Origin of the sequence: Marinobacter sp. MBR-99, assembly GCF_040547575.1 — a bacterium.
Taxonomy (GTDB): domain Bacteria; phylum Pseudomonadota; class Gammaproteobacteria; order Pseudomonadales; family Oleiphilaceae; genus Marinobacter.
Genome location: NZ_JBEPPY010000009.1, coordinates 1 through 56731 on the forward strand (window position 1 = coordinate 1; position 56731 = coordinate 56731).

The window sequence follows — 56731 nt, forward strand, 5'->3', positions numbered from 1 at the left end:
GCAACCCATATCTCTGGCAGCCTGAGCCAGGGAAACAACCGGATCATAGCTTAGGGACACCATCAGGTTGTCCAACTGATTGGGTCCACCTCAGTTCCATCATCTACCAGTCTAATCACCCTACTCACGTTGTATTCCGTCACATCAATGCCAGGAATGACTCCGTTTCTTGAGAGAGACACGTTACCTGGACCCGCAGGCTGGGTAGAGTATTCAGTCCATCGAAAACTATCAGACGAACTCGAGGCACGCTCTGGAAATAGGATCTCACTATCTTTATCCCCATTGAGATCCGCGATAATGGGCTTAATTCCAATAGCGATATTGTTATAAAAGCTGAAAAAGAAGCGGGCTTCATTCTGCCCTCCACTACTCATGGTGACCGTAGTCGAGGGAATCGCGTCGAGACGGCGCTTTACCGCCGTTCCATTTGGCTGAGATAGCAACACATGCCAGCTGTGAGTACCACTCAAAGCACTGGTATTGAAACTGCCTTCCGCGAATATGATGTCATCTCTGCCATCATGATTGATATCTGCAACAACAAACCCGGTTCTAACATCCACGGTTGTGCCATGAATGTTCGTTTGCTGTGCAAGTAGTTGTTTAGGCTCGAGCCACTCATCGTGTTGACCGCCTTCGTGGACCACGACTCGCCCGCTAGCACTGACTGTAATGATGTCGGAGATGCCATCCCCGTTCCAATCACCTTTGAACACGTTTACTAGCCAGCGGCCATCTCCGGAGAAAAGTTCTCTTTGGACCGACCGTTTAATCTCCGGCTTAAAGGTGTTCGCATAGGGTTGCCAATCGAACGTCGCAACTTCGGCACACACCCAATTGGTAGCACCAAAACTTTCAGTACCGCACTCAGTAATTTTCGCAAGATTTCTGCTGGGAACAGAGTAAGAAGCGTAGGAGAATTCGTACTTCCTCACGGGCGTATTGGCAATATTTATACTTACCTGCCTAATGGCCCGATTACGCCGAATCGCTCCCTTCGATAAGCCAATATATCTCTCGATATCTACTGCGTCCGAGTATGTAAAATCTACGTGCACGTGACCATACCGAATCTTCTCCGGTAACGCTTCAGTGGCAGAGATGGATATCCCGTTATACGTTGTCCTTTCCTTATAATCGATTAAGATTTCATTGCCATATCGGTCTGTAATTCGCTCTGCATACCATGCATATGCGCGAGTTCCGTCAGTTGGACGAATACCGTATGTTAGGTAGGCGATATTTCCATTTCGATACTCAACTTTAAAGCCACCGGGCTGACTCGTTACCCGTGTGTATGATTCACTTGCCGTTCTGTAGGTGGTGCCACTTTTCCAGTATTCTCCATCGACGGCCTTCAACTGATTACCATCGAGACACAAGCGGTCTGTTGATGTCACGGTTACTGGTTTATTCTCGTAATCTCCACGGGTAATCGACGGTCCACATCGTCTTAAGTTAGGAATACCAAGAAGTTCTGTCCGCGAACCGAACAAACCAGCTTCCCTTCTATCCGAATAGCCAACCGTCAGACCAAATGCAAGCCGTCCGGGTAGAGGCGGAAGGTTTAGAGGAACGTTATAATCGAAACTGCCCGTGTTAACCGAGCTTTCTCCACCTGCCAGAGTAAAATCGTCCGATTGTACTCTCGGCGCAACAATCGTCACGGCCAAGCCAAACAAAAAAGCCCAGAGCAGGTTCGCGGGCAAGTCAATTCTCATACCTTTCCACCTGAATAATTAATTACAGATCGTAGTCGGCACGTTCTGCCGACTACGATCTAAGGTCATAAAGAAAAGAAATGTATGGCGCGACAAGAATTAAGACTGTTGCGCTTTGACCAACGCAGACCTTCTCTACAGACTGGTTACATCCCTGTTCCTTCGTTCGCAAATCCATTTCCATTAATGATGGTGATCATCCACTTTACAAAACAAGCATTACCATTAGCCCATATTCTTTCAAGTCCATTTGGGAGACTTTCATCACACTCCGAGACATAACCAAATATAAGATCATGCAGATTAATCTTTCTTGACCACCCTCACTGGCGGGTTTAGTCTCCGGCAACATTACAAGACCAATCGAGGGTGCCCGGGTCATGGAAGATCACAGTCAGTTTCGCCTGCTGTCAGAGCGACGGTTCCTGCCGTTTTTTGTGACCCAGTTTGCCGGGGCATTCAACGACAACCTGTTCAAGAACGCCTTGCTGTTGCTGGTCACTTACACCGCCGGGGGCCTGTTCGGTTTGTCGGCGGATGTGGTGGTCAACCTCGCCGCCATGCTGTTTATCCTGCCGTTCTTTCTGTTCTCCGCCATTGCCGGCCAGGTGGCGGACCGGTTCGAGAAGTCTGCCGTGATCCGCTGGATCAAGTTTGCCGAGGTGGTGATCATGGGCGTCGCCGCCGTCGGGCTCTGGTTTGGCTGGTACGAGATGTTGTTCCTGCTGTTGTTCCTCACCGGTGTGCAATCGGCCTTTTTCGGACCGGTAAAATACGCCATTCTGCCTCAGGCCCTGAAGGATTCGGAGCTGGTGGGTGGCAACGCGCTGGTGGAGATGGGCACCTTTGTGGCCATTCTCGTGGGCACGTTAATGGCGGGCGTGATGATGAAAGCCCCAGTGCCGGGCCCGGTGATTGCGGTGGCCGTTGCGTTGCTTGCCGTCGCAGGCCTGATCGCCGCGCTGCGGATTCCCAAGGCAGAGGCGGCCGCGCCGGATCTGAGGATTCGGTTCCGCCCGCTCCGGGAAACCTGGAAGCTGATGGCCATCGCCCGAGACAACCACAATGTGTTCCTGAGCATTCTGGCCATCTCCTGGTTCTGGTTTCTCGGCGCAACCTACCTGACCCAGTTCCCCAACTTTGCCAAAACCCATCTGATGGGTGACGAAACCGTGGTCACTATCCTGCTGGCCATTTTCACCATTGGCATTGCCGCCGGCTCCATCGCCTGTGAGCGGCTGTCCGGCCACAAGATTGAGCTGGGCATTGTGCCCATCGGCTCCCTCGGGCTCAGTTTCTTCGGCATTGACCTGTACTTCAACATGCCCGAGCAGCCCATCCCCTCAGACTGGTGGATGATCATCACCGATCCGCACTATCGCCAGGTGGCCATTGATTTGCTGGCCATCGGCATCTTTGGCGGGCTGTTTATCGTGCCCCTGTATGCCTATGTTCAGCGAGAAGCCTCGCCAGACACCCGGGCGCGGGTGATCGCCGCCCTCAACATTTTTAACGCCCTGTTCATGGTGATCAGTGCCCTGCTGGCCATGCTGATGCTGGGCATGATTGGGCTGAGCATTCCCGAGTTTTTCCTGGTGCTGTCTATCATGAACCTGATCGTGGCGGGCTTTGTCTATCAGCAGGTGCCGGATTTTGCCCTGCGCTTTGTGATCTGGGTGCTGTCCCACACCGTTTACCGGGTCAGCCATCATCACCTGGACCGGATTCCCGAGGAAGGACCGGCGCTGCTGGTCTGTAACCACGTGTCCTACATGGACGCCCTGGTGATTGCCGGTGCCGTGCGCAGGCCGGTGCGCTTTGTGATGGACCACAACATCTTTTCCACCCCCATCATGGGCAGCTTCTTCCGGCTGGCCAAGACCATCCCCATTGGACCGAAATCCAAAGTCCCGGAGATCTACGAAGCGGCCTTTGACCGCATTGATGAGGAACTGGCCGCGGGCCACCTGGTGTGCATCTTCCCGGAAGGCAAACTGACCAAGGACGGCGAAGTGGATACCTTCAAATCCGGCGTGGATATGATTCTGCAGCGCCGGCCGGTCACCGTCGTGCCAATGGCACTGAGAGGCCTGTGGGGCAGTTTCTTCAGCCACTGCGGCGGCCCGGCGTTCAGCCACCTGCCGAAGCGTTTCTGGTCCCGCATTCACCTTCTGGCCGATGATCCGGTCGCCCCGGAGCACGCCGCTGCACCGTTGCTGGAGGAAAAAGTCAAAGCCTTGCGGGGTGACCATCGCTAATACCACCTGCCGCGTAGTCGCCGGGCTAACACAGCGTAGGGTTAATAAAGTCAATCAAGCCCGGGCCGACTTGCGCTAGTATCGGCCCATAGATCAATAACAAGGATTGCGCTGTGAAACCTCTGAGCCCCACCGATCAACTGTTTCTCTGGCTGGAAAAGCGCCAGCAACCCATGCACGTGGGTGGTCTCCAGCTGTTTTCCTTCCCGGAAGGCGCGCCGGATGATTACGTGGCCCAACTCGCAGACCAGTTGAGAACCCAGCACCGCGTGACCAGGCCCTTCGACCAACGGCTGAGTTACAAACTGGGGCAACCGATGTGGGTGGAGGATGAACATCTCGACCTGGAACATCACTTCCGCTTTGAAGCGCTGCCCACCCCTGGCCGTATCCGGGAGCTGTTGTCGTTTGTCTCCGCTGAGCATTCCCACCTGATGGACCGCGAACGGCCGATGTGGGAGGTACATCTGATTGAGGGCCTGAAAGACCGGCAATTCGCGATCTACACCAAGATTCACCATTCCCTGGTGGATGGCGTGTCCGCCATGCGCATGGCCACCCGGATGCTGAGTGAAGACCCCACCGAAATGAGCCTGCCGCCGATCTGGGCCTTACCCCCCAGACAAAGGGCCGAGCGGGACGATAACAGCCCGTCCCTGTGGCGCAGCGTTGCGCATTTGCTGGGCAGTTCCGGAAAACAGCTGGGCACCATTCCTACGGTGGCGAAGGAATTGCTGAAAACGGTCAACCAGGCCCGTAAAGACCCCGCCTACGATTCCATTTTCCATGCACCCCGCAGCGTGTTAAATCAGAAGATCACCGGTTCACGGCGCTTCGCCGCGCAATCCTACTGCCTGACCCGAATCAAGGCGGTGTGCGAGGCCTCCGGCACCACGGTAAATGATGTGGTCACGGCCATGTGTGCCTCGGCTCTGCGTACCTATCTGATGAACCAGGATGCATTGCCGGCAAAACCGTTGATCGCCTTTGTGCCCGTCTCCCTCCACCGGGACGACAGCTCCGACGGTAATCAGGTGGGTGTCATCCTCGCCAACCTGCACACGGACGAGAACGATGCCGGCCAACGATTGCTGAAAATCCATCACGGCATGCAGGAAGCCAAAGACCGCTACCGCCATATGTCGTCTGAAGAAATCATCAACTACACCGCCTTGACCCTGGCACCGGCCGCCTTCCATCTGCTGACGGGCATGGCGCCCAACTGGCAGACCTTCAATGTGGTGATTTCCAATGTGCCCGGGCCGTCCTCACCCCGCTACTGGAACGGCGCCAAGCTGGAGGGTATGTACCCGGTATCCATCGCCATGGACCGCTTGGCCCTGAACATGACCCTGACCAGCTACAACGGCCAGGTGGAGTTCGGCCTGATTGGCTGTCGCCGCACCCTGCCCAGCCTGCAGCGTATGCTGGACTACCTGGAAGACGGCCTGGTGGAGCTGGAAGCCGCCGCCGGCCTCTAATTAGCCGATCTGGTCAGCGTGATTACGCTCCGAGATCTGGCTGTTCAGGGTCCAGAAATCGTACAGCACACCAATCAGGAACAAGCCGCCGGTGAGCAGGTAGATGATGCCGGTAATCCACTTGCCCATGTACATGCGGTGCACACCGAACACGCCCAGGAAGGTGAGCAGTATCCAGCTGATGTTGTAGCTGATATTGCCTTCCTGGAATCGCTTGTCGGCCTGGCGGTCCATGCTGGGGATCAGGAACAGGTCGATGATCCAGCCAATCAGGAACAGCCCGAAGGTGAAGAACCAGATGGTGCCGGTGATGGGTTTGCCGTAGTAAAAGCGGTGGGAGCCGAGGAATCCGAAGATCCAGAGCAGGTAGCCGATGATTTTGCTGTGGGTGTCTGGTTGTCCGTTCATCTTGGTTCCTTTTTTGGGGCTTTAACTCCGGCCCTAGCCTGTTGGTTTTGGGGGCGGGACTGGGGAGGTGGGATTATTTTTCCCTTGGAAAAAACAACTCGCTTCGCTCAGACATATTTTTTCTGGCGGGAAAAATAATCCCACCTCCCCGTCCGTCACAATATCGGGGCATAGGCGGGGAAAGACAACTGCGAAAACAGGTAAAGAACACTGACAAGAACATTCAAAATCGGCCCATTATCAAGAGGTACGCCTTCTCACAGGTCAGCAGGGCGCAGGGTGGTCAGAGAATTTTTCCTGTGAAAAAGATGTCTGAGCGAAGCGAGTTGTTTTTCGCAGGAAAAATTCTCTGACCACCCTGCGACCACGCTCCCAACCCAAAGGCGCAACAAACAAACTATCAAGGCCCCACCTCCGGAGCCGGATCAACCCCACCTTCCCGAAACTCGGAAGCCGACTTGCCGGTCCACTTGCGAAATGCCCGGCTGAAGTTGGACAAGTCGGCGTATCCCAGCTCATAGGCAATCTCGCTGACCGACTGATTGGTGTATCGCAACAGCTGGATCGCCCGGTCTTTCAGTACCGCCTCAACGATTTCACGGTAACTGGTGTCTTTCTCCGCCAGCCGCCGTTTCAGGGTTCGGGATGACACGCAGAAACGCTCCGCCATGGCTTCCAGGGACGGCAGTGGCCCGGGCGTCATGCGCAGCATGTTGCGGATCGCCAGCACGATATCGCCCTGTTCCTTCAGCGCTTTCTGCAACTCAAACTCGCACTGGTCCCGGGCCATGCGGGAGGCTTCGGCGTCGGCCAGGCGCATGCGAACATCGAGAAGCTTGCGGGGAAACACCAGCATTTCCTCTGGCTGGCCGTACTCAAAGCGCACCGGTAACTGGCTGGCAAACCGGGCGTAGTAGGCCGGCTCCGGGCCGGACAGGCGCACCGAGACTCCTGGTAACTTACCGTCCTCCAGGGCAAAACCCCGGCTTTCGGCGTCGGCACGGTCCAGTAGTTGTTCGGTTAACAGGATCAGGGTGGCACTGACGGTTTCGGCCAGAAATCCATACAAGCCCGGCACGTCGAATTCGGTGCATAGCTGCACCAGCACCTGATCACCGGCCAGGGACTGTTTCATGCTCAGGAACGGGGCCCGAAGTTGCAGGTAGCGGCGGACCGAATCCAGTGCCCCTTCAAAGGTCGGACTGGTCAGGGCGGCAAAACCCAGAGTGCCGTGAATGGTCAGCCGCAGTTCCTTGGCCAGGTGGAAGCTAAGGCCATCCTTTCCGGCCAGCTCCAGGGCGCGCTGGGCCATGAGGATGGCATCGGTTACGAAGATGCGACTGTCGTTGGCCTTGAGGTCGTCGGCCGTGAAATCCAGCCCCTGGTATAGGGCCCGGTCGTTGTGGCCAAGCTGGCGCACCGTTTCACCCAGTACCCGCAGGTAAACGCCGGGTACCAGGAACAGCCCCAGCATTTGTCGTTCTTTGTCTGCACTGGTTGATGCCATGCCATGTCCCTGATTGATATTTGTCGTGTTTCTGACTCTATCAGAAGCCACCGCCACTGGCAGTGGGGCGGCTCGCACCGATTTACCTGTCTCCCGGGCCAATTGTGCGGCGTTTTTTGTCCCAATGTGAACGACAGCCGTCCCAACCTCGCATTCTGTAACGCCGTTGACTCCTCCACACTGGCCCCATGACATCAGCCAAAGCGTTCAATCGCAGAGGAGTACAGACATGCTGACAACAACTCAAACAGACAAGCAAAACAAGGTTTCCCATACACCGGACAATGTCTCGATCAAGCCGCAGCGCATGGGCTTTGAATTTGGAGAACAGGTACCCCGGTACTGGTTGGATAACAATTACCTGATCAGTCATACCATGAATGCGCTGTCGGTGCTGTTCCCGGAGGGCGAGCAGTTCTTTGTGGATTCGGTACGGGCATTCCGCGATCAGATTCAGGACAAGAAACTGAAGGATGAGGTTCGAGGCTTTATTGGCCAGGAAGCCATGCATTCGCTGGAACACATTGCCATGAACCAGCACGTGCGGGACCAGGGCATGCCAGTTGAGGAAATGGAGCGTGACCTGAAGGTGATTCTGGACGTGGCCCGCAAGCTGCCAAAGCGTCACCAGCTGGCCATTACCTGTGCCCTGGAGCACATCACGGCGATGATGGCCGACATGCTGCTGGAGCGGGACGACGTGCGCGAGGATATGCACGAGACCATGCGCCCGCTTTGGGTATGGCACGCCATTGAGGAGACCGAACACAAGGCGGTGGCCTACGATGTTTTCCAACAGGCTGGCGGCACCTACGCCGAGCGGGCGTTCTATCAGGTATTCAGTACCGTCGCACTGGGCATTGTGGGTACCTGGTACACCGGCCGAATGATCATGCACGATCGCAAGCATTTCTCGTTGAAAGATGCCGCCAAGGGCATGTGGCGTATGTGGGGCAAGGACGGTGCGTTTTCCAGCCTGATTCCGACCTGGCTGGAGTACTTCAAGCCTGGTTTCCACCCCTGGGACAAGGACAACAGTGAGGTGATCGGGCGGTTCAAGGCGGAGATCGAAGGTTATATTGCGCCGCAGTATAAGAATGGCAATCGGCGGACCCTGCAGTAAGGTCTGCCGCTCAGCGTGACTCCGGGGGCTCTGGAGTTGCGCTGAAGGTTCTGGAGTTACGCTGGCGAGCGGGTTGGGAGGGCTTACCTTCCGGAAAAAACAACTCGCTGCGCTCAGACATCTTTTTTCCTGCAGGTAAGCCCTCCCAACCCACTCTCCTGCTTGACTAGGCTTTGTGCTCTGGGCTCTTTTTGGCCCGGAGTGTTATTTTCCGCCTGCCGCTATCACTTCTCCCTTTTTCCACAGCCGCCACTCGCCTGGCTGGTAGACATCCCATTGTTCATCGCTGGTCAGGGGTTCGGTAACGATGACGCTGACAATGTCGTTGGGGGTGGTTTCGGATTCGAAATCGACGGTCACGTCGGCGTCTTTTAGGCGAGCCGGTCCGAAGGGGGCTCGGCGGGTGATGCTGGCCATTTTGGTGGTGCAGTAGGTGAACAGCCAGTCGCCGTTACTCAGCAACAGGTTGAACACACCTTCACGGGCGTAGGTTTGTGACAGGCGCACCAGTCTCTCGACCACTTCCTCCAGAGGTGCATTGCGGTCACAGTGACTGCGCAGGTGGTTGAGGATGTCGCAGAACAGGGCTTCGCTGTCGGTGTCGCCCACCGGCTCGTAGAACCCCTCTGCGGCCCGAAATTTGGAGAGCTGGCCGTTGTGGGCGAAGACCCAGTAGCGGCCCCAGAGTTCGCGGATAAACGGGTGAGTGTTGGCCAGGCAGATTTCGCCGACGTTGGCCTGGCGGATGTGGCAGATGGCCACTTCGCTTTTGATCGGGTGGGTCTGGACCACTTCGGCCAGGCGGGAGCTGGCGCTGGCGTCGGAATCGTGGAAGCTGCGAACGCCCTTTCCTTCATAGAAGGATACGCCCCAGCCGTCTTTGTGGGGGCCGGTTTCGCCACCACGGCGGGTCAGACCGGTGAAGCTGAAACACAGGTCGGTGGGGGTGTTGGCGCTCATGGCCAGCAGTTCGCACATGGTGAATTCGGTCCTTGGCTGTCGATGCTGTCCGCCCTAGGATACCCGATTCAAACCGTACCTCCAGCCACGGTTTTTTCGCTCCGGTCACGGTGTATTGGTCCCGCCGGGGCCACCCGATTTCGCCCGGCGCGTTTGCCGGTGTAAAGGCAGCGGTCGGCGACACAGAACAGGGTTTCGGCGTCCTGGCCATGGTCAGGCCACTGGGCAATGCCGAACGACGCCGTCACCCGGATACCGGCCTCACCGTAGCGTAGCTCCCGGCCGGCAATACGTTCTCGCAGTTCGTCCATCAGTTCAAAGGCGTCTGCGGGTTTTACGTCCCGCAGGATCAAACCGAACTCTTCACCACCAAGACGGCCCACGGAGTCAGTAGTACGCAGGCGTTCGCTCAGACATTGGCCAATGTTGCGCAGCACGTGATCACCTGCATCATGGCCCAGTGTGTCGTTCACCAGCTTGAAATGGTCGATGTCCATCACCACCAGCGCAAACCCGCTGCCGTTGCGTTCGCATTCGGCAATCGTGCGGGCCAGGGTGGACTGGAAATTAGCCCGGTTAGCCAGGCCGGTCAGGGCATCGGTCTGGGCCATGTCCACCAGCCGTTGCTCGGCCTCCTCCCGGCGCTCCTCGTACATATGCATGAACACTTGCATAAGCACGCCGCACAACACCATGTTCAGCAGATCAATCATGCCATGGGCGGTACCGACGGTTTCCAGGAAGAAGTAGTAGACAACAAGGCCGACAACCATGAACGGCACGCTCAGGATCATGCCTTCGCATTTACCCAGCAGCAAATAGGCCAGCACCGGCATCATCAACACCCAGACAAACGCCGCGATGGAGGCATCCGGCAACAACATGATGACAATAAAGAATGAGAAGATGGCCACCAGGTAGGCGTAGATCCACTGCTGCAGGTGGGGCGTGGTCTTCAGCCGTTGCGCACCGAAGAACAGAAGGCCGCTGGCAAGCAGTTCAATGGCAGACACCCAGGGGAATCCGTTGAAAAACTGAAGCACAGCAAACACCACCAGTGCGGAACCGGTGACAAAAAACAGTAATCTTGCGAGCGTACGGCGGTGATTGTCCCGCAAACCGGAGCGGCTGTGTTCCAGCGCCGCGCCCAGATCGGGATGCTTTGGCGTATTCATGCTGACTCTTCCCTGGATCAGCCTCAGAGTATAGCCCTTGAAGACTGGTTGTAAAATAAGCAATCGGTATTCAAGGGCCGGGGGTTAGAACCGATCAGACGTACAGGTTCTTTCTGGAGAAACGCTCCACCAGTGGCTGATAGGCAGAGCCCAACAGGCGGTTGATGGCATCAATACCCCAGGCATCCGGGCCCACCAGGATGCGGGATTCGTTCTTCAGAATGCCTTTGACGATGATTTCGGCCGCCTTGTCCGGGGTGGTCATGGCCAGCTTGTCGAAGCCCTTACGCTGGGCGTCGGCGTTTTCGGACTTGCCCATACGAGCGGCGTTGGCAATGTTGGTACGAATGCCACCCGGGTGCACACAGCTGACATGCACCGGCTGGTTCTCCAGCTTCATTTCCTGGCGCAGGGATTCGGTGAAGCCACGAACGGCAAACTTGGCGGCGTTATAGGCGCTTTGCTTGGGCACGCCAATCAGGCCAAATACGCTGGAGATGTTCACCACGTGGCCGTCGCCGGAGGCGATCAGATGAGGCAAAAAGGCCCGTGTGCCGTGGGCAACGCCCCAGAAATCGATGTCCATGACCCACTTGAAGTCGTCGTCAGTCATTTCCCGCACCGTGGCAGACAGCGCCACACCCGCGTTGTTGATCACCAGGTTTACCTGGCCGAAATCTGCCTTCACCTGTTCGGCGTGGGCGTAGATCTCGTCACGGTCAGAGACGTCCAGGCGGTAGGTTTTCACACGGTTCTTGTCCAGGGTGGCGACGGTTTCCGCCAGGCCAGCTTCGTTGACATCCGACAGCGCCAGGCGGCAGCCCCGGGCTGCTAGGGCATGGGCCAGGGCACGGCCAATGCCGGAACCTGCACCGGTCACCACGGCGACTTTGTTTTTCAGATCTTTCATGGCGGGAGCCTCTTGTTGTGGTCTTTCAATTAAAGCAGCGTCTGCATACTTCGCCACTTTAGAGGCGCGCCAGCACCAAACCTATGGCACTGGACTCCGCGCGGTGCCGGCAGTCGGGCCAGTGGGGGCGCTATCCCAGCAGGTTATCCAGAGGCTGGTCATAACCCGGCGCGAACACCTCCAGAAAGTACTGGACCTCGGGCAGCCCGTCGGCATCCAGGCGGGACCTGATCTGGACCTCGGCAGGAACGAACTCCGGATTTCCCGCGCGGATTTCCGCCCGGCATTTAAGCCAGGCCGACAACCGGTCCGCCGCCTTGATCAATTCCTTTTCCTGCTCAGCCAGCCGGGACTCCCGAACATAGGGCGAGAAGTCATCCCGGAGATCGGCCGGCAACAAGGCCAGTAACTCCGCTTCTGCCTTGTGTTCGATATCACCGAAGGCTTCCCGCATCACTTTCGAATGATATTTCACCGGTGTCGGCATATCGCCGGTGATCACCTCGGTGGCATCGTGGTAAAGCGCGGCAGCCGCGATGCGGTCCGCGTTGACCTGGCCGTCAAAGTGCCGGTTGCGGATCAGCGCCAGGGCGTGGGCGATGGTGGCCACTTCCCAGGAATGGGTGGCGACGTTTTCTTCGATGGCATTACGCATCAAGCCCCAGCGCTTGATCCAGCGCAAGCGGGAAACATAGGCAAAGAAGTGGCTGGCAGTGCGCTGTGTCAGACTGGCCATAGAACTACCTGATTCGATTAGAATTAACGGACGTTCAGCGTGAGCTGCACGGTGACAAGCCCCTGTTCATCGGTAACGGCCTGGCGGGACGGCTCCAGGGTGAACAGCTGGGCCGGGTCTACTTCATGGGTTTCCTGCAGCAGGCGGCGAACCGCCAGCCCCCGGTTGGTAGCCAGTTGCCCCAGGGCCTCTGGCGGCAGCGGGCGCTCACCCTCGCGCCAGGCTTGTTGTGCCTGGGCCCAGGCTTCGTCGGTCAGTTCCTCACCCCGGGCTTCCATCCGGGCGCGCAGTAGCGCCAGAGCGTCAGCTTCCGGATTCACGCCGCCGCGAACGTTCAGCACCAGCTCAGGGCGCTCTCTCAAAGCCTTTGCCAGGGCCGACAGTTTGGCAGCCTCACCCTCTGCCAACTCAACGCTACCCGGCACAAAACTGACCTCGCCCAGGTCTTCACTACTGAAGCCCGCCAGATCCGCCAGGGAGCCCAACATGCTGAAGGGGGATGCAGCGGCTTTCACCAGCAGGTTCACAAAGGCGCGCATGACGATCTGGCCGACCCGAAATTCCGGATCGGCAATATCACCCTGCACCGGCAAGTCGACCTCAATGACGCCACGGCGGTCGGTCAGCAGCGCGAGGCCGAGCTTGACCGGCGCGCTGATGGCCTCATCACTCGGTACGGCCTGACCCAGTTCCATACGGTCCAGCACCACCCGATTTGAGGCTTTCAGACGGGTGCCGGTGAATTCATAGTCCAGATTCATTTTGAGCTTGCCCGAGTCGACGGCGTAGCCCAGGTATCGGCCGAAGTAGGGTGACAATACCGGCAACGCCAGATCCTCCATGGCCAGGCGAATGTCGCTGGTATCCTCGGTGCCCAATGCGCCCAGCGTGCCTTCAAAGGTGACGGGGGCAACGCCTGCGAGCCGGCCCTTGAGGTTCACCCGTCCTTGCTGTGGCGGCACATTACTGATGCCGCTGACCGCACCTGTCAGATTATCGAAGTTTGTGCTGAACGGTGGCTCCAGTGTGCGATCGGAATAACCGACGGCGCCGTCTTCAACCACCAGTTCGTTGATCCGGAAAACAAACTCCGGTTCGCCAGAGCTGGCTTCGGGGCTGGTCGATTGCGTAGATGTCGGCTCATTACCAGTATTCGACTGCCTGCGAACGATCCGGGCCAGATTGTGTACGCCATCAAGTGAACGAACGACGTTCAGAGTAGGCTGTGCCAGGGTAACCGTGCCGATTTCCAGCCTTGGCGGGTAAACGTTGAATTCGATCGGTGCCAGGCGCAAGGTGCGCCAGCCCAACAGGGAGGATTCGTCATCAGACAGCCTTAAATCCAGGTTCACGATCTCGCCGGTGCCGCTGAAAGTACCGGTCAATGGGTCATCCTGACTGTCCAGGTCCAGATTGCCGTCGAAGCTCAACTGGCCATTGGCGACAGACAGACTGGCGCCTTCCTGCAAGTATGGCTCAATCACCGAGAGCTCAAGCTGCGATCCTGAGACCGCTGCTTCCAGCGTAAAGGGCATGGGTGTCAGCTGGCCGTTGGCGGAGACACGGCCACCGCTGGCGAGTCCGGAGCCGATTCGGTAGCTTACCGGCTCGTCCAGCAGGTCAGACAGGCCGCCCAGGGTAATATCCAGTCCCACCAGCTCCAGCTCGGCAGGCGATTCCAGTGCCGCATCCCGCCAGCGCACCCGGCCGTCGGCCAACTCAACCCCCTGCACCGACCAGCGGAAAGACTGTTCGGAGCGGCCAGGCTGCTGTTCCGGAGCTGCTTCATCGTCTGCGCCCGGTAATGATGCCAGCCAGTCAATCCGGCCCTCGCGGTCCCGGGCGGCGGCCAGAAAGGGCTGCCGTATACTGACCTTCCCCACGCGGGCGCTCAGGGCCGACAGATCGAAACCAATGCCCTCAACACTCACCGTTTCGGCAGCAAAGGCCGCCTCATCGGTGCGGTCGTTCAGTGCAAGGGCGATATCCCGAATTGCCAGCGTGCCATCCGAGGTGATCAGCTCAAACGGCTCCCCGCCGCCAAGCTGGTAGTGGGTCTCAATGGTTAGCCGACCATCCTGCAAGCGCCAGGGCATAAACGGCGCAAGAAAATGACCAAGGGTGTTATGGTCCAGATCGGAAATCCGCAGACGGCCTTCGGAATAGAGTGGGGCAATACTCAGTTCGCCATCCCATTCAATGGTCTGCTCACCGAGTGCCGCGATCACCGAATACTGGCTGCCAGCCGCCTCCCGGGGCCAGGTGGCCAGATCGCTGATGGACAGATCAAGCGGGGTAATCCGGAATTCCGCAGTCTCGGCCTGGCTAAAGTCCCGAAACAGCAAGACTCCGCCATCGATGACCAGTTGCTGAAACAGCAGCTTGAGCGGGGTACTCGCCTCCGGGGCACTGGCCGTTTCAGGCTCGGGGGCTTCCGGTCTTGAGACTTGCCAATCACGGGCAAAGTTGACGCTGTAGTCTTCCAGCAGGTCCACGCGGATGAACGGCTCGTGCAGGCGAATGTCCTGAAAACTCACAACCCCCCGGAAAAGCGGGAAAAGACCGAGGTTGACGAACAGCCGATCGAAACCTAACACCGGTTCACCCTCGCGATCCTCGGCCGACAATCCGGTCACTTCAGCGGTCAGAGTGAACGGGTTGGTACGCAGCTCAGCCAGCTCCATCTGCCAGCCCATCTGTTGGTCGAACTGCCCGGGCAGTGTTTTTTTCAGCCACCAAGGCAATGCCAGGAAGCCGACAAGCGCGTACAGGGCGGCCAGAACCAGCACCACAACAGCCAGGTTTCTGGGCAAACGACTGGGGGATGGGCTCCGGGCCACGCAACTCTCCTTGATAGATCGCGAACTGACGGGGCCGGACAGCCCCTTGCCTGACACAAGGATAGTCCTCCCGGCGGGCCTTTGTCAGCCGCTGACAGCTCCGCGTGAACCCGTTATGCTTGGGCGTCGTACTTGAAGACACTTATCAGTCGGTACCGCAAGACGAGGAAAAGTACATGGACATCGGCGACATGCGTCGGGATTTTGAAAGTGAAGGGCTGGACAGAGAACACCTGAACGACGACCCGGTGATTCAGTTTCAGGCCTGGTTTGAGGATGCCCGTAACGCCGGTATTCTGGAACCCAATGCCATGTCATTGGCTACCACTGGCACTGACCAGATGCCAGATCTGCGCACTGTGCTCCTAAAGTACTTCGATAGCCATGGCTTTGTGTTCTACACCAACTATGGCAGCCGCAAAGCCCGCGAACTGGATGAGAACCCCCGGGCAGCACTTCTTTTTCCGTGGATTGGACTGAACCGACAGGTGCGTATTCAAGGCAGGGTCGAGAAGGTCAGCAAAGCCGAGTCCCTCAAATACTTTGCTTCCAGGCCCCGTGGCAGCCAGCTCGGCGCCTGGGTCTCGGAACAGAGCAAGGCCATTACCTCAAGGGGACTGCTGGAACAGAAAGTAGCGGAGATGAAACGCAAGTTCAGTTCCGGCGAAATTCCCTTGCCCAGTTTCTGGGGTGGTTATCGGGTGGTACCGGAACGTATCGAGTTCTGGCAGGGACGGCCAAGCCGACTTCACGACCGTTTTGAATACGTGAGAGAGGCCGATGGCTGGACCATCCAACGACTCCAACCCTGATCGGCCCAGCATCTGGCTGTGTCATCGGATTAACCAGGACACAGAACAAGCACCGGCGTGGATGACCGGTTTTGAGGCTGAAACGCTGGCGCACCTGGCCGGCGTCCGCCGTTACGAGTTCCTGACCAGTCGGTGGTTGCTCCGGCAGGGCCTGGCAAACACCAGCAGCCTGCCCCCCGAGCGCTGTCTGCCGGTAGACGGGCGCCCCAAACGCGCGGTCAACCCGGAAGGCCGGTATCTGTCACTGAGCCACAGCCACGGGCTCTGCGCAGTGGCCACAGACACCCGGCCGTTGGGGATTGATATAGAGCCAAGCCAACGCCGGCCCGATTGGGTCGCCGTCGCCAGGCGCTGGTTTTCCCCCATCGAACAGGAGTGGCTGTTCCGGGCTGATGACCCCTTCAGCTTTCTCAAGGTGTGGACCCTGAAAGAAGCATGGCTCAAGGCCACCGGCCGTGGCATTGCCGGTAACCTTCAAACCCTGGAGGTGCGTAACCAGTTTGAGCTCTATGGCGACCAGCCTGACAACACCTGGTTCGCCAGTTGCTTCTACGTAGAAGGTTTTCTGGTAACCTTGGTCTACAGGGGTACAGACCAGGATGGTCCGGGCAGCTGGCCCGACATCACCCTGCTGGAACCACCCCTGGATGACTACAGCCTGGCGTTGGCGGGCACCCTGGAAGTGAGCTGGGAACCTATGTTCCACCGAGTCATCCGGGCAAAGCGATAACCAGGACCCACTGTTATGGACCAAAATGCCGAACGCTGCCCCTGGTGCGGCACCGATCCGCTCTACGTGCATTACCACGATACCGTTTGGGGCCGGCCGGAATACGGGAGCGAGGCCCTGTTCGAAAAGCTGTGCCTGGACGGCCAGCAAGCCGGACTAAGCTGGATTACCATACTGCGCAAACAGCAGGGCTATCGCGACGCGTACGCCGGCTTTGATCCTGAGGTCATTGCCCGGTTTACTGAGCAGGACGAAGCGCGCCTGATGCAAAACCCGGAGATTATCCGTAACCGGCTGAAAGTGCGATCTGTGGTCACCAACGCCCGCAGTTACCTTGAACTGCAGGAAAGGGGCATCGAGTTCACCACATTCCTCTGGCAATTCGTGGACGGCCAGCCAATCCAGAACCGCTGGCAGCGCCTTGAGGACGTGCCCGCCATCACAAAAGAATCTGAAGCCATGTCAAGGGCGCTGAAGAAGGCCGGTTTCACCTTTGTCGGCCCGACCATCGTTTACGCCTTCATGCAAGCCACGGGCATGGTCAACGATCATCTCGTTCAATGCCCGGCCTATCACGAGTGCTTTACGCTGTCACAATGATCTTACCGGGGTGGTTGCACGTAAGTTTCTGGGTAACACCACTTCGGGAGTCTGTCCGTGCGCATCACCCTCAACCAACTCAGAAACCTTGAGCAGCCTGTTATTGAACTGCTGGAGATCATTTCACTGGAAGGCCAGCATTACATGGCCAGACTTCACCGGCCGGAAGGTCTGATGCTGTTGTCTGACGACAACGGGCAAACACGCCTGTTTCGCAGCGCCTGGCAACTGCAGGACACCCTGAGCGATCTGGACGTGCGTGAAACCCAGATTGTTCACCCGTCCGCCTATCATGAAATGGTGGGCATGGAGCCGTCAGAATTTGAACCTATGCGGATACAGGTTCAGAGGCAACGGTCGTGATTGCAGTTGCTCGTCTCGCTATCCTGGTTGGCATAGCCGGCCTGGTGCCGTTTCTTGCCGGAACGGCCGGCCTGTTTGCGATGCCGGGGAAAAGTATCATAATCCTGAGCTGGTTCTACGCCTACAGCGCCGGCATTCTCGCGTTTATGGCCGGAATATACTGGACCATCGCACTGCAGCTGGAGAATCGCTCTTACCCCCAATCGCCACTGGTCTCGATGCTGCTCAGCCAGTTGTTTTTTGTCGCCGCCGGCGTGGGGCTGCTGTTACAAACTCCCCACAAGATTGCCCTGTACACCGCCGCCTACCTGCTACTGTATATTGTCGACGCTCGCTGGATGCGACTGTACTGGCCGGCGTGGTATCTGCGCCTGCGCCTGGTACTGACCACCGTGGTGCTGGCGTGCCAGATAACCGTTGGTGTATGGTTCTACCTCACCCACGGTGCCTGATATCAGGCACCGTTGTTCGGCTCGGAAAACCACTGTTGCAGCTTCTTTAATGCCGTCTTCTCTATCTGTCGCACCCGCTCACGGCTGATTCCCAGTTGATCCGACAGGGTCTGCAGCGTTTCCGGCTCGGATACGCCCAGCCCATAGCGACGGGACAGAATATCCCGCTCCCGCTCGGTCAATTCACCCATCATGGCCTGCAGAGTAATCCGCCGGTCCCGCTGCCGCAGTGGGTGGTCCGGAGACATGGATTCGCCGCTGGCCAGGCTGTCGCCCAGTGTGATGGAGCCGTCCTCCAGCAAAGGCACATCGGTGGACACTTCCCGGGCGGCCAGTGCTCTCAGTTCGCCGATGCGCGAGGGTGAGGCTTCCATGGCTTTGGCCAGTTCGGTCTGGGACGGTGTGCGGCCCAGGGCCTGGTGTAATCGCATGGAGGTTTTCTGGAGCTGGCGTATTTCCTCGACGACGTTCTCTGGTGTGTGAACCACCCTTACACCACGCTGCAGGCAACGCCGCACCTCCTCGCTGATCCACCAGTAGGCATAGGTGGAAAAACGAAAACCCTTAGCCGGGTCGTATCGTTCAACCGCCTTGATCAAACCCACATTGGCGTCCTGGATCAGGTCTGACATGGGGATACCGTGCTGGCTGTAACGGCGGGCGATGTGCACCGCCAGCCTCAGATTGCACTGTATCAGCCGGCGACGGCAGGCCATGGCCAGGTGATAAGCCCGGCGACAACGGCTGGAGAAGGCGCAGGCGTCGCCCAGGCTACCGACCACTTCCCGAAGGGTTTGTGGCGTGTTATCGGGCAAACAGAGTTCCTGGCTGATCACCCTTAAGCTGCGAATCAGTTGACGTGCGAGACGGCGTTCCGCGCCGTCGCTGAGAAGTTCATGTCGGGACGCATCCCTGAAATACAACCCTACCAGGGAATCCCTTTCACCATCGTGGGGAAGAGTCGGAGACGGTCCCTGCCGATCATGTATCTGCATTGGCTAAGGCACCTGTTGAAACTTTCCTGAATATACGCGATGGCAGAGAGGGCGGATTGCCAGAAAAAGTGCAGAAAACCGAGACAGGGCGCAGCGCTGGAAGGGATCGGATACGCCCGGCCATGTTACTTACCCGGTGAAAAACACCGGGCAAAACGGCCGGCCGGGCGCCCGATCAGGAGGCAAGACGTCCTCCATTACCCACCGGCAAAGCGACCGGTTTCGCCGGCGGGTAATTCTTCAGGTGGTTGAAGCCGCCACAATGGCGTACTCGTGATTGTGGGGTTCGATCAGAGCACCGTGCAGGGCCACAATCGCCTGATTGTAGTGGTCTTCTTCAATCACAAACTGGATATCCACCTGTCGCATGCACTGGTGAATCGCCAGAACGCTGATGTCCTGATCGGCCAGCGATTTTACGGAGCGCGCCAGAATACCAGGCACCTTCATATCACTGCCGATGGCAGACACCAGGGCCACTTTGCGGGTGCTGATTTCGGCATTGGGGAACTCTTCCTCCAGCGCCTTGACCACACGCTTTACATGCTTGAGCGTGGTGTCCACATAGTGGGTGATGGTGTTGGCATTGGTGTCCTTGGACATGAAGCGCACCTTGAAGCGGCTCAGCACTTCCAGGATTCTGCGATCTGAGCCGGGCTCGCCCTGCATGTCCTGGTCGAACACTTCGATGGCGAACACACCCTTTGCGCCGGCCACGATTTCCACCTGCGGCTTTTCACTGACGTAGTCGCCGGTGATCAGTGTGCCGGTGTGCTCCGGCTCGAAGGTGTTCATCACCCGCAGCGGAATCTCATTCTGGCGCAGGCCCTTACCGGCACGAGGGTGGATGGCTTCCATCCCCAGGTTGGCCAACTGGTCGGCCACGTCGTAGTTGGTGCGACCCAAGGGCACTACCTTGTCTTCGCCAACGATATTCGGGTCGGCGGAACTCAGGTGATACTCTTTGTGAATGATGGCTTCGCGGGCGTTGGTGATCACCGCCACCCGGCTGAAGGTCATTTCACTGTAGCCCCGGTCAAAGGTGCGCATCAGGCCTTCCTTGCACTGGGCGTAACCGGTCACAATCGGCAGTTCGCGGGTCAGGTCTACGTTGTCGAACGCCTGCTTGAGCTTCTGGTCCAGGGGCAGCAGTTCGCTGTCGCGCCAGCCAGTCAGATCGACAAACCGCGCATTGATACCTTCCTGCTGCAGTTTCAGCGCGGTGTTGAACGCACTGTGGGCTTCACCGATGCCGGCGAGCATTTCCCGAACCGTCAGCAAGTGCTCTTCCAGTTGGAACTGACCATAGGAACACAGGCGCTGAAGGTCGATCAGACAACCCCGAACCCCTTCAATGCGGTCGGTAATGAACTGGTCGGCCTGCTGTTTGAGCATGGGGTCTTCAAACAGATCGCCGTTGATGTCGGTCAGGAACTGGATCAGCTTGGTGAGGTCGTCGCCCCAGGCCCAGTCCGATTCGGCATCGGCAAACAGGGCATAGACACCCGGCTCGCCGGTTTTCTTGTGTTCCAGCAGCTCGTTGGTCACGCCACCGTAGGCGGAGACCACGAAAATACGCTGATAGAGGTCGCTCTTCTTGCGCTTGGCAATAATGATGTTGTCGCGAACGGCCTCGTAGTTACTCATGGACGTACCGCCGATCTTCTCGACGGTGTGTTGTGCCGTAGTCATGTTGTCGCCTTTGCTATCCTGCGGAATGTAAGTGTGGGATGGCGGGCGTCTTACGACGCCTCGCTGACACCTTCCTGCATGATTTCATCAACACTCTCGGCCAGGATGCTCACACCCAGGCGCAGATCGTCCTCACTGGTGGTCAGTGGCATCAGGCACTTGATCACTTCGTCGTTCGGACCACTGGTCTCGATAATCAGGCCTTTCTGGAACGCACGCTTGGTGATCGGGCCGGTCAGGTCCGCATGCTTGGCCTCAATTCCACGCATCAGGCCACGGCCTTTCATCCTGAACTCACCGGGGTACTTGTCGCAGATAGCCTGCAGGGCATCACCCAGCACCTTGGTCTTGGCTTTCACCTCATTGGCGAAGGCATCGTCCTTCCAGTAGGTTTCAACGGCGGCACGGGCGGTCACGAAGGCCATGTTGTTGCCACGGAAGGTACCGTTGTGCTCACCGGATTCCCATACGTCCAGCTCCGGCTTGAACAGCACCAGCGCCATTGGCAGGCCGTAGCCACTCAGGGACTTGGACACCGTCACGATGTCCGGCTTGATGCCGGCGAACTCAAAGCTGAAGAACTCACCGGTACGGCCGTTACCGGCCTGGATGTCGTCCACAATCAGCAGAATGTCGTGCTTTTTGCAAAGCTCGGACAAGCCTTTCAGCCACTCGGCACGGGCAGCGTTCAGGCCACCTTCACCCTGAACGGCCTCAACGATGACCGCCGCCGGCAATTCAACGCCAGAAGAGCTGTCTGATAGCACTTTATCCATAATGGTCAGGGTATCAACGTCTTCACCCAGATAACCGTCGTAGAACATGAAGTCGACATGGCCAAGGGGAATACCGACTCCACCCCGGTGATGTTCGTTACCAGTTGCCGCAACCGCACCGGTGGTCACACCGTGGAAGCCATTGGTGAAGGAAATGATGTTGGTACGGCCCTTCACTTTACGAGCCAGCTTCATCGCCGCCTCTACGCAGTTGGTGCCGGTGGGGCCGGTGAACTGCATCTTGTAGTCCAGGCCACGGGGATCCAGGATGTACTTTTTGTACGCTTCCATGAAATCGTGCTTGGCGGTGGTGAACAGGTCCAGGCCCTGGCTTACACCGTCTGCCTCGATGTACTCAAGCAGGGCTTTCTTCAGAATGTCGTTATTGTGGCCATAGTTCAGAGAACCGGCACCGGCCAGGAAGTCCAGATACTGCTTGCCGTCTTCGGTGTACAGGTGCGCGTTCTTGGCGCGGTTAAAAATCACCGGGAAGGCACGGGAATAGACGCGTACTTCGGATTCAGTGGACTTGAAAATTTCCATTGTCTTGCCTCTTAGCATGTCAGGTTCGAGGTAAATGCGCGGTGCGCCTGCTGGTAAAACATGTCGGTCGCAACAGGCCCGCCGTGCGTTGATGTCAGCCGCATGGCAAGCCCACCCCGGGTGGCCTGCCGGCTGTTTTCAGGTTCGCGAACGGCGATTCACTGGCTGTGAATCAGGGTTCTCAGACAGGTTTCGTGAAAGGCCCAATGCGCAGCAGGAACTCAGAATCATGCTTGCCGCCAAAGTGGGTCTCTTTCTCGAAGTGCTCGTGATAGGTGAGCTCGGCTCCCAGATCACGGGCAAATGAGCGGAACAGCGCCCACGAGGCCTCGTTGTCTTCGGTAATCGTGGTTTCCAGGTGCGTAACCTTCTTGCACGCGTCCCGGCCGACGATTTCCTTCAGCATCCGCTTGGCGAGGCCCTGTCCACGACCTTTCTCGTGAACCGCCACCTGCCAGACAAACACGGTCTCGGGCTGTTGGGGAGGGATGTATCCGGAGATAAAGCCGACCAGATCGCCTTCCTTCTCCGCGGCCACGCCGGTTTCGGCAAAGTGGCTACACTGCAACAGGTTGCAGTAAATCGAGTTGGGGTCCAGCGGTGGGCATTCCGCTACCAGCTGGTGGAGCCTGTAGCCATCATCCTTCGTCGGTTTGCGGAGGGTGATGGCGGTGGTATTCGATCCTTCTGATGTCATAACGTGATCAATTCGCTTCAAAAGTTAGAGTTGAATTATATAGACCACAAAATATATTTCAAGTCGACCACAGACAGCCACCCAGGACCATCCAGAGTAGATTCTTTCAGAATAGACCTAATCGAAACATTTGCCAGTGACAGATTGGTTACCGGAAGGACGGAAAAACGACGTCCTCCGGCGTGAGATGAGTGCCGCCGGTCAGGCGGCTCCGATAGGACGCGGCGGCAGGCGAACCCTCGGGCCAAAGCCGATCAAACTGTGACAACCACGCATCCACGTCGTAAGCCACAGGCATCAGGGAAACGTGCAAGCCCGGCCGTGCAATTCCCGCCAAAGGCTCCGCGAAGGGGCTTGTAAAGCCAATACGAGTAACCAACCCCCGGGAGTCGGCGCGTAAATTACCCATGCCGGCCGCCCCGTTATTAGCCACCATCCGCTGTTTTCCATCGACCTCGCTGGACCACACCACAGGCAGGCAGGTGTGGGTGCACGCAATCACGTCGGCATCGGTGGCGCGGAACCAATCCGCCAGTTGCTCCTCGTTACCTGCGGCAAACGATTCGTGAGCCAGACCCCACCCGGCCAGAGACTGGGGATCACCATGCAACACCAAAATCTTTAGGCCTCCAAATATCAGGCAGCGGTATCTCGGCAATACCGATAGTTTCTTTTGGATATCGGGATGTTGATTCGCCAGCGCCTGCAGGCGCTCCATTATCTGATTGGACCGCTCCACCACGGCCTGGCCCACATACTCCGGGTATGCGCAACCACAGCCCGCTCCGGCATTGGGAATCGAGAGCTCATAATCCACGTTGCCGAGAATGGCAGTATGGTCCAGCACGCGGCCATTGATTTCACGGAACAGAGCGGCATCGGCGTTGAACCAGTTGAAATCGCCATTGAACACCAGCTTAACCCGATGACCGTGGCGCTGCTCTGCCCGCACCATCGCCTCGATTTCGTCAAGGGCAAAAGGATTGCCGTACAGCCCGCCGACGATGTACAGCACACTGTCGAAGACGTGGGTGGGTTCACGACAAAGCTCCTCCGGCCGATAGCGGTAGGCCAGAGGGCAACTGCGCCCTTCTGTATCAGGCATGCCCGGGGACATCCCTTTCACCCGCAAACCAGCGCCAGCTATCAATCGCATCGAATACCAGCGAGATGCCGTTAACAACCAGTAACACCAGGATCAGCGCCAACTCTGGGTTGACCGGGCCACCCGTGGTCAACCGATACAACAGAAAAACCTGCAACGGCCCCCAGACGATCAGGTGAGGCACAGACATCAACCGACTCATGCCCTGGCAGATCAACATAATCGGGTAATTGGAAACAAGCACCAGAAAGGCCGACAGTGCCGCCCACCAACCGGCGGGCGTATCCAGAAACCAGAAGGCGGCGGCATTCACCGGAACCAAGACACCTGCCACCCAAACCTGCACCCAGAGCGGCAGGCTCCTGAACGATTTCCAGGTGGCGATGTGCCGGTCGACGAAACCCGTATTGGTCATGATTATGCTCCATCAGTCGCAAGCGAACGACCGGCCAAACGTCTGAGGATCAGGGGGACGAAGAAACCGACCGTGCAAATCAGAAAACCATAGGCATTCACACCCAGCAACATGGCGTAGGCACCATCACCAATCGCCCAACTGGAGGGGATCAGACCCGCCGCCAGCAGAACACCAAGACCAAGCCCGGTCCAGAAACTCAGGTGGAAGCTCCAGGGAGACCACTGGGTAAAACCATAGAACAGGAATACTGGTGCAAGGCCCATCACCATGGTGCCCGAGATGGTCGTGGCCTTGAGGATGTCGGTACCGGCGAACATGGGCAGGTTGCCGAGGAAAGCGAAAATCACCATCACCACCGCGCCCACTCGCATACTCGGCAGTTTGTCCTTGGCGCGGCGAGCCAGGCGGGGCAGATCCACCGCCAGGGATTTGGCCAGGGAGGTAAAGGTGGAATCCAGTGTTGAACCTGCCGAGGTCATCATCACCACGCTCATGAAGAACAGCGCGGCCAAACCAAGGGATTGACCAACCGCCGCCGGCGCATTTCCCACGGCTTCAATGCCATTGAGACGCGCATGCACGCCCACCAGACTGAAGATAAACACTGCCACAAAGCCAAGAAGACCCGCCACCACGAAGCTCTTGAGCATGGTCTTTTCCTTGTTCACAAAGCCCCGGTCGGTCAGCACCGGATCGTGGAACGGATAACTGAACAGCTGCAGCAAGGCCACCAGCAACAGGTCGAAGCCAGCGTTCAGGCGGAACTCGCCGCTGGTTAGCAGCGCGCTGGTGTCGTTGGCCGGAATAATCAGAAACAACACCGCCCCGACGAAGAATACAAACACAAAAGCCTGAATCACATCGGTAAAAATCGACGACCGCAGCCCGCCTTTGAGGCTGTACGCCAGGGTAAAAACGGTAAACAGCATCGCCGCAGCGTAGTATTCCCACTCACCGGGCAAGCCGAAATACCCACCGACCACGGCGGTGTTACTCCAGACTTCGTTATACAACCGGATGAGGATCGCCGCGGCAAACGCCAGGGCTGCGAACCGACCAAATCGGGAGGTCAGGAAATCCTGCAGGCTCCTGGCCCCGGTCTGGGTGCGGATCAGATAGATAACGTAACCCGCCACCGGAATCGACAACCAGTAACTGGCATAGGCCAAGCCGCCGACCACGCCATACGCCGCCCCGAGATTGGCGGCGTTGGTCACCGATTTGGCAAAGATCCAGCTGATAAAAATACTCGCCGTGAGCGACCACTGGCCCACCGGGTTGCCGTGGTCATCCGCGCCCTTGTAAAACGAATTAGCGTTCTTGCTCTTGGGCGACAGCACGTACATAACCACGCCGTAGACCACCAAGAATCCCCAGAACAGGGAGGCTTCAGTAATGTTCATTTTTTATTCCATTGTTTTGGTGCAGGTCATTGAGCGGTGGAGGGGGTTCCAAAACGAAAATCGTGGATTTTCTAATGGTTTTGGAACCCCCTCCACCGCTCAACGCCCCCGACATCGATAACAGCTTCCCGGCACACCACCGGTGCTCACCATACCCAACGGCCGCAACTCCGAAGTTCCAGAACCTCAGAATCCCAAAACAGCGAGTCAGCCAGGCGCCGAACAACTAGCCCCAAACCGGTAACAGGAAAAACACCGGTGATGCCGCAACATAATCCGCTCGTCCATGCTCTCGGCCAGCGTGCCGCCCAGGTCGTACTGCGGGTCGTCATCCACCAGCGTGCAGGCATACACCCGAACCTGATCTCCCTTCTTCACCAGCATGCGCGTGTAGGTGCACATGAAGTGGGAACGGGCCTCTTTGGTCGGGTACTTCTCCATGCAAGTCTCGGTAATCTCCGGGCTGCCGTCTTCAGATCCCGGCGTGCCCAGGTCCGGAAACGCGGTAAACGCCAGGTTCTCCGGAATGTTCCACTGCCGGAATATCTCACGGAACGCGGCTTCCACCTCCACCGGGTTTTCGCCGGGGTCGGTCTGGCGGGCGATGGACACTTTGAAACCTTGCTCGATCAACCATTGGATACCCTCCAGCGCCTGGTCAAAGCTGCCTTCGCCGCGGTCCTTGTCGTGCCGGGCACGATCCGGGAAATCCAGGCTGACCCGGAAGTGAATCGGGTACGGGTTGTCCAGTAACGGCAACACCTGGTGTTGCCGTTTATGCAGCGGCTCGGTGGCGTTGGTCAGCACAAAACAGGGCCGGTGCTGGCTGGCGTAATCCAGGATATTCACGAAATCCCGGATCACGAACGGCTCTCCGCCGGTGAAGGAAAACTGCTCCACGCCCATGTCGATGGCTTCGTGGATAAACGGTTTCACATCACTGAGCTTCATGCCCGGAATGCGACCATCGCCGGGGTGAGAACCTTCCAGGCAGAAGGGGCAGGCCAGGTTGCAGGCGGTGCCCGTGTGAATCCACAGCTCCTTGAGCTTGTCCGCATCGATGTAACCCCGAGGGTCACCGTTGCGGGTGTGAGTCCAGCTGTCGCGGGCCCGGGGTTCCAGCACTTCCACGGCCGGAATACGTGCACTGCGGGCCGGTCTGGTTTCAATCAGGGGCATGGATGCTCCTCGGTTGCTCAAAACTTTAAGCCACAGACGCGGGCGAGCCTGTTTTGTTACAGACTCAGCCCGTTTTTTTAACCTGTGGTCACTTCTTTGTGTTTCACCTGCTGATTTCCGCCTTTACCACGGCGCCAGCCATGCAGCTTTTCCAGCAGTTTCAGAACTTTTTCCGGCGCATGCGCCCGTTTCCACTCACCAGCGGCGTACTTGGCCGACTCATTCCAGGTCGGGTACGGGTGAATGGTGCCCAGAATCTTGTTCAGCCCCAGGCCATGTTTCATCGCCAGCGTGAACTCGGCGAGGATTTCCCCGGCGTGGGCACCCACCACAACAGCGCCCAGAATTTTGTCCTTGCCCGGCGGCGTCAGCACCTTGATAAAGCCATGGTCTTCACTCTCGGCGATGGCCCGATCCAGGTCATCGAGACCATATCGGGTAACCTCGTAGGCAATACCCTGTTGCTGCGCTTCGGCCTCACTCAAACCAACCCTGGCCACTTCCGGAGAAGTGAAGGTCACCCAGGGCATCACCCGATAATCCACCTTGAATCGCTTGAACTGACCAAACAACCCGTTTACAGCCGCATACCAAGCCTGGTGGGCCGCTGCATGGGTGAACTGATAAGGACCGGCCACATCGCCACAGGCAAATACGTTCGGATACCGGAGGCTCATGTCATCTTCCACTGGAACAGTTCCGTTCGGCAAAGTATCCACACCAATCCTGTCAAGGTTCAGGCCATTGGTATTGGCGGCACGGCCCACGGCGACCAGAACCTCATCAAATGGAATTCGAACCTTCTGGCCCTCGTGGTCGCAATACGCAACCTTCTCATCATCCTCTATACGAAACTCGGCCGCAGAATGTTTCAACCGGACATCAATTCCGTCATCCTGGAATTGTTTCAGAACCAGTTCAGAGACATCCGGATCTTCTTTCGCCAGCAATCGCTCGCCTTTTTCTACCTGAGTTACCTGGCAGCCAAGTCTGGCAAAGGCATGGGCCAACTCAGACCCGATTGGGCCACCGCCCAGTACCAGCAGACGCTGCGGCTGTTCCTGCAAATCCCACAGGTTATCGGAGGTCAGTGGCTGCATGTCTTTCAGACCAGGAATTGGCGGTACCGCAGGTTTGCCACCGGTGGCGACGATGATGCTACGGGCGGTGAGGCGTTCGGTGCGGCCATCATTGTGTTTCACCTCCAACTCCCAGGGCGACACGAAACTCGCCTCGCCGGCGATGCACTCCACACCCAGCTTGCGGTAACGCTCCGGGGAGTCGTGGGGCTCCACTTTGGCAACTACCTCCTTAACCCGGTTCATAATGTTCTTGAACGACCCTTTCACCGGCACCGACTCCAGACCGTAACGGTTGGCATGGCGCAAAGTATCCGCAGCCTTGGCGCTGCGAATCAGAGCCTTGGAGGGCACGCAGCCGGTGTTCAGGCAATCGCCACCCATCTTGTGCTTTTCAATCAAGGCCACTTTGGCCTTTACCGCGGCAGCAATGTAGGCGGAGACCAGCCCGGCGGAACCGCCGCCGATGACCAGCAGGTTGTAGTCGAAATGAGCCGGCTTCTGCCAGCCGGCATACACCTTGCGTCGGCGGATAAAGCCCACCACAAACTTGGCGATCAGCGGAAACAGCCCCAGCAAGGCAAACGACAGCAGCAGGTTGGCCGAGAGAATGTCACCGGTGGACTGGATTTGTCCAAGCTGGGTGCCTGCATTCACGTACACAAAAGTGCCGGGCAACATGGCAATCCAACTCACCAGCGCATAAGTGCGCAGCTTCATGGCGGTCAGGCCCATGGCCAGGTTGATCAGGAAGAAGGGGAACACCGGCACCAGACGCAAGGTGGCCAGATAGAACGCGCCGTCTTTCTCGATGCCGCGGTCCATTTTGGCCACCGTTTCCCCGTAGCGCTTACGCAGGGTATCCCGCATCAGGAACCGGGCAACCAGAAAGGCCAGGGATGCGCCCACGGTCGACGCAATGGAGACCGCCGCCAAACCGTAAAGGTTGCCGAAAAAGGCACCGCCGGCCAGAGTCATGATGGTGGCTCCTGGCAAAGACAATGCGGTCACGACCACATAAATGAGGGCAAAACCTGTGACGGCCAACACCAGGTTCTGGTCTATCCACTGACCAATGGCACTCTGGTGCGACTGAAGGTTTTCCAGAGTAAGGAGTTTGTGCCCGTCGAAACCAACAAAGATCCCGACGATGGCGGCGATAATCAGAAGAAGTAAAAGCTTGCTGCGATTCATATCCGTGCCTGTAAGAATTGAATAAACCAATACGCTGTTATAGCCAAGACACGATCACCGGCTGGATGTTACACCGTCCCTGCACTATTATTTTTGAGCATTTGTTACAGAATACCGGAACTTTGAGCAATTCTGGAAGACTATAAAAGACAAACTGCCATACCAATAGTGAGAAGGGACGGAAACCCATGGACACAGCGGCACGCCCTGAAGCTGAAACATCACTGATCGACGACCTCAAGCGGGGCGACGCCACGGCCTATCACCGGGCAGTGCGTGAATACTCACCCGGTATGCTGGCCGTTGCCCGGTTTTACCTGGACCATTCAAGTGCTGAAGAAATAGTCCAGGACTGCTGGGTAACCGTGATAGATGCCATCCAGAAGTTTGAGGGCCGCTCCGGCCTGAAAACCTGGTTGCACCGCATTGTCGCCAATCGATGCAAAAACCGGCTACGAACGGCGAACCGGGAAGTCGCAACGGATTTCTCCGAGACTCTGGAGCCGGATCTGGCAAACCGTTTCAATTCCACAGGACGCTGGGATCTGCCACCCAAGCTGCAATTCCATGAATCCGCGGACAACCTGATGGAAAATGGCGCCCTCAGCGATTGTCTCGACAAGCACCTCTCTGCACTGCCGGAAACCCAGCGTTCTGCCCTGATGCTTTACGAAGCGCATCAGCATAAATCCGATGACGTCTGTAACATTCTGGATGTCAGTGCCTCTAACCTTCGTGTACTTTTACACCGTGCGAGGCAAAAGATCTTTCTCATGGTGGAGACCTTCCAGGAGACTGGCGAATGTTAATGTGCAGGGATCTGGCCGAGATTGCCAGTGACTACATCGATGGTGAACTCAGCGGCCGGCAGAACCTGTCTGTGAAAATGCACCTGATGATGTGCAAGGACTGCCGTACGTTTATCGGCAACCTGCGAGCAAGCAGTAATCTGCTGAGTGCTCACTCCTCGGGGAAGGCCGACGAGGAGTTTCTGCGCAGGATTGACGAAAGGGTGGCTGAAGCGCTGAATGACCGACAAAACAAGGGAAGTGATTCAGAGTAACGCTTTCGGGATTTCTATTCGGCCTCGAATACATCGGTATCCGGATGGAAGGTATACCAGGCAAACCAGAAAGCCCGCGTCGCCGGCAACAGGGTGCCGTATTCATCACGCAATTCAGCGGAGGGAACGTCGGGGTCATAATGCAGTGTTACAGCCTTCCCTCCAATTTGGTCTTCAAGCACGGCACCGTGGTCGGCTAACTCCGGAAAAGGCCAAGCTTTGCTTTCTCCGTTATAGCTCCAGCCCAGCACCCAGGTTTTCGGGTGATACTTTCGGCTGGCATGAGTAACCGGAAAATAGAGTCGCTCCGAGTGATCGTAATCGCCATAGGGAGATAGCCGATAATTCCGGCGATGGCCGGTATCGGTGGAAAGCACCTGTCCGTTTTTGCCCACTCGCTCCTGCCAGCCCCTCCAGAGTTCGTGGCGAATAGCGACGGGCTTCAACTCTTTCCCTACCAGGGGTCCGGAAATCGCCCGCCCCTCTATCTGCGACCAGAGGGATTCGGTCTGATGGTCGTACATTAACAGGTCACTGTTGTATAACAGGCCAGACACGCCAAAAGTGAGCGCGCGCCCGTCGACGACAGGATCAAAGGCCATACCGGTGCCGCATAGCGGGCAAAAGGTGATTAATACCTGGCCCTCGTCGAGACCGTGATTGACAATTTCATGCCAGTTCAGAATTCCGATAGGGTAAGCGAAGCTGACGTTGCCGGTATCAAGGGTAATCATCAAATCGTTTTCGCGCCAAAGCCTGGCTTCCCGGCTGCTCTCAAACAATGGGGCATCGATTGATGGAATACCATCCCGTGGTGGCCCGCCGCGAAGAATTTTCTCCGGGGCTACCAGAGAATTGCTGATATCGAAACCGTTTTTCTCCTCAGACGCGGAGGACGCAGCCACAGGAAGCAGCGCCCAGAAAACAATAGCGGACAAAGACCGAACGAAACTGTTCATATTTCCTCCCGGCAGGGCGGATGCAATGCAGTGCCCTCACCTGCTGTTTAGGTGACGGACACATCAGCCGGCGAGTTGTTACAGTGTCAGCAATGTGAATGGCAATGCATCACAACTTCCGCACCTCCTCATAAACCGCAACTTCTGTGGCTCTTGTTTCTTGGCGCAGGTGCAGATCCTTACTCACGCTGGTGTAGGTCGAGACCATGTAGGGAACGCAATAGGTCAGCAGGAGCTTTAACCAGTCAATGGTGGCCGAACCAGTGATTGCTTCCCACTGGTTGATCAGAACCAGAAGCGTACCGACAACAATGGCAAGCTTCGCCGCGCGCCGCGGCGTTCCATGACCAACGGCCAGTTCGCAGACGTCCTTACAACGGCTGATCGGTATCTTCAGAAGTCGGTTTACAGACATCAAAACCTCAGTGGTGGACTTTAATTGAGAAATCCGTGAATGACCCTTTCTGTCTGTGGCAACTTAAGGTCATCAGGGCGGACAATAAGGATATCCGGCACTTGTCCGTCCGACGGAAACCCTATGCGCCTCCCCGGAAAAATAGCCTCCAGATCTTTACCTAATGATTTAAGCGCCATTTCAGGCTTGAGCAACGTGGCCACGATCAACGGCACCCCGGACCATGTCTCCTTCACCAGTCTGAGAACCCCTTCGAAACTACCGGCTTCTGACGTGACACTGCTGGACACGATAACTCCAGCGGGCTTGCCTGAGCCCGCCCCGGTGACCGGGGTATAACCAAGTTTAGTCAGGATTTGCGACATGGGTTTGCGGATAAACGGGTGCGGGCGGGCGAGAACAACTTCTTTGGGCATATCTGACTCCGGGCTTGCAGTTTAATGTGAATTGCCAGAGCAAGACACGCAGTACATGCGGTTTGTTACAACCAAAAATGACATTTACGGAACTAATCACTGAGCACTTTGTCATTTGAGCGATCATTCAAAAATCAATCGAGGAGACAACAATGCCCAAACAGTTACCCATCGCCCTGCTGCTGCTCCGTCTCGGCGTTTTTATCGTGTTTTTATTCTGGACTTTGGACAAACTTGTCCAGCCAGAACACGCTGCTAAAGTTTTCGGGGCTTTTTACGGGCTGGATGGCCTCGGGGAAACGGCTTTCTACCTGATCGGAGCTGCGCAACTCGTCCTGATCCTGGCATTCCTGGCGGGGATTTTTAAAACCTGGACCTATGGTGCCATCCTGGTCTTTCATGGTGTTTCTACGTTGTCGGCTTTCGGCAAATACATTCAGCCTTTTGACAACCTGCTGTTTTTTGCTGCCTGGCCTATGCTCGCCGCGTGCGCCGCTCTGTTTCTGTTGCGGGAGTACGATACGCTGACACTCTCCCGGCAATCGGCTCCTGTAACTGCGTGATTTGGATCCCTAACCTGTAACATTCATCCCGGTTGCCTGTCCTTAGTACCAGGAACAACAGACACGTAACCGGGGTAATCTATGCTACTGAACTGGCTGTCGAGGCGCCTTGCCGCCTACCTTTCCAAACAGATCAAGTGTTACTCTGCCCGAACCTCCAGCTGGGAGGCCTTTCAGATCTCGATCAAGCCCGGAGATGTGCTCCTGGTGGAGGGCGATACCAGGATCAGCACAGCCATCAAGTATCTGACCCAATCCACCTGGTCGCATGCAGCACTTTATCTCGGCCCGGGAGCGGGACTGGCAATCCAGGAGGATGGCGAACCCCATGTCTTGGTAGAGGCTGATCTTGAGCAAGGTATCCGCTCTCTGCCACTGTCTTTTTACCGGCACTTCCATACCCGTATCTGCCGGCCAGTTGGGCTCAGCGAACGCGATATTCAAGCATTAATTGACTATTCGAAAAGCCGGATCGGGCACCAGTACGACCTGAAAAACGTGTGGGACCTGGCACGCTATCTTTGCCCCACACCACCGGTACCAACCCGTTATCGTCGTTCCATGCTGGCATTGGGCAGTGGCGACCCCACACGAGCAATCTGTTCAACTTTCATTGCGCAGGGCTTTCAGTCGATCCGGTACCCGATACTACCGGAACGCCTGACCGATTCTGACGATGAGGAGGGTTCGGAAGCCCAACAACGAGAGTACTTCCGAATTCGGCATCACTCCCTGTTTGCCCCCAGGGATTTTGATGCATCGCCCTATTTTGATGTGATCAAACCCACGCTGGAGCAGGGGTTTGATTACCGGCAGTTTCAGTGGGCAGATTGAGCCTTCAGGATACGTCCGTCTCAAGGGGTATCCGCATGACATCCAGGAACTTGTTCCAGGACGAGTAGAGTTCCATGACACTCATGGCCTCAATGATTTCGGCATCTGTTGCACCCTCTGCCCGGACTCGCGCAAGCAGCGCATCTGCCGGTTCGTGCGGATCACGATTGGCCTGACGAACCAGGGCCAGCAAAGCTTTTTCCCGGCCCGTAAATCGGCTGCCCTCCGGATTCGACAATAACGCCGTGAATTCGTCCTGTGAGAACCCGGCGGATTGCAGAGCCACCTGATGATGGTGCACGCAGTAGCCGCAGCCATTATCGGCCGAGACCACGACCACGATGGCACTCTTGAAGGCTTCGCCCAGAACGCCCCCATACATGAGGGATTTCTCACGCTGCCAGTTGTACTCGAGCACATCCGGCTGATGGGCATAAGCCCGGAACAGGTTGGGCACGAATCCTTCTTTCTGCCGGATGTCTTCAAAAATTCGCCGGACCCGCTCGTCAGAAGGCTCATCAACGCCCTCGATCAACGGTTCATTGGAGGCTTCCAGATCCGACCGTGGCCCCACCGACCAAGCCTTCTCCTCGCTGAGTCCGGCGGATACCGAAGATTTCAAACGGTCGAGCAGTTCCGGTTCTGGCCTAACCATCGATTGCCGAAGCCGATCAGCCCGCTGATCCGCAACCCGTAAGCCAGCGAGGAACTCCGCACACCCAGAGCATCGGGCGAGGTGAAACCGCACCCTCATGCGCCGGAACAGGGAAAGATCACCATCCAGGAAATCCGAGGCCAGGGTTGTTACTTCTCTGCAGGTCAGCATTCTCCGGTCTCCCTCAAACGCTCGAGCATCAGCACCAGACGCTGTCTGGCCCTGTGAACCATCACCCGGACATTGCCAACGGATACGCCAAGCAGTGAGGCCACATCGTCTTTCGGCATCTCGGCCTGCTGGCTTAAGAGAAGCGCTGCGCTTTGCTCACCGGGCATTTTGCCCAGGTGTTTCTGAAGGCAGTCGTCCATAACATCGCGTTCCAGGTTGTCACTCGGAGAATGACCCTCGAAGCCATGAAACGGATTCGCCCAGCGACCGTCCGGAGAGAATCGGGATTCCATATCGGACTCCAGTACGCTGAAATCATCCTGCAGAGATTCACGCTTGTGTTTGCGCAGGTGATTCTTCGCTTTGTTAGCGGTTATCCGGCACAGCCAGGACTTCAGGCCAGAACGCCCCTCGAAACCGTCTATCGCATGCATTACCGACAACCACGCCTCCTGCACGACATCCTCGGCCGCTGCGCTGTCGAGCATGGTCCTTGCCGTTGCAAGCATGCTCCCGGTGTATTTCTCCACAGCATGGTGGTAAGCCGCTTCATCTCGATTCCTGAGCGCGTCTACAAGCGCTTCTTCCGATAATTCGCTGGGCACGGACTGGACTCTTTTGGCAAAAGGGTTAAAACCGGTCTTCTGCAACGAATCCTTACAAGCCATTTGTCAAATATCAATGTTTTCCGGCAGAAAGCCCTCGAGCGCGGGCTTGCCCAACAAATACCCCTGCAACTCATCGCAGCCCGCCAGCGCCAGCCAGCTTGCCTGCGCTTCGGTTTCGACACCTTCGGCAATCACCTCGCAGCCCATGCTGTGAGCCATGTTGATGATCGTCCGGCAAAGCACTTCGTCCTGATCATTCTCCGGCAGGCCGCTGACAAAACTCCGGTCGATCTTGATACGAGACACCGGCATTACTTTGAAATACGCCAGCGATGAGTATCCGGTGCCAAAGTCATCCACGGCCAGATCCAACCCAAGTTCGCGAAATCGATTCAATGTAGCCATAGCCCGTTCGACATTTTCCATCAGTGCCGTTTCGGTGATTTCCAGTTCCAGATAGCGAGCCGCTACGCCGTATTGTTCCAGCAGGGTGGCTATTCGATCGGCAAAGGCTTCGTCGTGAAGCTGCATGGCCGACACATTCACCGCCAGTCTTCCCCTGAACCCCTGGGCCACCCAGAGTTTCAATGTGGCAAGCGCCTGTTCAAGCACCCAGTCTCCGATACTGACGATCAGTCCGGTTTGTTCTGCCAAAGGGATAAATTCGGCGGGAGAGACACTGCCCAAGACCGGGTGATGCCAGCGGAGAAGCACCTCATAGCCGGTGCACGCCCTGGCACGATCAAACTGGGGCTGAAATTGTAACTCCAGTTGTTGATTGTGGATGGCCAGTTTGAGACCACTGATCATTTCCTGCCGGCGATGAACCTGCTCCCCGAACTCCGACGCAAAAAACTGTACCCGCTCGCTTGGTGATTTCTTTGCCCGATGCATGGCGATTTCGGCGTGGCTGAGGAGGGTTCGGGCATCCTGGCCGTCCAGCTGGGTAACCGCAACGCCCGCACTGACCTCACATTCATAGGACTTGCCAGCCACCTGGACCGGCCTTTGACAAGCCTCGATGATGGCGGATATCCCCGCCTGAAGGTTCTCAAACGGGTGGCGATAGTGCTCACGGACCAGCAAGCCAAAGACATCCCCGCCCAGCCGAGCGACATGGCCATGGTCGGCACTGAACCCCCCAATCCTTCGGGCAATTTCCTGTAACACGCGATCCCCGGTTTCATGTCCGGCCAGGCCGTTAAGGGCCTGAAAATCGTTCAGCCCAAGTACAAGAACGGCCTCTTTACCGGATTCTCCCGGATTCACCTGATCAAAATAGCGGTCAAGCTGTTCTTCGAACAGACTCCGGTTGGCAAGCCCGGTAAGCTGGTCATACAACGTGCGGATTTGCAGTTCTTGCTCAGTCTTGCGAAGAGTTCGGGTACGTTCATCCAGCAGTTGATCCAGCTCCCGATTGAGCAGATGCAAGCGTGCAAGGTAAGAAGCATTCTGCTTGAGCATGCTGTTGAAAGCGCCTTCGACTTCCCCAAACTCGTCGTGGCGGCCGGCGGGTGTCAGATATTTCAGCGGGTGTTCCGCGTCTTCACCAGCGTGGGAAATCCGCTCCCGAAGCTTGAGGAGAGGCGACAACATCATCCGGTCAATCACAAACATGGTGACAGCGGTGACAAACACGGCAATCAGCAACGACAAGCCCAATATCCTGAAAACAAAGGCGACAAGTTCGGCGGGAACCTCGCTTACATCCACGCGCGCTTGCACCTCATAGTCAGAGAGTGTTGGGTCTGCGGTCCAAACCAGATCGATGGCCCCGGCTGCGGTTCTTGGCGCATTACGAAGCACTCCATCAGCGGGCTTTGCCTGTTCAATGGCCTCGCCCGCCGTATACGTCACGCCATCCCTACTCATGGACATCCCGACCAGCGGGCTGCTGGCAATCAACGTATTCAGATCTTCCGGATGAATCGGATGGCTCTGGGTATGCTTGAGAAAAGTGATCACCGCCTGGCTTGCGACATCCACCCGTTCACTTAATAGATTTTCTTCGTAGTTTCGGTAAGAGGGGATCAGGATCGCCGCTTCGATGACCAGTATCGCCAGAAATGCCGTCAGGGTGAGGTTGCGGCAGAGCCGACAAGCCACTAATTGCTTTGCCCACTGCCGCAGAGTACGCCTGTTGAGCGGAAATCCAACTGAAGCAGGCCCGCCAGCACGTTCATTCACGCCTACACCAACACCTGGTTTCATATGTGCCTCTTGAGTCAGCTTGTTGTATTAAGGAGACACCCGAAACACTGCAGTATTACAAAAAAGGGTGGGCCTTTCGGCTCCACCCAACCTGGACTCAACATGAACGACTCAGGAATCGACTATTGCTTGTCGATAAACTTCTTCTGTTCCACCCGGGAATACTCGGTTAGCGCTGCCAGTTCTTTCGAACCCCATGCCAGAGGGTCCGCAGCCATTGGCGCGACCATGCAGATCTGAACCATTTCGTCCAGGTGCACCATGTCCAGCCCGAAGTCGCGCTGACCCATGGCAACCATATGCGGGTATTCGTTCTTGAATGTGGCGTTGTATCCGGCGCCATTGGCATGACAGGTGGCGCAGGATAAGCCGTTGGAAGATAGGCTGTTATCGTTAAACAGCTTCTCACCCAACGCCCGGAGTTCCGCTACGTTACCCTGATAGGGCTGGTAACCGTCAGGCCGGCGAACCGCTTTTTTGAGGGCTGTAGAGGCACCTTCCCCCTCCGCTTCTCCTTCTGCCTCACCCTCTGCCTCTCCTTCGGCTTCACCTTCTCCCTCGGCATATCCTTCGGCTTCGCCTTCTGCCCGGGCCTCGCCTGCACCTTCAGCTTCACCACGGGCTTCGCCTTCCGCTTCTCCCCGGGCCTCACCTTCTGCCTCGCCCTGGGCGGCTTCGGCCGACGGTATCAGCCCGAAACCGGAACTAACACCGGCGTTAAAACCTGCCCCCGCAACCGCCACGACGGTCATCATGGGAACCGTCACCATTAGATTTCGCGACAGCCTGCCTAGCAGGGCCTTGCGTTTGTTTTCTGTAGACATAATCAGTCACCTCCGGTCGTTTTTTCATTATTCAGGGTGCGGGCCTGTTTCTGGCCTTTGAACACGGACACCCCAACCGCGTATTCGTTACTTAAAGTTTGACTTTGGTCATCCTCGCTCGACTGGCATTCTGTTCAGGCCAATCGAGGCCAGGAAAGGATCGTTGCTGTAAGACTCCGAGGGGTGCCCCGGCCAATACCGCATGATCACCTCGCTTTTACCCACACGCAGGTGTGTGAGACTCACGGTTTCTCGGCCCTCCCGCCGCATGGCCACAGCCAGCCTTGGCGGGAGGCAGGGGTCGATATTGCGATGCAGTGACAACAGCTTCGAGAACGCCTGATCCGGCTGACAGTGCCCAAGAGCCCTGCGAATCAACAGTCGACGTAACCCCGGCACCAGCCTGGGCAACCAGGAAGATGTGCTGATGCAGGAACCACCTCTGAACGTCGATTCCCGCAGCGTCTCCCCATTCCATGCCCAGTGGGTCGGACTGGCTCTTTCACGCTCAAACGCCAACAAAAGAAAAGGTGGAAAGTACTTGAGTGTCTCCCGAAACAGGTATTTGCGGACTTGGGCAGCGTTACTCATTTGGCTTAAGCGCCTTACCAGCAATCCACGGCTCTGCGCATCGCCCGGAGACACTCTGGACGCGTATCGATAGTCATTAAGAGTCATGACCGCCATACCCCGGTCATTTGCCGCTATCCAAGTACCACCACCGAGAGGATCTATTGGCATGACCGTACTCAGACCCTCATATCGATCCACAACAGGCGGCTCGGCCATGGGCCGTTCGAGGGACTCATCCCGGCTGAAAAGCAGATCCAGTCCATGGGGCGAGTGGCACCAACTGACCGTACACATGATGTGACCTCAAGCACTTCTGGCCAGACCTTCGGCCTGTTTTTCCAGGTAACGCAACGTGGATGGATGAACGCCGAAATCGGAGCTGACTTCCATGCCGGCCTGTTCCGCCAACATTCCAATGATCGCCATGTGGTGAATGGTATGGCTGGCCAGGAATACCAGTTCGCGCTCGACACTGGTGCTGACCACTTGTTGCGCGCCGGCGCTGTTGTGCAGCATCGCCAGTTCACCCTCACAACCCTCTCGCCATTGATCCTGCAACTGCTGTGCAATACCCATGAGCCGGTCGCGACCGGCCCTCCGGTCCGTTTCGAGCACTAACTCGCGATGTCGGTTCTCGTAGTCCAGCAGCGCGCCCGGGCGTGAAGATGCAGACAACAGAGCGGTGTAGTGGTCAATGATGTGCCGGACATGCTTGCCAATAATCTGCGGCTTTTTGACACCAAAACTCTGTCGATAACATTCCGCTGGGAGTGAGTTCAGCAGGTTCACCAGTTGGTCGATCGCAAGGATGTTTTCCTCAATGAGGCCGCGGATACCCGGATCGTGATCTGAATTTGGCTGTGTCATTCTTGTCATCCATTGTTTTCAGTTTTTGGACATATCGGGTGAGCATGAGCCGCGCTCCTGCTCACACCGATGACCAGATCAGGCCTCAGCTTTTCCCTCCGCCTCGCCTTCTCCTTCGCCTTCTCCCTCGGCTTCACCTTCGGCTTTGCCTTCTGCCTCACCTTCGCCATAGCCTTTTTTACCGGCCTCGCCCTCGGCTTCGGCTTCTCCCGCTGCCAGCATCATGTAGCCTGGCTCAGCAGATACTTCGGATGCCGAAACGTTGAATGCCGAGGCACCCATGACAACCGCAAATACCGGACCGGTGTAGGCCATGCCTCGTGCAAGTTTTCCAAGCAATCGCTGTTTATGTGCTTCTCTGGACATGATGTGTCCTCCTTGGTTTTAACGCGTTGACCGGACAACAAGCCCGGCTCTTCCAAATCCCGGAACCGACGTTCGCATGCGCTCACCGGCTCCCGGACAGTCGTTGCGGCACCTTGTCGGAATTCCGCGCGGAGAGCGCCTCTGCGGCGGCCTCCAGATTGTTCATGTCCACCAGATATCGCTCGCAGCCCTCCAGCCAACCCGACAAACGGCTGAAACCATGGGCATCCAGAGGCACGCCACCCTGGGCACAGCAACTGGCAATCAGGTGGGTCAGGGCTTCATTAACCGCAAGGCTCTGGATACCGTTCGCCTCGGAGAGAGACTCTTCCGTCGGCACCAGCAGCGCTCGTACCAAGCCTGAGTGTTGGCTTGTGGCCGCCTTAGCAACCTCAAAACCTTCACCCTCAGCCCGATGCAGCAGCGGCAGACTTAGACTCTCAACCTGACAGTCCTCCGCGGCGTTCAGTATTGCTCCCCGGCCATAGCCGCCCTGCCAGCGGTCGGCCAGGGCCAGCGTCAGGGTATCTCTGAGATCCAGCCGGCAATGGCTGATCATAAACAGGGGGTGATCCGAGTCCTGCCGGGAGACCAGTCCGGCGTCCACTGCAATGTCATGGTGTTTAGCCGCATGGGCAGCCAGGCAATCGGCCAGCGCTTGGGCAACGCCGGAGAGCGGCAGCCGGGAATGGACCACCTGACCATCAAGAATCAGAGTAAAACCCGGGATATCCCGAACAATTTCCAATCTGGGCAAGGAGTCTTTACCCGCCTCATCATGAACAGCCATCGGCTCGAACAAGTGTTCAATCCGATTAACCAGGGGGGCACTGTCGGTGTAGAACCGCGCCCGGAAACGACCACAAGACAACGCCATCGACATCATTGCCGAGGTTTCCGGCACGGGTGGCTGAGCCTCTACCGGGGCAGAGTTTGAGGTGGTTTGTTCTGACTGGATCAGAAACCGGTTGTTCACCCAGTCCGCCAGGGTATTCCAGACATCGTTCCGGATAGCCCAGGCATCCGGGGCAGAGGGCATGCTTTTCAAGGCAGACTCCACCAGCGCCGAGGCAATGTCATCCGGCCCGGCGCCCTCGGTGGCCATCAACCAGATCAGCGACGCGGTCTCGTTCAGGCTGCTCAGGTGGCCCAGGCGGGTGTCATAGAGGTAAACCTGGTCTTCGCTGAAGGTTTCCTCTGCCACCCAGCGTTCGAGGCGGGGTTGCTTGAGGGGCCGGTCAGAGAGCGCCTGGGCGACGACCCAATCCGACAACCTCGGCAAGGCCATGAATGGCAGGTATTCCGACGGGTTCGCCCCCGGTATCAGATTCCGGAACCCGCCACTGCTGGCCAGTTCCGTCTGGGTCTCACGAACCAGTTGCTCGACAACAGAACCACGCTGCTCCTTGTTCGGTGACCGGTTCAGGCCGAGCATTTCGACCATGTCAGCAACAATGGATCCTTTGATACGTTCCTCGATATCACCGCCACTTTCCGGGCCGGCACAGACCTCCAGGGAAGGGCTGAGGTTGCACTCGAGGATCCAGGGCTTGATGTCAGCATCGATCAGGCAATCAATGCCCATCAGTTCATAGCAGCCACGGGTATCGGCACCGATCACCCGGGAACGCTCTCGCATGGGCTCCAGGGCAGCCAGACAGGTGAGGGCAACCATGTCCTCGATTTTGGCAAACAGGGCTTCATCATCGTGGCCCTGTTCCCGGAGCCAGGCCCGGTAACGTTCGAAATCCACGAATTCCACGGGCACGTCGGCATCCAGATTCAGCGCGTTCACATCCGGATTGGTGAGATAGCTGTAGGGGTTATTCGCGTTTTCCTCGTCGTAAGGCATGGATGCCAGCTTGGCAAAACCCTGGTGATACAGGTAAACGCGAAAGGGAGAGACGGAAGAAACCAGCACATACAGCCGCAGAACGTATTTGCGACCGTGCATGGTGTGGGGATTTTCCAGGTACTCCTGCACCATCCAGGAGGATTCCATGGGCACGTCGGCCGGATCACCCACCAGCTGAATCCCCTTGCCGCGGGCGGCATTCTTCGGCTTCAGCAACCAGCGCTTGTCTGGATTGTCCAGCGCGGTCTGCTGGAACGCGTGGTAATCCTCGGGCATCGAGAACACTTTGGGCACGAATGCCAGGCGGTCAGTGAGATGTTTGCCACCCTTTTCCTGCCGCTCAACGCGGTCGCGCAAATCCATCAGGCTGCGGTAAAGGCGGCTTTTCACCGTGAGGGCATTGTTGCCGGGGATGTGATTAATTTTCCGCTCCGGGCCCACCTGGCTGAAAAATTCCGGGTCCGGCATACCGGTGTACCAGCAGGCATCCCAGTTTTCAGGGCCTTCTGCCTTTTGCCACAGGGATTTATCGAGAGATTCCTCGAAAAAACGATCCTGTTCATAGGACCTGTTGCCACCCATCCAATACTGACGATCCTGCCGAGTCATCTTGTCGCGCTCTCCGTTCCGGTTGTCCCTTGCCCGTCGTCGTCAGGGCATTGATTTCTTGCGTTTCACGGATACCGACACATGAGATTTACAACTGTTACATCACGTTTCGAAATTCTTTCGCCCGATCTGTTTCACCTTTGGGCAGTGGGGGGGGTGGTTGCTTCTGTAACAACGCGGCCTCGAGGGTGTCCTTGGCTCACCGGATCAAACAACGAATAACCTCCCAACAAGTCAGGAATACAACCATGGTTTTTCGACATGCCTTCATCCTTTCAGGCCTGGCAGCCATCATTGCAATCTCTCTGGCGACCCTCCAGTGGCCATCCAGCCAATGGCTCTGGCTCATCGCCGGGCCCCTGTTGGCTCTTGGCACCTATGATCTTCTGCAAAACAAACACACGCTTCTGCGCATTTATCCGGTGATCGGGCACTTCCGATATCTTTTTGAGTCGGTGCGCAGAGAGCTGCAGCAGTATTTTGTGGAGTCCGACCTCGATGGCGCCCCGGTGAACCGTGAGTTCCGCAGCCTGATCTACCAACGAGCCAAGAAAGACAACGACACCCGCGCATTCGGGACGATCTTTGACGTCTACCGGGATGGCTACGAGTGGCTCAATCATTCCGTAGCACCGAAACACTGCCTGCCGACCGACCTGCGCATCCGTTTCGGCGAGGGCAGATGTGCCCAGCCCTACGACGCGGCTCCACTGAACATCTCCGCCATGAGCTATGGTGCGCTCAGCCGCAATGCCATCATGGCCCTGAACCGGGGCGCCAGACTTGGTAACTTTTTTCACAACACCGGTGAAGGCGGCATCAGTGAGTGGCACCTGAAATACGGCGGCGATCTGGTGTGGCAAATTGGTACCGGCTATTTCGGGTGCCGCGATGAGCAAGGCAATTTCGACCCGGAGTTATTTGCCAGGGAGGCCGGACGGGATTCGGTAAAGATGATCGAAATCAAGCTTTCCCAGGGCGCCAAGCCCGGGCATGGCGGTGTGTTACCAGCATCCAAACTGACCCGGGAAATTGCTGACATCCGGAAAGTACCCATGGGCCAGGATGTACTGTCGCCCCCAGGCCACTCGGCATTCTCAAGCCCGACCGAGCTGGTAACTTTCGTGGCCAAACTGAGAGCGCTGTCCGGTGGCAAGCCGGTGGGCTTCAAACTCTGTCCCGGCAACCGTCAGGAATTCCTCGGCGTCTGCAAGGCGATGCTGGAGACCGGCCGGCTCCCTGACTTCATCACTGTCGATGGCGGCGAGGGTGGCACCGGGGCCGCGCCGGTGGAGCTGACCAATTCGGTCGGCATGCCGCTCAGGGACGGGCTGCAGTTTGTGCATAATGCCCTCAAAGGCATTGGCGTTCGTGATCAGGTGCGCCTCATCGCCTCGGGCAAGTCGTTTTCAGCATTCCATATGCTGCGCCTGATGGTGCTTGGTGCCGATACCGTCAATTCGGCAAGAGGTATGATGATGGCTCTGGGTTGCATACAATCCCGCAGCTGTAACACCGATAAATGTCCGACTGGCGTCGCAACCACCAATCCGGCCCGCTATAAACAGCTGGACGTAACCGATAAAGGCGTTCGGGTGGCAAACTATCAGCACTCCTCTGTGGAGGCCCTGGCGGAGCTGCTTGGCATCCTTGGCATTGACCGCCTCGAGGACCTGCAACCACGCCATCTGAACCGGCGGGTTAATCCAAGCCTGGTGATGAACTATGCACAGCTCTACCCCGGTATCGAACCCGGTTGTTTGTTGCACAAAGACTGCGCACCGGCAGACTGGGCTGAAGACTGGCGGCTGGCAAGGGCCGATCGCTGGCAATAGATAAGGCTGTTTGATGAGATCAAAAATTGCGGTTGCTCTTGTGGTAATCGGGGCGCTCGCGGGTGCCTGGTGGCTGCTGCAGATTCTGGGAATGCCGCCGAACCTTTCACCGGATGCGCTCGCGACCTGGCTGCAGAGCCAGGGCGCGGCCGGCCCGGTACTGTTAATGCTGCTGATGCTGATCGCAGTCGTGGTAGGCCCGATTCCCACCCTCCCGGTCAGCGCGACGGCCGGACTTGCCTTTGGCGTTCTGCCGGGAACCGCCATTGCCGCCACCGGTGCCGTTATCGGCGCCCTCGTGGCCTTCTGGATTGCCCGGTTCCTGGGCCGGGAAGCCATCTGCAGACGCTTTCCGGACAACCCCGTGCTGGCCCGGGATGGCTCACAGCGCTTTCTGACCATTGCCATCCTGTTAACCCGTCTGATACCACTTTTTTCTTTTGCCCTGATCAGTTATGCCGCGGGGGTCACCGCCATCCGTACCTGGCGTTTTGCCGTTGCAACGGCAATCGGCATGTTGCCAATGACGCTGGTATTTGCCGGGCTGGGCAACACGTTCAAACTGAATCCGGTGCTGACGGTAGTCGCTGCACTGGCTATCCTGGCCGTGATGGTATGGCTACCCTGGTCCCTCAGCCGCCATCCGGATTCACGGCTTGCCCGCTGGCTCCAGCTTCACCAATAACAACGAGGAATTGCCATGCGCCGTCCCGAAAAAGCGGACCTCATGCCCTGGTTCGCCCGCGCCCTGTCCAGTTCAGGCAGATATTCCCTGCAATATGCCACCCGCAGCGCGCGTGCAAAACTCCGGGGCGAGCAGGATCTGGCGCTGGTGTTTATAAATCCCCGTGACCCTTTCGGCCTGCCGCTGTTGCAGGCACTTACCCAGCTCCAGGAACACTACCGCGTGCGTTTCCGCCTTCACACGGTGTGGCGGCTGGACGCTGACATGTTTCCGGAACCGGCACTCTGGCGCACCTGGGCCCAGCAAGACGCCACGAGGCTCGCAAACCTCTATGGCTTCACGCCGCCCGACCGGGCAACGCCACCCTCAGAGACTGAACTGATCTCGGCGTCCGCGCGCCTGCTGGTTGCCGAAAAGACTCCGGATGCGCTGTCGGCCGCCCTGAGCGTGTTTGAGAAGCTCTGGGGTTCAACCACCGGTGCAGCAACAGATGACCGGCCAGATGAAGGGACTTTATCGGAAAATGAAGCGATACTCCGCCGGCTCGGGCATTACCAGGGAAGTATGGTCTGGTACCTGGGCGACTGGTTCTGGGGCGTGGATCGGCTGGACCACCTGGAGCGAAGCCTCATCAGGCAGGGGCTAAAACGAAATTCTGCCAATGCCATCCTCTTCACCCGCACCTGGGCGGATCTGGCCATTAACGCCACCGTGCTCCCTGCCAACCACCCGGCCGCCGCGACTCCTCTGGAGGTGTTTTTCTCGATCCGCAGCCCCTATTCCTATCTTGGTCTGGAACGTGCCGTCCAACTCGCCAACGCCTGGAATATACCGCTCCGGCTTCGGCCGGTTCTGCCGATGCTGATGCGCGGGCAGTCCGTGCCCGATGCGAAAAAATGGTACATCTTTCATGACACCAAGAGGGAAGCCAACAAGCTCGGCATACCCTACGGCTTTGTCGCCGATCCCCTGGGCCCCGGTGTCGAGCGTTGTTATGCGCTGTTTGACTACGCCCGCTCGCAGGATCGGGAGATCGACTACATGCGCAGCTACGCCCGGGCAGTCAATGCCGAGGGGATCCGTTCGGAGACCGACATCGGTCTGAAACTGATTGTAGAGCGCGCAGGTCTAGACTGGCAGAAGGCCACAGCCCTTTTAAACAATGAAAGCTGGCGCGACTGGGCGGAAGACAACCGTCAGGCCATGTATGAGTGCGGTCTTTGGGGGGTTCCCAGCTTCCGCTACGGCGAGACAAGCTGTTGGGGCCAGGACCGGCTATGGGTTATCGAGGAAGAGATCAAAAAAAGGGTGGAGACCAGCTCCACCCAAGGGGTTTGCGACCCGACCAACGATGCAGAGGTCACACAGTTTCAACGAAGTAATTGAGATAACTCGCGTGCCGTTATTTGTCACCTGTCCCATAGACGCGGGAAAGGGCCTTTTGTTACGGCACCTGACAATAATATTTTTGTCCTTGTTCAATTCACCAAAAGCCCGGAGCCGCCGACAGGCTCAACAATTTCAGGAGCAGGAATTATGACGATTCAGAAGCCGGAAGATTTCCCTTACCCCTCACAATTCGGGGAGGTATTAGGTTCGCGCATGCACTACGTGGAACACGGCAGTGGCGACCCGATACTCTTCCTCCACGGGCAGCCCACCTGGTCGTACCTATGGCGAAATGTGCTATCCGAACTCGAGGACAAGGGCCGCCTGATTGCCGTGGACCTGATCGGCTACGGGATGTCTGACAAGCCTGATATTCCCTACGACATAGACGACCACATCCGTTACCTGGACGGCTTTATCAAGGCGCTGGGGCTGGACCGCATCACCATCGTCAGTCATGACTGGGGTTCGTTTTTCGGCTTCCACTACGCCCACCGCCACCCCGAGCGCATCAAGGGCCTGGCATTTATGGAAGCGATGCTGACACCGATTCCGGGCTATGAGGCGTTTGACCCCCAGACCCGGCAATTTTTCCAGACCCTGCGTGCTTCACAGGCCAACGCCGAGCGCATGATGATGGATGAGAACCAGTTCGTCGAAGGCATACTGCCCGCAATGATCTGCAGACAACTTGAACCCCATGAGATGGATGCCTATCGCGCCCCGTGGACGGACCGGGAATCCCGGCGGATACTGTGCAAGTTCCCGCAGAACCTGTGTATCGGCAAGGAACCGGCAGCCATCTACCGGAAGCAGACGGCTTACATGGACTGGCTCCAGCAGACGGATCTGCCAAAGCTTCTGGTTCACGCAGACCCCGGTCTGCTGATTCCCGCACCCGCCGTGGACTGGTATCGGGAAAGGCTGCCGAACCTGGAAACCGCGTTTGCGGGAAAAGGGCTTCACTACATTCAGGAGGACCAGCCCAAGGCAATAGGCCAGGCCATCGCACAGTGGATAGAGCGCAACGGGCTCTAGCCCCTGCGCTACTCTCTAGCCAGCAGCCAGACTCATCCGGATGCGTGAGCGGATATCATCCCGCACTTTTCGGAACGCCTCGATAATCTCCGCCTCGGTGCCTGATGCTTCGGCGGGGTCCGGCAGACTCCAATGCAGGCGTTTACTGCCCGGAAAGTCCGGGCAGACAGCGCTGGCGGCATCACAGACACTGACCACCAGGTCCATATCCTCACCGTAAAAGTCACTAAGCGCCTGCGACCGGTGACTCGAAATATCCAACCCGGCTTCCGACATAACCTGGATTGCCCGAGGGTTCACTGCTACCGGCCGAGTCCCTGCACTGAACGCTTCGAACTTGTCACCATACTCTGCTCTCAGCAGACCTTCAGCCATCTGGGAGCGACAAGAATTGCCCGTGCACAGGAAAAGGACTTTTGTTTTCCGATCCTGATCAGCCACCGTTTCCAACGTCATCAGCAGCACCCCCCTGAAGATGTGACTGCACCTTCTGCCAGGGAACCGGATTCAAATGGCAGAGTCTTACCACAGCCGTCGAAAATACCATAGTGGGTTTCGCCGCCACCGATATAGTCAAAGTGTTCCCGAAAACGCGTGTCACGGAGCATTTGCAGGGTATTTCCACAAACCGGGAACACCTTGCCACGGGGAATATCGTGATGCTTGTCCAGCCGGAAACTATTCGGGTGATGTGGAATCGTTCCGCGATAAACGACAGCCTGGCCATAGTCCTCGCAGGCGGGCTCCAGATCACTCAGTTTGAACAGGCGATAAGTCGCTGAGAAAAAACGGATGGGGCCGACTTTTTCCGACTGGGCACGGTTGTTAATGGTTATCGGACTGTCAGTGACCAGTCGTGGATCCGCAAATCCTGCCGACCTCGCCAGATTCTCAAAGTCATTCCAATAAAGAGCCCCGCCCAGGCACTCCCCGTAGAGAACAGCGTCCTGAGCCAGCTCCCGGGGAATCCGTCTGTCCGCGTAAACGTCAGAAAAGTACATCTCCCCACCGGGCTTGAGTAGACGATGAGCTTCCCGCAGCACCGCGGCCTTATCCGGGCTGAGGTTGATCACACAGTTCGAAATAATCAGGTCAAAAGTACCGGGCTCCAGATCGAGTTCATCCAGGCGCTCTATATACCCTTTCAGAAACCGGACGTTGGGGCGTTTGTAGCCAAAGACATCGGCATGGTAGTCCACATGCCGGCGCGCAACCTCCAGTTGCTCCTCCGTCATATCGACGCCAACGACTTCTCCGGTTTTCCCGACCAGAGCGGACAGCGCATAAACATCACGCCCGGAACCACTGCCAAGGTCCAGAATGCGCGCGCCTTCCAGCTGCTCCGGCAGCACCAGCCCGCAACCATAATAACGGGTGACCACCTCATCGTGCAGTTTGCTCATTATCGGCTTAAGGAAGTCCGGCATATCGGCGCCGGTGCAACAGGCATTGGTCTGCAAATCCTCGGATTTCTGCAGCACCTTTCCGTAGTATTCTTTCACATCTTCATAGGTCATTTCGTATCTCCAATCGATTATGCCCATAGCTGTACTCATCGCGTTCCATTCAGCCGGCAAGTCCCTTACAGTAAGCGCGGGTTGTCGGATGTACAGGGGCCGTGAAAAGGCGTTCAGTCGGCCCCGCCTCGATGATGCGGCCAACGTCATGCTCAACCCAGAATACCACCATCTCGTCGGCTATCCTGCGAGCCTGGGCCAGATTGTGTGTAACGATAACAACGGTGTAACCGCCTCTCAGGCTGTCGATACAGGCTTCCACTTTCGCTGACGCAATCGGGTCCAGGGCGCTGCAGGGTTCGTCAAGTAGCAGCACATCGGGCTCCAGAACCAGCGCTCTGGCAAGGCAAAGACGCTGCTGCTGGCCCCCGGAAAGGGTCAGAGCCGGATCTTTTAGCCGGTCTTTTACTTCCCCCCACAAACCAACCTGCGCCAGGGCGTCCCGGGCCTGCTCACGGCGTTGACCGCGCCCTCTAACCCCATGCTCGCGCAGCGGAAATTCAAGATTTTCAATGATAGACATGGGAAACGGATTCGGCTTCTGGAACAGCATGCCAACCCTTCGGCGCAGGATGCCCGAAGACATAGTGTCTATCGGCCGATTGCCCACCAAGCGTTGCCCGCTGATAACCACACCGGGAACCAGGTCCGTTATACCGTTGATGGATGCCAGCAACGTGCTTTTTCCACACCCGGACGGGCCTACCATGGCGAGAATCTGCCCGGATTTCACGGTCAGGTCTGCGTCTGCAACAGCAGTTTTCTGCCCGAAACGAACGGTCAGGTTCTCCACACGAACCCCGGGCGGAGCTTGCAGTCGCGCCTCTCGCCCGAACTGGGCTTCGGCTGCACTCGTTTTCACACTCACCTCCTAAAAAGTCCGGTCCGGAAGTACTTTACGGGTAATCAGATTCAGAACGACCAGAATGACAACCAGCACAAGAGACGTTGCACCCGCAGCCGGGTCACCCCCGGAGACATTCATGGACAGATCGTAGATATGAACGGCCAGGGTACGGCCAGAGTCCATGAGGGAGTCCGGCATTCGCATGACATAACCGGCAGTAAAAATCAGAACCGCTGTCTCCGCCAGTGACCGGCCGATGCTCAGTATCGTAGCTGCAGCAATGCCAGAGCTGGACTGGGGCAGCAGAATGCGCGCGCACCAGGAAACTCGGCTGATCGCCAGCGCATCCGCCGCCTGGCGGTAGCTGTGGGGCACCATTGCCAGAGCACTGGCGGTGATCCGGACGAACAGCGGCAACGCCATGCATGCCAGCGCCAGCCCCCCGGAGAGGATTGAAAACCCCAGCCCCAGCTGTATGGCAAAAAATGCGTAGCCGAACAGACCAAAAACAATGGACGGAACTGCGCTCAGCAAATCCAGGCTGCGCAACAATGTGGCCTGCCAACGCCCCTCCGGTGCAAGGAATTCGGTGATCGCAAGTGCTGTCGCCAGCCCCACCGGTATTACCACAGCCATGCAAACGGCCAGCACCAGCAGCGTGGACACAATCAGCGGTGCAATGCCGCCATTGCGGCCGGCATCTGCGGGTTCTCCGATCACAAAATCCAGACTCAGGTGGTCCAGGCCCAGCAGCAGGATGTCCCCGAGCATCCACAGCGAAACCACGGTCACCAGGCTGAAAAGCCCCCATAGCACCAGGCTGACCAGGCCGTCACTGTTAGAGCTGACAGTCTTAACCATAGCGCTTCAGTCTCCGTTGAATAACGGCAGCGACCGCCACCAGGCCTGCTGTCATGACAAGCAATATCAGCCCACTGACAAACAGTGCGGTGCGGTGATCGCCGGTTGCGTAGGCCATTTCCAGCGCAATGTTGGAGGTCAGCGCCCGTACCGGCTCAAAAACACTGGCAGGCAACTGAACCACATTGCCAGTCACCATCAACACTGCCATGGTCTCGCCCAGAGCCCGCCCGGTTTGCAGAACCATGCCCGCCAGGATTCCGGACGCCGCAGACGGAATCATAACTTTCCGGACAATGGCCCATCGTCCAAGGCCAAGGGCCGTACCGGCGAGCCAATGGCTCCGGGGCACCTGCGCCAGGCTGCTATCGGTCGACAGGGACACCAGTGGCAATATCATCAGACCCAGAACCAGCCCACCTGCGAGTACGCTCGCGCCGGGGCCGTCAAGCTTTGCAATCAACGGCACCAGAACAATCAACCCCCAGAAACCGAAAACAACCGACGGTATTCCGGATAGTAACTCCAGCAGCCGGCGATAGAAGCTCGCAAAAGCCGGCGGTGCGTAATAGCGCATGAACACAGCCGCCGCAATTCCCACCGGAGCGGCCAGAAGCATGGCAAGGGCGGTTACCGAAAGTGTTCCCGCCAGCATCGCTGCCATACCGAATTCACCTTCAAGGGGATACCATCGCCGATCGAGAAAAAACCCCGGAATGCCAGTACCAGTCAACAGTGGTGCACTTTCGAGAAAGAGGTATACACCAATGATAACAACAATGATGGCGGCGACCCCGGCAAATAGCAGCACCGCTGACTGCACAAACAGATCTTTGGCCCGCGCCGCCCTGAAACGTTGTAAGATCATCGCCATTCAGTGTTCAACAGAAGAATAATCAATGGGCACAAAGAACTGGCCCTTCACAAGATCTGCCACATGCTCTGAACGGGCATAGTCCAGAAAACGCTGAGAAGCCTGGCTCGGCTCCAGCCCTGTCAAGAGGTTCAACGGCCTTGAAAGCGGAAACCGCCCTGAACGGACATTGGCAGTGCTGGCCTCCACTCCGCCCATCGGCAGCAACCGGACAGGCGTGCCGTTGGACGCCTCGAATTCTGCGGTACCTATGGATACATAGCCAATTGCATGAGGATTTCCGGCAACGGTCTTGATGCCTTGCTGGTTGTCACCGATCACCACATCCGCTGAAATTTCGGAATTTTTCAGATCAAAATAGTGGAGAAACAGCTCAAGTGTAGAGCGTCCCTCTGCCTTGTTCACAACCACTATCTCCGCATCAGGGCCACCCAGTGAGCTCCAGTTGCTGATCTCGCCGGTATAGATGCCGCGAATCTGGCTATCCGACAACTCTGTCAACGGGTTGTCCCGATGCACGATCGGCGCAATTCCGTCCCAGGCAATGGTGTGCGGTGAGAGATTTTCCTGCTCTTCGGGTGTGAGCGCCCTGGACGCCATCCCGATATCGACGAGGCCCTTGGTGGCGTCGTTGACTCCCCTGGAGGAACCGCCGGTCTGGACATCTATTTCCATTCCAGGATTCTCCGACTCGAACCGCTGGCCAATTACCTGAGCCAGGGGGGCGACAGTGCTGGAGCCCGACAAAGTCACCTTGCCTGTGACTTCATTATTCCCACATCCGGCGAGTATCAGACTGGCTGTTATAACCGCACCTGCCAATCGAGTCACTGTTGAGCATCGTCCAGAAGTAAACATCACCTTGACATTTCCCTTTTGATTTCAGAAGTTCCATCGCAACTTGCACCGCGTTGACTTCGAACCCAGACAAGATAAAAGCTCACTTGTTACATCCTTGGACTGCCGAAGTAGCGTTTTTGAGCCCCAAGGCACGCCAACTTCCAAAGGCATGTTTTGGATCCACGGCGGCATTCTTTAACTGCGCCAGGACAGGCGCCCGCGATCATTCCAGGGTTTTCGAATGCCAAGCCAGATCCCCGCCAGCATACCTGCCAGTGCAGACAGGCTGGCCAGGGACAGTGCGGGTAGGGCCAGCAACAACTGGAAATCATTTCCCCCAAGCGCAAGCGCCGATCCGATCCCCATCAAGGTACCACTGCCGAGGTGTTTGCCGGTTTCGCCGGCAGCCGGCAGCACCCACCGGAAACGCCCGAAACGCCAGGCGCCTGCCGTCATGCCCAGCAACATGGCAACTAGAATCAGCGCCCGGGAAAACGATGGAGGCGCCGAGGTGCCTGCCATCAGATTCAGCCCTGCATCCCGCACAAAGTCACTGGGTGACCAGGCTGGCTCATACAAGAACAGACAGCCTGCAGAAATGCCCACCAGCATGATTCCGCTCCACATCCGCCAGCGATAACGAAACTTCCAGTAAACCAGTATCGACGCCAGCACCAGGGCGCCCACCGCAAACCAGGGCAGAAGCCCGAGCTGGTAGCTTGTTCTGCGCAGATCCGGTTCAACGTCCGCCATGATCAGCAAGACCCATCCGGCCAGCCACCCAAGCATGGTCAATACCATTCGCAGATCGCCGCTGGAAAGACGCGTAGCGGTGGAAATCGAACAGGCGCCGTTAATGGCCGCGCCAAGACCGAATACAAAACCGCCGAGAGGGATCGACCACTGAAAGGGGTAAACCGCCAGAAAGGACTGGTTGGTATAGTCTATCAGGGGGGTGAACAGATAGATCCAGAATCCGGCCATGAGAATAGCCGTCAGGCGCAGGCGCCGGCCCCTGAGCCAGTCGCTGACACCACGGACCATACACAAGCCGGTGACCTGAGCGGTGTAGCCAATCACTGCAGCAATGGTCAATGCGATTACGACTGGAAACATGAGTACCCCGAGCCCCTTTCCTGGTAGTCAGGACACCACAACAGGGCAAATGTTACTGAAGTTACCAGGTCAGGGTGCTCTTGCTCGCCATTGCGGTTTTAGTGAAATACCTGAGAACATGTCCATACAACATTCGCAAACAGAGAGTGATACCCAATGGCAGCCATCGACAAACCCATTGCTCTGGTCGTCGGCGCCGGAGATCACCTCGGCTCGGCAATCGCCCGGCGATTCGCGCGGGAAGGCTACCACCTGGCAGTTACCCGGAGACGTGGCGATCTCAGTGCACTTTGTAAGGAGATCAATGCCCTGGGGTCGAGCGCGACAGCTTTTCACTCCGATGCCCGTGATGAAGGCCAGGTGACTGAAATGGTTAACGCCGTGGAATCACATCTTGGGCCCATCCAGGTCGCGATTTTTAATGTAGGCGGCAATGTCCGGTTCAACCTCTGCGATACCAGTACACGGGTTTACCGGAAAGTCTGGGAAATGTGCGCTCTGGCCGGATTCCTGGTGGGGCGTGAAGTTGCCGGCAAAATGCTGGCCCGCAAGGGGGGAACCATCCTGTTTACCGGTGCCTCCGCCAGTTTGCGAGGAGCCGCCGGATTTTCTGCATTTTCCGGCGGAAAGCATGCCCTCCGGGCCCTTGCCCAGAGCATGGCGAGGGAGTTGGGCCCGCAGGGCATCCATGTTGCCCACATTGTTGTTGATGGCCTCATTCGCAATGAGGCGACGGCCGAATATCTGCCGGATCTATACGCCAGCAAGGGAAAGGACGGCATCATCGAGCCGGACGACCTGGCGGAAATTTACTGGCAGCTGCACCAGCAGCCTCGCTCTGCCTGGACATTTGAGATTGACGCCCGGCCTTTCTCCGAGCCCTGGTGAAACTAAAACTTCCGACGCTTTCCCCAGGGTTAGATTGCCCCGCCCTGCAGCCGCTTTGACAGAATCCGAGTAACGCTGGTTATTGCTCCAGCGTTTTCTTTAGCTGCCCTAACAAACCCGCATAGATACCATGGCAGAACTCAGCCGCTTCCTTGTCCTTGCCCTGCCAGTGCGAGTACCACTCCACGAAGGTACCCTCGTTGCTCTCGGTTACCGGGCGAACCCGCACATGGCCCTCGTAATTGCTTACCTCACTTGCTGAAACCGGCGAAGGACCATCGTCAATGCTGTAACTGAGTTGCCGGTTGTCATCGTCCAGTGTTTTGAGCGTCTCGTGAAACGCCTCGTTCAGTACGCGCCCCGCCCCGGGTTGGTCACCTTTCTTGTTGCCAACCACGTCAACACTGGTCACAATCTCAGGGGCCCAGCTCATGTCATGAAAATTTCTGAGCGTTTCCCAGACCTTGTCCGCTGACGCCTTGATCACAATTGACTGGTAGGTTTTGCCCATGTTGCACCTCCTCGGTGTCATGCTTGTTGAAATAAAGAACGTAACAGGCTGCTGCAATCCGTTCTGTCCGACCCACATAAACACACAAAACCCGCGATTGTTACAGTCCCAGAACCATGAACGGTACCGGTTACTGTGCGACTCCAGGGTCGTTGGTCAACTTCGCCAGCAGCTTTACGCCCAGCCAGATGCCCGCCAGCATGCCGGAGAGGGCTGACACCCCGGCCCATTGACAACGCCGGCAAAGCCAGCAGCAACTGGTAATCGTTGCCGCCGAGGGCCAGAGCCTAACCCAACCCGCCAACCACCCGATCACGGTCAGCAGCATGCGCAGGTCGCCACTGGCTAATCGGGTTGCCGTGGAAATCGAGCAGGCGCCATTAGTGGCTGCGCCAACCCCGAAGATCAGTCCACCCAGGGGGATGGTCCAGTGAAACGCATAGACGTTCATAAACGGGCGGTCGTAATACGCAATCAGCGGCGTGAACAGGTAAATCCAGAACCCCGCCATGACAATGGCCGTCAAGCGCAAGCGCCGGCCCCGCATCCAGTCCGATACGCCGCGAACCATGCGCAGGCCGGTTATCTGGGCGGTATAGCCAATGAACCCTGCAATGGTCAAAACAATCAAGGTTTCGATCATGGAAACTCTGCACCCTATGACTCATAGTAGAGACCCGAACTTCCATTCTGTGTTATGGGTGAGCTTTCCATCCTGGCGGGCATAGTGTCACCAATGTGTGGGTAATTTGGGGCTCGAATGCTCGATATGCCTCCCTCACGATGCGCAACAAGACAACTGATTTACGTCTTTGGTGAACGTTTGAGCGCAAAGCTTTAGCCCTTCCGCCATAGTCAGATACGGAAACAGCTCGTCGCCAATTTCCTGCACGGTCATCCTGGCCCGGATCGCCATCACCGCAGTCTGGATCAGCTCGCCGGCCTCAGCGGTGACCGCCTGCACGCCGAGCAACCGGCCTGATTCCTTCTCGGCCACCATTTTGATGAATCCGTGGGTTTCGAAATTCACCAGCGCCCGGGGCACATTGTCCAGGCCCAACAACCGGGTATCCACGTCGTAACCCGCAAGCCGTGCCTCTCGTTCACTCAGGCCAACGGTAGCCACCTGGGGATCGGTAAAGATCACCGCCGGCATGGCGCTGAGATCCAGAGTGGCCTCACCGCCGGTCATGTTGATGGCGGCGCGGTTGCCTCCTGCCGCAGCAACATAGACAAATTCGGGCTGATCGGTACAGTCACCGGCCGCGTAGATGCCAGGGATCGTGGTTCGCAGATATTTATCTACCTGAACGGCGCCATTGAGGGTTTCCACGCCAACGCCCTCCAGGTTCAGCGCCTCCGTGTTCGGCGTGCGCCCGGTAGCCACCAGCAACTGGTCAGCGCGCAGGATTCCTGCACTGGTTTCCAGCACAAACTCCTCATGGCTGTAATTCACCCGGCTCATATGTGCCTTTTTCTGCACCTCAATGCCCTCACGATTGAAAGCTTCTTCCAAGGCTTCGCCAATGGCCGGGTCTTCCCCAGACAGCAGCCGGCTGCGAGCCAGAATCGTGACTTGACTGCCGAACCGTGCGAAGGCCTGGGCCAGTTCCAGTGCGACGAAACCCGCCCCGATGACCACCAACCGGTCGGGCACGCTATCCAGAACCAGTGCGCTGGTCGAGGTGAGGTACGGAGTGTCTACCAGCCCCGGTATCGGCGGCTGCGAAGGATGGGCACCCGTGCCGATGAAGGCACGGTCAAAGTGGACGGTCTGCTCACCGCCATCGCTCAGGACCACGGTCAGGTGGTTGGCATCGACGAAGCGGGCCTGTCCGTGCAGCACAGTGACGGCCGGAATGTCCTGCAGGATACTTTCGTACTTGGCGTTACGCAGCTCCGCTACGCGGGCTTGCTGTTGCGCAACCAGAGCCGGCCGATCGACCACCGGCTCCTGGGAACTTACCCCCTCATCAAACGGGCTCTGGCGGCGTTGATGGGCTATGTGGGCTGCACGGATCATGATTTTTGACGGCACACAGCCGATGTTCACGCAGGTACCACCAAGGGTGCCGCGCTCAATCAGGGTGACACGAGCGCCGTTTTCAGCCGCTTTCAGGGCCGCCGCCATAGCCGCGCCACCGCTCCCGATCACTGCAATGTGCGGAGTATTGGGCTGAT

Annotated in this window: 55 protein-coding genes; 17 read left to right on the forward strand and 38 right to left on the reverse strand. The window is 57.4% G+C overall.

Annotation, left to right across the window (positions count from 1 at the left end; all coding sequences use genetic code 11):
- Positions 1–62 precede the first annotated feature (62 nt).
- Positions 63–1724, reverse strand: coding sequence for an FG-GAP repeat domain-containing protein (locus tag ABIE59_RS09245; RefSeq protein WP_354446248.1), 1662 nt, complete (start codon positions 1722–1724; stop codon positions 63–65).
- A 380-nt stretch (positions 1725–2104) separates the two neighbouring features.
- Here ABIE59_RS09245 and ABIE59_RS09250 point away from each other — a divergent pair, with 380 nt between their 5' ends.
- A complete protein-coding gene (locus tag ABIE59_RS09250) occupies positions 2105–3982 on the forward strand; it encodes an MFS transporter (RefSeq protein ID WP_354446250.1) in 1878 nt (625 codons plus the stop codon).
- Between the two features lie 113 nt (positions 3983–4095).
- A complete protein-coding gene (locus ABIE59_RS09255) occupies positions 4096–5463 on the forward strand; it encodes a WS/DGAT/MGAT family O-acyltransferase (protein WP_354446252.1) in 1368 nt (455 codons plus the stop codon).
- On the opposite strand, the gene ABIE59_RS09260 is transcribed toward ABIE59_RS09255, so the two are convergent.
- A complete protein-coding gene (locus ABIE59_RS09260) occupies positions 5464–5871 on the reverse strand; it encodes an NINE protein (RefSeq protein ID WP_061331279.1) in 408 nt (135 codons plus the stop codon).
- Positions 5872–6271: 400 nt separating this feature from the next.
- Positions 6272–7378 carry an AraC family transcriptional regulator gene (locus ABIE59_RS09265; protein ID WP_072678799.1) on the reverse strand — a complete coding sequence of 369 codons (1107 nt, stop codon included), beginning with the start codon at positions 7376–7378 and terminating at the stop codon, positions 6272–6274.
- Between the two features lie 229 nt (positions 7379–7607).
- Here ABIE59_RS09265 and ABIE59_RS09270 point away from each other — a divergent pair, with 229 nt between their 5' ends.
- The gene (locus tag ABIE59_RS09270; RefSeq protein ID WP_354446255.1) at positions 7608–8501 is read left to right on the forward strand and encodes a metal-dependent hydrolase; all 894 of its coding nucleotides are present in this window, start codon (positions 7608–7610) and stop codon (positions 8499–8501) included.
- A gap of 204 nt (positions 8502–8705) precedes the next feature.
- On the opposite strand, the gene ABIE59_RS09275 is transcribed toward ABIE59_RS09270, so the two are convergent.
- From ABIE59_RS09275 to ABIE59_RS09295, 5 genes are all read right to left on the reverse strand, one after another.
- Positions 8706–9479 (reverse strand): class II glutamine amidotransferase, encoded by a 774-nt coding sequence (locus ABIE59_RS09275; RefSeq protein WP_354446257.1) that lies wholly within the window; start codon positions 9477–9479, stop codon positions 8706–8708.
- 50 nt (positions 9480–9529) lie between these two features.
- Positions 9530–10636: a GGDEF domain-containing protein gene (locus ABIE59_RS09280; RefSeq protein WP_354446259.1), complete on the reverse strand. Its 1107-nt coding sequence runs from the start codon at positions 10634–10636 to the stop codon at positions 9530–9532.
- Positions 10637–10730: 94 nt separating this feature from the next.
- Positions 10731–11546, reverse strand: a complete 816-nt coding sequence (locus tag ABIE59_RS09285) for an SDR family NAD(P)-dependent oxidoreductase (protein WP_058092851.1) — start codon at positions 11544–11546, stop codon at positions 10731–10733.
- Between the two features lie 130 nt (positions 11547–11676).
- Positions 11677–12282 carry a 5'-deoxynucleotidase gene (gene yfbR, locus ABIE59_RS09290; protein WP_354446261.1) on the reverse strand — a complete coding sequence of 202 codons (606 nt, stop codon included), beginning with the start codon at positions 12280–12282 and terminating at the stop codon, positions 11677–11679.
- Between the two features lie 23 nt (positions 12283–12305).
- Positions 12306–15122, reverse strand: coding sequence for a DUF748 domain-containing protein (locus tag ABIE59_RS09295; protein WP_354446263.1), 2817 nt, complete (start codon positions 15120–15122; stop codon positions 12306–12308).
- Positions 15123–15298: 176 nt separating this feature from the next.
- Here ABIE59_RS09295 and pdxH point away from each other — a divergent pair, with 176 nt between their 5' ends.
- Genes pdxH through ABIE59_RS09320 form a run of 5 tightly spaced genes read left to right on the forward strand, consistent with a single transcriptional unit; the run spans position 15299 to position 18079 of the window.
- Positions 15299–15934 (forward strand): pyridoxamine 5'-phosphate oxidase, encoded by a 636-nt coding sequence (pdxH, locus tag ABIE59_RS09300; RefSeq protein WP_354446265.1) that lies wholly within the window; start codon positions 15299–15301, stop codon positions 15932–15934.
- Positions 15903–16664 carry a 4'-phosphopantetheinyl transferase family protein gene (locus ABIE59_RS09305; RefSeq protein WP_354446267.1) on the forward strand — a complete coding sequence of 254 codons (762 nt, stop codon included), beginning with the start codon at positions 15903–15905 and terminating at the stop codon, positions 16662–16664. Before pdxH ends, ABIE59_RS09305 begins: the two co-directional genes overlap by 32 nt.
- Before the next feature lie 15 nt (positions 16665–16679).
- On the forward strand, positions 16680–17264 hold the full coding sequence (locus ABIE59_RS09310; RefSeq protein ID WP_354446269.1) for a DNA-3-methyladenine glycosylase I: 585 nt from the start codon (positions 16680–16682) through the stop codon (positions 17262–17264).
- 57 nt (positions 17265–17321) lie between these two features.
- Positions 17322–17627 (forward strand): DUF6482 family protein, encoded by a 306-nt coding sequence (locus ABIE59_RS09315; RefSeq protein ID WP_354446271.1) that lies wholly within the window; start codon positions 17322–17324, stop codon positions 17625–17627.
- Positions 17624–18079, forward strand: coding sequence for a DUF3429 domain-containing protein (locus ABIE59_RS09320; RefSeq protein ID WP_354446273.1), 456 nt, complete (start codon positions 17624–17626; stop codon positions 18077–18079). Before ABIE59_RS09315 ends, ABIE59_RS09320 begins: the two co-directional genes overlap by 4 nt.
- Before the next feature lie 2 nt (positions 18080–18081).
- On the opposite strand, the gene ABIE59_RS09325 is transcribed toward ABIE59_RS09320, so the two are convergent.
- The 9 genes from ABIE59_RS09325 to ABIE59_RS09365 form a co-directional block, all read right to left on the reverse strand.
- Entirely contained in the window at positions 18082–19074 is a 993-nt protein-coding gene (locus tag ABIE59_RS09325) for a sigma-70 family RNA polymerase sigma factor (protein WP_354446275.1), read from the reverse strand.
- A 240-nt stretch (positions 19075–19314) separates the two neighbouring features.
- The gene (locus tag ABIE59_RS09330; protein WP_354446277.1) at positions 19315–20766 is read right to left on the reverse strand and encodes an aspartate kinase; all 1452 of its coding nucleotides are present in this window, start codon (positions 20764–20766) and stop codon (positions 19315–19317) included.
- Positions 20767–20816: 50 nt separating this feature from the next.
- On the reverse strand, positions 20817–22085 hold the full coding sequence (ectB, locus tag ABIE59_RS09335; protein ID WP_354446279.1) for a diaminobutyrate--2-oxoglutarate transaminase: 1269 nt from the start codon (positions 22083–22085) through the stop codon (positions 20817–20819).
- A gap of 181 nt (positions 22086–22266) precedes the next feature.
- Positions 22267–22782, reverse strand: coding sequence for a diaminobutyrate acetyltransferase (gene ectA, locus ABIE59_RS09340; RefSeq protein WP_354446281.1), 516 nt, complete (start codon positions 22780–22782; stop codon positions 22267–22269).
- 148 nt (positions 22783–22930) lie between these two features.
- Positions 22931–23887, reverse strand: coding sequence for a hypothetical protein (locus tag ABIE59_RS09345; protein WP_354446283.1), 957 nt, complete (start codon positions 23885–23887; stop codon positions 22931–22933).
- Entirely contained in the window at positions 23880–24302 is a 423-nt protein-coding gene (locus ABIE59_RS09350; RefSeq protein ID WP_354446285.1) for a hypothetical protein, read from the reverse strand. The genes ABIE59_RS09345 and ABIE59_RS09350 overlap by 8 nt, the downstream gene beginning before the upstream one ends.
- Positions 24303–24304: 2 nt before the next feature.
- Complete coding sequence (locus tag ABIE59_RS09355) at positions 24305–25708, reverse strand: sodium:solute symporter family transporter (RefSeq protein WP_354446287.1); 1404 nt, start codon at positions 25706–25708, stop codon at positions 24305–24307.
- Positions 25709–25915: 207 nt separating this feature from the next.
- Positions 25916–26887 (reverse strand): radical SAM protein, encoded by a 972-nt coding sequence (locus ABIE59_RS09360; protein ID WP_354446289.1) that lies wholly within the window; start codon positions 26885–26887, stop codon positions 25916–25918.
- A gap of 77 nt (positions 26888–26964) precedes the next feature.
- Complete coding sequence (locus tag ABIE59_RS09365) at positions 26965–29160, reverse strand: dihydrolipoyl dehydrogenase family protein (RefSeq protein WP_354446291.1); 2196 nt, start codon at positions 29158–29160, stop codon at positions 26965–26967.
- 188 nt (positions 29161–29348) lie between these two features.
- Between ABIE59_RS09365 and ABIE59_RS09370 the strand changes: the two genes are divergently transcribed.
- Positions 29349–29969, forward strand: a complete 621-nt coding sequence (locus tag ABIE59_RS09370; protein ID WP_354446293.1) for an RNA polymerase sigma factor — start codon at positions 29349–29351, stop codon at positions 29967–29969.
- Positions 29963–30223, forward strand: coding sequence for an anti-sigma factor family protein (locus ABIE59_RS09375; RefSeq protein ID WP_354446295.1), 261 nt, complete (start codon positions 29963–29965; stop codon positions 30221–30223). The genes ABIE59_RS09370 and ABIE59_RS09375 overlap by 7 nt, the downstream gene beginning before the upstream one ends.
- A gap of 14 nt (positions 30224–30237) precedes the next feature.
- Here ABIE59_RS09375 and ABIE59_RS09380 read toward each other — a convergent pair whose 3' ends face one another.
- The 3 genes from ABIE59_RS09380 to ABIE59_RS09390 all read right to left on the reverse strand — a co-directional run bounded on the left by ABIE59_RS09380 (position 30238) and on the right by ABIE59_RS09390 (position 32013).
- Complete coding sequence (locus ABIE59_RS09380) at positions 30238–31182, reverse strand: DUF3179 domain-containing protein (RefSeq protein ID WP_354446297.1); 945 nt, start codon at positions 31180–31182, stop codon at positions 30238–30240.
- A gap of 109 nt (positions 31183–31291) precedes the next feature.
- Positions 31292–31597, reverse strand: coding sequence for a nitrate/nitrite transporter NrtS (gene nrtS, locus ABIE59_RS09385; RefSeq protein ID WP_354446299.1), 306 nt, complete (start codon positions 31595–31597; stop codon positions 31292–31294).
- Positions 31598–31617: 20 nt separating this feature from the next.
- On the reverse strand, positions 31618–32013 hold the full coding sequence (locus ABIE59_RS09390; RefSeq protein WP_354446301.1) for a hypothetical protein: 396 nt from the start codon (positions 32011–32013) through the stop codon (positions 31618–31620).
- 152 nt (positions 32014–32165) lie between these two features.
- Between ABIE59_RS09390 and ABIE59_RS09395 the strand changes: the two genes are divergently transcribed.
- A complete protein-coding gene (locus tag ABIE59_RS09395) occupies positions 32166–32576 on the forward strand; it encodes a hypothetical protein (RefSeq protein WP_354446303.1) in 411 nt (136 codons plus the stop codon).
- 81 nt (positions 32577–32657) lie between these two features.
- Positions 32658–33410: a YiiX/YebB-like N1pC/P60 family cysteine hydrolase gene (locus ABIE59_RS09400; RefSeq protein WP_354446305.1), complete on the forward strand. Its 753-nt coding sequence runs from the start codon at positions 32658–32660 to the stop codon at positions 33408–33410.
- A gap of 4 nt (positions 33411–33414) precedes the next feature.
- On the opposite strand, the gene ABIE59_RS09405 is transcribed toward ABIE59_RS09400, so the two are convergent.
- From ABIE59_RS09405 to ABIE59_RS09440, 8 genes are all read right to left on the reverse strand, one after another.
- Positions 33415–34236 (reverse strand): peroxidase-related enzyme, encoded by an 822-nt coding sequence (locus ABIE59_RS09405; protein ID WP_354446307.1) that lies wholly within the window; start codon positions 34234–34236, stop codon positions 33415–33417.
- Positions 34230–34841, reverse strand: coding sequence for an RNA polymerase sigma factor (locus tag ABIE59_RS09410; protein WP_354446309.1), 612 nt, complete (start codon positions 34839–34841; stop codon positions 34230–34232). Before ABIE59_RS09410 ends, ABIE59_RS09405 begins: the two co-directional genes overlap by 7 nt.
- A 66-nt stretch (positions 34842–34907) precedes the next feature.
- Positions 34908–37055, reverse strand: coding sequence for a putative bifunctional diguanylate cyclase/phosphodiesterase (locus tag ABIE59_RS09415; RefSeq protein ID WP_354446311.1), 2148 nt, complete (start codon positions 37053–37055; stop codon positions 34908–34910).
- Positions 37056–37177: 122 nt separating this feature from the next.
- Positions 37178–37879 (reverse strand): cytochrome c peroxidase, encoded by a 702-nt coding sequence (locus ABIE59_RS09420; protein WP_354446313.1) that lies wholly within the window; start codon positions 37877–37879, stop codon positions 37178–37180.
- Between the two features lie 108 nt (positions 37880–37987).
- Positions 37988–38746: an NRDE family protein gene (locus tag ABIE59_RS09425; protein ID WP_354446315.1), complete on the reverse strand. Its 759-nt coding sequence runs from the start codon at positions 38744–38746 to the stop codon at positions 37988–37990.
- A gap of 9 nt (positions 38747–38755) precedes the next feature.
- Positions 38756–39319 (reverse strand): DinB family protein, encoded by a 564-nt coding sequence (locus ABIE59_RS09430; RefSeq protein ID WP_354446317.1) that lies wholly within the window; start codon positions 39317–39319, stop codon positions 38756–38758.
- Between the two features lie 78 nt (positions 39320–39397).
- Positions 39398–39685, reverse strand: coding sequence for a hypothetical protein (locus tag ABIE59_RS09435; RefSeq protein ID WP_172972230.1), 288 nt, complete (start codon positions 39683–39685; stop codon positions 39398–39400).
- An 82-nt stretch (positions 39686–39767) separates the two neighbouring features.
- Entirely contained in the window at positions 39768–42149 is a 2382-nt protein-coding gene (locus ABIE59_RS09440) for an amylase (protein WP_354446320.1), read from the reverse strand.
- Positions 42150–42397: 248 nt separating this feature from the next.
- Between ABIE59_RS09440 and ABIE59_RS09445 the strand changes: the two genes are divergently transcribed.
- The 4 genes from ABIE59_RS09445 to ABIE59_RS09460 all read left to right on the forward strand — a co-directional run bounded on the left by ABIE59_RS09445 (position 42398) and on the right by ABIE59_RS09460 (position 47096).
- The gene (locus tag ABIE59_RS09445) at positions 42398–43984 is read left to right on the forward strand and encodes an FMN-binding glutamate synthase family protein (protein ID WP_354446322.1); all 1587 of its coding nucleotides are present in this window, start codon (positions 42398–42400) and stop codon (positions 43982–43984) included.
- Between the two features lie 13 nt (positions 43985–43997).
- Entirely contained in the window at positions 43998–44669 is a 672-nt protein-coding gene (locus tag ABIE59_RS09450; protein WP_354446324.1) for a TVP38/TMEM64 family protein, read from the forward strand.
- A gap of 15 nt (positions 44670–44684) precedes the next feature.
- Positions 44685–46055: a DsbA family protein gene (locus tag ABIE59_RS09455; RefSeq protein ID WP_354446326.1), complete on the forward strand. Its 1371-nt coding sequence runs from the start codon at positions 44685–44687 to the stop codon at positions 46053–46055.
- 150 nt (positions 46056–46205) lie between these two features.
- The gene (locus ABIE59_RS09460; RefSeq protein WP_354446328.1) at positions 46206–47096 is read left to right on the forward strand and encodes a haloalkane dehalogenase; all 891 of its coding nucleotides are present in this window, start codon (positions 46206–46208) and stop codon (positions 47094–47096) included.
- Positions 47097–47111: 15 nt separating this feature from the next.
- Here the strand turns inward: ABIE59_RS09460 and ABIE59_RS09465 are convergent, their stop codons facing one another.
- From ABIE59_RS09465 to ABIE59_RS09495, 7 genes are all read right to left on the reverse strand, one after another.
- On the reverse strand, positions 47112–47552 hold the full coding sequence (locus tag ABIE59_RS09465; RefSeq protein ID WP_354446330.1) for an arsenate reductase ArsC: 441 nt from the start codon (positions 47550–47552) through the stop codon (positions 47112–47114).
- Entirely contained in the window at positions 47552–48613 is a 1062-nt protein-coding gene (locus tag ABIE59_RS09470) for a methyltransferase domain-containing protein (RefSeq protein ID WP_354446332.1), read from the reverse strand. The genes ABIE59_RS09465 and ABIE59_RS09470 overlap by 1 nt, the downstream gene beginning before the upstream one ends.
- Before the next feature lie 49 nt (positions 48614–48662).
- Positions 48663–49475, reverse strand: a complete 813-nt coding sequence (locus ABIE59_RS09475) for a phosphate ABC transporter ATP-binding protein (RefSeq protein WP_354446334.1) — start codon at positions 49473–49475, stop codon at positions 48663–48665.
- A 9-nt stretch (positions 49476–49484) separates the two neighbouring features.
- Positions 49485–50321, reverse strand: a complete 837-nt coding sequence (pstA, locus tag ABIE59_RS09480; protein WP_354446336.1) for a phosphate ABC transporter permease PstA — start codon at positions 50319–50321, stop codon at positions 49485–49487.
- Positions 50314–51195, reverse strand: a complete 882-nt coding sequence (pstC, locus tag ABIE59_RS09485; protein WP_354446338.1) for a phosphate ABC transporter permease subunit PstC — start codon at positions 51193–51195, stop codon at positions 50314–50316. Before pstC ends, pstA begins: the two co-directional genes overlap by 8 nt.
- Positions 51196–52053 carry a phosphate ABC transporter substrate-binding protein gene (locus ABIE59_RS09490; RefSeq protein ID WP_354446562.1) on the reverse strand — a complete coding sequence of 286 codons (858 nt, stop codon included), beginning with the start codon at positions 52051–52053 and terminating at the stop codon, positions 51196–51198.
- Between the two features lie 177 nt (positions 52054–52230).
- Positions 52231–53151, reverse strand: coding sequence for a YeeE/YedE thiosulfate transporter family protein (locus ABIE59_RS09495; protein ID WP_354446340.1), 921 nt, complete (start codon positions 53149–53151; stop codon positions 52231–52233).
- A 156-nt stretch (positions 53152–53307) separates the two neighbouring features.
- On the opposite strand from ABIE59_RS09495, the gene ABIE59_RS09500 reads away from it, so the two are divergent.
- Positions 53308–54039 carry an SDR family NAD(P)-dependent oxidoreductase gene (locus tag ABIE59_RS09500; RefSeq protein ID WP_354446342.1) on the forward strand — a complete coding sequence of 244 codons (732 nt, stop codon included), beginning with the start codon at positions 53308–53310 and terminating at the stop codon, positions 54037–54039.
- Between the two features lie 79 nt (positions 54040–54118).
- Here the strand turns inward: ABIE59_RS09500 and ABIE59_RS09505 are convergent, their stop codons facing one another.
- The 3 genes from ABIE59_RS09505 to merA all read right to left on the reverse strand — a co-directional run bounded on the left by ABIE59_RS09505 (position 54119) and on the right by merA (position 56681).
- Positions 54119–54550: an SRPBCC family protein gene (locus tag ABIE59_RS09505; RefSeq protein ID WP_354446344.1), complete on the reverse strand. Its 432-nt coding sequence runs from the start codon at positions 54548–54550 to the stop codon at positions 54119–54121.
- Positions 54551–54680: 130 nt separating this feature from the next.
- The gene (locus ABIE59_RS09510) at positions 54681–55193 is read right to left on the reverse strand and encodes a YeeE/YedE thiosulfate transporter family protein (RefSeq protein ID WP_354446346.1); all 513 of its coding nucleotides are present in this window, start codon (positions 55191–55193) and stop codon (positions 54681–54683) included.
- A 135-nt stretch (positions 55194–55328) separates the two neighbouring features.
- The gene (gene merA, locus ABIE59_RS09515; protein WP_502915345.1) at positions 55329–56681 is read right to left on the reverse strand and encodes a mercury(II) reductase; all 1353 of its coding nucleotides are present in this window, start codon (positions 56679–56681) and stop codon (positions 55329–55331) included.
- Positions 56682–56731: the final 50 nt, after the last annotated feature.

Excerpts from the sequence above, each read along its gene's own strand:
- ABIE59_RS09245 (WP_354446248.1), bottom strand. The coding sequence starts at position 1,724 with ATGAGAATTGACTTGCCCGCGAACCTGCTCTGGGCTTTTTTGTTTGGC.
- ABIE59_RS09250 (WP_354446250.1), top strand. The coding sequence starts at position 2,105 with ATGGAAGATCACAGTCAGTTTCGCCTGCTGTCAGAGCGACGGTTCCTG.
- ABIE59_RS09260 (WP_061331279.1), bottom strand. The coding sequence starts at position 5,871 with ATGAACGGACAACCAGACACCCACAGCAAAATCATCGGCTACCTGCTC.
- ABIE59_RS09265 (WP_072678799.1), bottom strand. The coding sequence starts at position 7,378 with ATGGCATCAACCAGTGCAGACAAAGAACGACAAATGCTGGGGCTGTTC.
- ABIE59_RS09270 (WP_354446255.1), top strand. The coding sequence starts at position 7,608 with ATGCTGACAACAACTCAAACAGACAAGCAAAACAAGGTTTCCCATACA.
- ABIE59_RS09275 (WP_354446257.1), bottom strand. The coding sequence starts at position 9,479 with ATGTGCGAACTGCTGGCCATGAGCGCCAACACCCCCACCGACCTGTGT.
- ABIE59_RS09280 (WP_354446259.1), bottom strand. The coding sequence starts at position 10,636 with ATGAATACGCCAAAGCATCCCGATCTGGGCGCGGCGCTGGAACACAGC.
- ABIE59_RS09285 (WP_058092851.1), bottom strand. The coding sequence starts at position 11,546 with ATGAAAGATCTGAAAAACAAAGTCGCCGTGGTGACCGGTGCAGGTTCC.
- yfbR (WP_354446261.1), bottom strand. The coding sequence starts at position 12,282 with ATGGCCAGTCTGACACAGCGCACTGCCAGCCACTTCTTTGCCTATGTT.
- pdxH (WP_354446265.1), top strand. The coding sequence starts at position 15,299 with ATGGACATCGGCGACATGCGTCGGGATTTTGAAAGTGAAGGGCTGGAC.
- ABIE59_RS09305 (WP_354446267.1), top strand. The coding sequence starts at position 15,903 with ATGGCTGGACCATCCAACGACTCCAACCCTGATCGGCCCAGCATCTGG.
- ABIE59_RS09310 (WP_354446269.1), top strand. The coding sequence starts at position 16,680 with ATGGACCAAAATGCCGAACGCTGCCCCTGGTGCGGCACCGATCCGCTC.
- ABIE59_RS09325 (WP_354446275.1), bottom strand. The coding sequence starts at position 19,074 with ATGCAGATACATGATCGGCAGGGACCGTCTCCGACTCTTCCCCACGAT.
- ABIE59_RS09330 (WP_354446277.1), bottom strand. The coding sequence starts at position 20,766 with ATGACTACGGCACAACACACCGTCGAGAAGATCGGCGGTACGTCCATG.
- ectB (WP_354446279.1), bottom strand. The coding sequence starts at position 22,085 with ATGGAAATTTTCAAGTCCACTGAATCCGAAGTACGCGTCTATTCCCGT.
- ectA (WP_354446281.1), bottom strand. The coding sequence starts at position 22,782 with ATGACATCAGAAGGATCGAATACCACCGCCATCACCCTCCGCAAACCG.
- ABIE59_RS09345 (WP_354446283.1), bottom strand. The coding sequence starts at position 23,887 with ATGCCTGATACAGAAGGGCGCAGTTGCCCTCTGGCCTACCGCTATCGG.
- ABIE59_RS09350 (WP_354446285.1), bottom strand. The coding sequence starts at position 24,302 with ATGACCAATACGGGTTTCGTCGACCGGCACATCGCCACCTGGAAATCG.
- ABIE59_RS09355 (WP_354446287.1), bottom strand. The coding sequence starts at position 25,708 with ATGAACATTACTGAAGCCTCCCTGTTCTGGGGATTCTTGGTGGTCTAC.
- ABIE59_RS09360 (WP_354446289.1), bottom strand. The coding sequence starts at position 26,887 with ATGCCCCTGATTGAAACCAGACCGGCCCGCAGTGCACGTATTCCGGCC.
- ABIE59_RS09365 (WP_354446291.1), bottom strand. The coding sequence starts at position 29,160 with ATGAATCGCAGCAAGCTTTTACTTCTTCTGATTATCGCCGCCATCGTC.
- ABIE59_RS09370 (WP_354446293.1), top strand. The coding sequence starts at position 29,349 with ATGGACACAGCGGCACGCCCTGAAGCTGAAACATCACTGATCGACGAC.
- ABIE59_RS09375 (WP_354446295.1), top strand. The coding sequence starts at position 29,963 with ATGTTAATGTGCAGGGATCTGGCCGAGATTGCCAGTGACTACATCGAT.
- ABIE59_RS09380 (WP_354446297.1), bottom strand. The coding sequence starts at position 31,182 with ATGAACAGTTTCGTTCGGTCTTTGTCCGCTATTGTTTTCTGGGCGCTG.
- nrtS (WP_354446299.1), bottom strand. The coding sequence starts at position 31,597 with ATGTCTGTAAACCGACTTCTGAAGATACCGATCAGCCGTTGTAAGGAC.
- ABIE59_RS09390 (WP_354446301.1), bottom strand. The coding sequence starts at position 32,013 with ATGCCCAAAGAAGTTGTTCTCGCCCGCCCGCACCCGTTTATCCGCAAA.
- ABIE59_RS09395 (WP_354446303.1), top strand. The coding sequence starts at position 32,166 with ATGCCCAAACAGTTACCCATCGCCCTGCTGCTGCTCCGTCTCGGCGTT.
- ABIE59_RS09400 (WP_354446305.1), top strand. The coding sequence starts at position 32,658 with ATGCTACTGAACTGGCTGTCGAGGCGCCTTGCCGCCTACCTTTCCAAA.
- ABIE59_RS09405 (WP_354446307.1), bottom strand. The coding sequence starts at position 34,236 with ATGCTGACCTGCAGAGAAGTAACAACCCTGGCCTCGGATTTCCTGGAT.
- ABIE59_RS09415 (WP_354446311.1), bottom strand. The coding sequence starts at position 37,055 with ATGAAACCAGGTGTTGGTGTAGGCGTGAATGAACGTGCTGGCGGGCCT.
- ABIE59_RS09420 (WP_354446313.1), bottom strand. The coding sequence starts at position 37,879 with ATGTCTACAGAAAACAAACGCAAGGCCCTGCTAGGCAGGCTGTCGCGA.
- ABIE59_RS09425 (WP_354446315.1), bottom strand. The coding sequence starts at position 38,746 with ATGTGTACGGTCAGTTGGTGCCACTCGCCCCATGGACTGGATCTGCTT.
- ABIE59_RS09430 (WP_354446317.1), bottom strand. The coding sequence starts at position 39,319 with ATGACACAGCCAAATTCAGATCACGATCCGGGTATCCGCGGCCTCATT.
- ABIE59_RS09435 (WP_172972230.1), bottom strand. The coding sequence starts at position 39,685 with ATGTCCAGAGAAGCACATAAACAGCGATTGCTTGGAAAACTTGCACGA.
- ABIE59_RS09440 (WP_354446320.1), bottom strand. The coding sequence starts at position 42,149 with ATGACTCGGCAGGATCGTCAGTATTGGATGGGTGGCAACAGGTCCTAT.
- ABIE59_RS09445 (WP_354446322.1), top strand. The coding sequence starts at position 42,398 with ATGGTTTTTCGACATGCCTTCATCCTTTCAGGCCTGGCAGCCATCATT.
- ABIE59_RS09450 (WP_354446324.1), top strand. The coding sequence starts at position 43,998 with ATGAGATCAAAAATTGCGGTTGCTCTTGTGGTAATCGGGGCGCTCGCG.
- ABIE59_RS09455 (WP_354446326.1), top strand. The coding sequence starts at position 44,685 with ATGCGCCGTCCCGAAAAAGCGGACCTCATGCCCTGGTTCGCCCGCGCC.
- ABIE59_RS09460 (WP_354446328.1), top strand. The coding sequence starts at position 46,206 with ATGACGATTCAGAAGCCGGAAGATTTCCCTTACCCCTCACAATTCGGG.
- ABIE59_RS09465 (WP_354446330.1), bottom strand. The coding sequence starts at position 47,552 with ATGACGTTGGAAACGGTGGCTGATCAGGATCGGAAAACAAAAGTCCTT.
- ABIE59_RS09470 (WP_354446332.1), bottom strand. The coding sequence starts at position 48,613 with ATGACCTATGAAGATGTGAAAGAATACTACGGAAAGGTGCTGCAGAAA.
- pstA (WP_354446336.1), bottom strand. The coding sequence starts at position 50,321 with ATGGTTAAGACTGTCAGCTCTAACAGTGACGGCCTGGTCAGCCTGGTG.
- pstC (WP_354446338.1), bottom strand. The coding sequence starts at position 51,195 with ATGGCGATGATCTTACAACGTTTCAGGGCGGCGCGGGCCAAAGATCTG.
- ABIE59_RS09490 (WP_354446562.1), bottom strand. The coding sequence starts at position 52,053 with ATGTTTACTTCTGGACGATGCTCAACAGTGACTCGATTGGCAGGTGCG.
- ABIE59_RS09495 (WP_354446340.1), bottom strand. The coding sequence starts at position 53,151 with ATGTTTCCAGTCGTAATCGCATTGACCATTGCTGCAGTGATTGGCTAC.
- ABIE59_RS09500 (WP_354446342.1), top strand. The coding sequence starts at position 53,308 with ATGGCAGCCATCGACAAACCCATTGCTCTGGTCGTCGGCGCCGGAGAT.
- ABIE59_RS09505 (WP_354446344.1), bottom strand. The coding sequence starts at position 54,550 with ATGGGCAAAACCTACCAGTCAATTGTGATCAAGGCGTCAGCGGACAAG.
- ABIE59_RS09510 (WP_354446346.1), bottom strand. The coding sequence starts at position 55,193 with ATGATCGAAACCTTGATTGTTTTGACCATTGCAGGGTTCATTGGCTAT.
- merA (WP_502915345.1), bottom strand. The coding sequence starts at position 56,681 with ATGGCGGCGGCCCTGAAAGCGGCTGAAAACGGCGCTCGTGTCACCCTG.